General features: G+C 33.3%; 52 protein-coding genes and 1 tRNA gene (2 of these 53 only partly in view). 21 read left to right on the forward strand and 32 right to left on the reverse strand.

Going from position 1 to position 57,671, the window contains the following annotated elements:
- From DMA14_RS09650 to DMA14_RS09685, 8 genes are all read left to right on the forward strand, one after another.
- Positions 1 to 1,134: the 3' portion of a GDSL-type esterase/lipase family protein gene (locus DMA14_RS09650; RefSeq protein ID WP_111424482.1), read on the forward strand. 288 nt of this gene lie to the left of the window's left edge; the window shows 1,134 of its 1,422 coding nt (coding positions 289–1,422); the start codon falls outside the window, past its left edge; the stop codon is at positions 1,132 to 1,134.
- A gap of 1 nt (position 1,135) precedes the next feature.
- Positions 1,136 to 2,818, forward strand: a complete 1,683-nt coding sequence (locus DMA14_RS09655) for an MBOAT family O-acyltransferase (protein ID WP_111424483.1) — start codon at positions 1,136 to 1,138, stop codon at positions 2,816 to 2,818.
- 323 nt (positions 2,819 to 3,141) lie between these two features.
- Positions 3,142 to 4,506 carry a signal recognition particle protein gene (gene ffh, locus DMA14_RS09660; RefSeq protein ID WP_095929402.1) on the forward strand — a complete coding sequence of 455 codons (1,365 nt, stop codon included), beginning with the start codon at positions 3,142 to 3,144 and terminating at the stop codon, positions 4,504 to 4,506.
- 137 nt (positions 4,507 to 4,643) lie between these two features.
- On the forward strand, positions 4,644 to 5,531 hold the full coding sequence (locus DMA14_RS09665; protein ID WP_111424484.1) for a bifunctional 5,10-methylenetetrahydrofolate dehydrogenase/5,10-methenyltetrahydrofolate cyclohydrolase: 888 nt from the start codon (positions 4,644 to 4,646) through the stop codon (positions 5,529 to 5,531).
- Between the two features lie 400 nt (positions 5,532 to 5,931).
- A complete protein-coding gene (locus DMA14_RS09670) occupies positions 5,932 to 6,858 on the forward strand; it encodes a magnesium transporter CorA family protein (RefSeq protein WP_111424485.1) in 927 nt (308 codons plus the stop codon).
- A 296-nt stretch (positions 6,859 to 7,154) separates the two neighbouring features.
- On the forward strand, positions 7,155 to 7,769 hold the full coding sequence (locus tag DMA14_RS09675) for a hypothetical protein (RefSeq protein ID WP_111424486.1): 615 nt from the start codon (positions 7,155 to 7,157) through the stop codon (positions 7,767 to 7,769).
- Between the two features lie 4 nt (positions 7,770 to 7,773).
- A complete protein-coding gene (locus tag DMA14_RS09680) occupies positions 7,774 to 8,064 on the forward strand; it encodes a winged helix-turn-helix domain-containing protein (RefSeq protein ID WP_008464519.1) in 291 nt (96 codons plus the stop codon).
- A 59-nt stretch (positions 8,065 to 8,123) separates the two neighbouring features.
- Complete coding sequence (locus tag DMA14_RS09685) at positions 8,124 to 9,512, forward strand: DUF4153 domain-containing protein (RefSeq protein WP_111424487.1); 1,389 nt, start codon at positions 8,124 to 8,126, stop codon at positions 9,510 to 9,512.
- 33 nt (positions 9,513 to 9,545) lie between these two features.
- Here DMA14_RS09685 and rluF read toward each other — a convergent pair whose 3' ends face one another.
- From rluF to DMA14_RS09715, 6 genes are all read right to left on the reverse strand, one after another.
- Positions 9,546 to 10,379, reverse strand: coding sequence for a 23S rRNA pseudouridine(2604) synthase RluF (rluF, locus tag DMA14_RS09690; protein ID WP_111424488.1), 834 nt, complete (start codon positions 10,377 to 10,379; stop codon positions 9,546 to 9,548).
- Positions 10,380 to 10,605: 226 nt separating this feature from the next.
- Positions 10,606 to 10,950 carry an antibiotic biosynthesis monooxygenase family protein gene (locus DMA14_RS09695; protein WP_111424489.1) on the reverse strand — a complete coding sequence of 115 codons (345 nt, stop codon included), beginning with the start codon at positions 10,948 to 10,950 and terminating at the stop codon, positions 10,606 to 10,608.
- 83 nt (positions 10,951 to 11,033) lie between these two features.
- Positions 11,034 to 11,894, reverse strand: a complete 861-nt coding sequence (locus DMA14_RS09700; RefSeq protein WP_111424490.1) for an alpha/beta fold hydrolase — start codon at positions 11,892 to 11,894, stop codon at positions 11,034 to 11,036.
- Between the two features lie 170 nt (positions 11,895 to 12,064).
- Entirely contained in the window at positions 12,065 to 12,844 is a 780-nt protein-coding gene (locus DMA14_RS09705; protein ID WP_091496387.1) for a zinc ribbon domain-containing protein, read from the reverse strand.
- Between the two features lie 3 nt (positions 12,845 to 12,847).
- Positions 12,848 to 13,942 (reverse strand): Nif3-like dinuclear metal center hexameric protein, encoded by a 1,095-nt coding sequence (locus DMA14_RS09710; protein WP_111424491.1) that lies wholly within the window; start codon positions 13,940 to 13,942, stop codon positions 12,848 to 12,850.
- A 126-nt stretch (positions 13,943 to 14,068) separates the two neighbouring features.
- Positions 14,069 to 16,555, reverse strand: coding sequence for an erythromycin esterase family protein (locus DMA14_RS09715; RefSeq protein WP_111424492.1), 2,487 nt, complete (start codon positions 16,553 to 16,555; stop codon positions 14,069 to 14,071).
- Between the two features lie 220 nt (positions 16,556 to 16,775).
- On the opposite strand from DMA14_RS09715, the gene lpxK reads away from it, so the two are divergent.
- The gene (gene lpxK, locus DMA14_RS09720) at positions 16,776 to 17,792 is read left to right on the forward strand and encodes a tetraacyldisaccharide 4'-kinase (protein WP_111424493.1); all 1,017 of its coding nucleotides are present in this window, start codon (positions 16,776 to 16,778) and stop codon (positions 17,790 to 17,792) included.
- A gap of 50 nt (positions 17,793 to 17,842) precedes the next feature.
- Here the strand turns inward: lpxK and DMA14_RS09725 are convergent, their stop codons facing one another.
- From DMA14_RS09725 to lipA, 3 genes are all read right to left on the reverse strand, one after another.
- The gene (locus DMA14_RS09725) at positions 17,843 to 20,014 is read right to left on the reverse strand and encodes a tetratricopeptide repeat-containing hybrid sensor histidine kinase/response regulator (RefSeq protein WP_111424494.1); all 2,172 of its coding nucleotides are present in this window, start codon (positions 20,012 to 20,014) and stop codon (positions 17,843 to 17,845) included.
- 29 nt (positions 20,015 to 20,043) lie between these two features.
- On the reverse strand, positions 20,044 to 21,039 hold the full coding sequence (gene gap / locus DMA14_RS09730) for a type I glyceraldehyde-3-phosphate dehydrogenase (RefSeq protein ID WP_111424495.1): 996 nt from the start codon (positions 21,037 to 21,039) through the stop codon (positions 20,044 to 20,046).
- Positions 21,040 to 21,142: 103 nt separating this feature from the next.
- Entirely contained in the window at positions 21,143 to 22,009 is an 867-nt protein-coding gene (gene lipA, locus DMA14_RS09735) for a lipoyl synthase (protein WP_111424496.1), read from the reverse strand.
- A 299-nt stretch (positions 22,010 to 22,308) separates the two neighbouring features.
- On the opposite strand from lipA, the gene DMA14_RS09740 reads away from it, so the two are divergent.
- Positions 22,309 to 23,181, forward strand: a complete 873-nt coding sequence (locus tag DMA14_RS09740) for a M48 family metalloprotease (protein ID WP_111424497.1) — start codon at positions 22,309 to 22,311, stop codon at positions 23,179 to 23,181.
- A 199-nt stretch (positions 23,182 to 23,380) separates the two neighbouring features.
- A complete protein-coding gene (locus DMA14_RS09745) occupies positions 23,381 to 24,256 on the forward strand; it encodes a M48 family metalloprotease (RefSeq protein WP_111424498.1) in 876 nt (291 codons plus the stop codon).
- A gap of 55 nt (positions 24,257 to 24,311) precedes the next feature.
- On the opposite strand, the gene DMA14_RS09750 is transcribed toward DMA14_RS09745, so the two are convergent.
- The 10 genes from DMA14_RS09750 to recF all read right to left on the reverse strand — a co-directional run bounded on the left by DMA14_RS09750 (position 24,312) and on the right by recF (position 33,699).
- Complete coding sequence (locus DMA14_RS09750; RefSeq protein WP_095929421.1) at positions 24,312 to 24,692, reverse strand: PH domain-containing protein; 381 nt, start codon at positions 24,690 to 24,692, stop codon at positions 24,312 to 24,314.
- A gap of 127 nt (positions 24,693 to 24,819) precedes the next feature.
- Positions 24,820 to 25,647: an energy transducer TonB gene (locus DMA14_RS09755; RefSeq protein ID WP_111424499.1), complete on the reverse strand. Its 828-nt coding sequence runs from the start codon at positions 25,645 to 25,647 to the stop codon at positions 24,820 to 24,822.
- A 158-nt stretch (positions 25,648 to 25,805) separates the two neighbouring features.
- The gene (locus DMA14_RS09760; RefSeq protein ID WP_111424500.1) at positions 25,806 to 26,357 is read right to left on the reverse strand and encodes an RNA polymerase sigma factor; all 552 of its coding nucleotides are present in this window, start codon (positions 26,355 to 26,357) and stop codon (positions 25,806 to 25,808) included.
- The gene (locus DMA14_RS09765) at positions 26,348 to 27,454 is read right to left on the reverse strand and encodes a glycosyltransferase (RefSeq protein WP_111424501.1); all 1,107 of its coding nucleotides are present in this window, start codon (positions 27,452 to 27,454) and stop codon (positions 26,348 to 26,350) included. Before DMA14_RS09765 ends, DMA14_RS09760 begins: the two co-directional genes overlap by 10 nt.
- 84 nt (positions 27,455 to 27,538) lie before the next feature.
- On the reverse strand, positions 27,539 to 28,153 hold the full coding sequence (locus DMA14_RS09770; RefSeq protein ID WP_111424502.1) for an FMN-binding negative transcriptional regulator: 615 nt from the start codon (positions 28,151 to 28,153) through the stop codon (positions 27,539 to 27,541).
- Positions 28,154 to 28,217: 64 nt separating this feature from the next.
- Positions 28,218 to 29,231: a UDP-N-acetylmuramate dehydrogenase gene (murB, locus tag DMA14_RS09775; RefSeq protein ID WP_111424503.1), complete on the reverse strand. Its 1,014-nt coding sequence runs from the start codon at positions 29,229 to 29,231 to the stop codon at positions 28,218 to 28,220.
- Between the two features lie 108 nt (positions 29,232 to 29,339).
- Positions 29,340 to 30,443, reverse strand: coding sequence for a pyridoxal phosphate-dependent aminotransferase (locus DMA14_RS09780; protein WP_111424504.1), 1,104 nt, complete (start codon positions 30,441 to 30,443; stop codon positions 29,340 to 29,342).
- 157 nt (positions 30,444 to 30,600) lie between these two features.
- A complete protein-coding gene (locus DMA14_RS09785) occupies positions 30,601 to 31,647 on the reverse strand; it encodes a glycosyltransferase (RefSeq protein ID WP_111424505.1) in 1,047 nt (348 codons plus the stop codon).
- A 100-nt stretch (positions 31,648 to 31,747) separates the two neighbouring features.
- Positions 31,748 to 32,425, reverse strand: coding sequence for a DUF2461 domain-containing protein (locus DMA14_RS09790; protein WP_111424506.1), 678 nt, complete (start codon positions 32,423 to 32,425; stop codon positions 31,748 to 31,750).
- Between the two features lie 194 nt (positions 32,426 to 32,619).
- Positions 32,620 to 33,699, reverse strand: a complete 1,080-nt coding sequence (gene recF, locus DMA14_RS09795) for a DNA replication/repair protein RecF (RefSeq protein WP_111380014.1) — start codon at positions 33,697 to 33,699, stop codon at positions 32,620 to 32,622.
- Positions 33,700 to 33,942: 243 nt separating this feature from the next.
- On the opposite strand from recF, the gene DMA14_RS09800 reads away from it, so the two are divergent.
- The 6 genes from DMA14_RS09800 (at position 33,943) to DMA14_RS09825 (ending at position 40,261) form a co-directional block, all read left to right on the forward strand.
- A complete protein-coding gene (locus DMA14_RS09800; RefSeq protein ID WP_111380015.1) occupies positions 33,943 to 34,725 on the forward strand; it encodes a tetratricopeptide repeat protein in 783 nt (260 codons plus the stop codon).
- Positions 34,726 to 34,802: 77 nt separating this feature from the next.
- The gene (ribH, locus tag DMA14_RS09805; RefSeq protein ID WP_111363185.1) at positions 34,803 to 35,375 is read left to right on the forward strand and encodes a 6,7-dimethyl-8-ribityllumazine synthase; all 573 of its coding nucleotides are present in this window, start codon (positions 34,803 to 34,805) and stop codon (positions 35,373 to 35,375) included.
- 166 nt (positions 35,376 to 35,541) lie between these two features.
- Positions 35,542 to 37,482, forward strand: coding sequence for a DNA mismatch repair endonuclease MutL (gene mutL / locus DMA14_RS09810; RefSeq protein WP_111424507.1), 1,941 nt, complete (start codon positions 35,542 to 35,544; stop codon positions 37,480 to 37,482).
- Positions 37,479 to 38,291: a rhomboid family intramembrane serine protease gene (locus DMA14_RS09815; RefSeq protein ID WP_162536282.1), complete on the forward strand. Its 813-nt coding sequence runs from the start codon at positions 37,479 to 37,481 to the stop codon at positions 38,289 to 38,291. The genes mutL and DMA14_RS09815 overlap by 4 nt, the downstream gene beginning before the upstream one ends.
- A gap of 42 nt (positions 38,292 to 38,333) precedes the next feature.
- A complete protein-coding gene (locus DMA14_RS09820; protein WP_111424508.1) occupies positions 38,334 to 39,197 on the forward strand; it encodes a rhomboid family intramembrane serine protease in 864 nt (287 codons plus the stop codon).
- Positions 39,198 to 39,214: 17 nt separating this feature from the next.
- Positions 39,215 to 40,261, forward strand: coding sequence for an endonuclease/exonuclease/phosphatase family protein (locus DMA14_RS09825; protein ID WP_162536283.1), 1,047 nt, complete (start codon positions 39,215 to 39,217; stop codon positions 40,259 to 40,261).
- A 64-nt stretch (positions 40,262 to 40,325) separates the two neighbouring features.
- On the opposite strand, the gene DMA14_RS09830 is transcribed toward DMA14_RS09825, so the two are convergent.
- From DMA14_RS09830 to DMA14_RS09855, 6 genes are all read right to left on the reverse strand, one after another.
- Positions 40,326 to 40,940, reverse strand: a complete 615-nt coding sequence (locus DMA14_RS09830) for a WbqC family protein (protein ID WP_111424509.1) — start codon at positions 40,938 to 40,940, stop codon at positions 40,326 to 40,328.
- Between the two features lie 96 nt (positions 40,941 to 41,036).
- Positions 41,037 to 42,590 carry a signal peptidase I gene (gene lepB / locus DMA14_RS09835; RefSeq protein WP_111424510.1) on the reverse strand — a complete coding sequence of 518 codons (1,554 nt, stop codon included), beginning with the start codon at positions 42,588 to 42,590 and terminating at the stop codon, positions 41,037 to 41,039.
- Positions 42,591 to 42,647: 57 nt separating this feature from the next.
- Positions 42,648 to 43,349 carry a 4-hydroxy-tetrahydrodipicolinate reductase gene (dapB, locus tag DMA14_RS09840; RefSeq protein WP_111424511.1) on the reverse strand — a complete coding sequence of 234 codons (702 nt, stop codon included), beginning with the start codon at positions 43,347 to 43,349 and terminating at the stop codon, positions 42,648 to 42,650.
- Positions 43,350 to 43,389: 40 nt separating this feature from the next.
- The gene (locus DMA14_RS09845) at positions 43,390 to 43,950 is read right to left on the reverse strand and encodes a DUF5683 domain-containing protein (RefSeq protein ID WP_111424512.1); all 561 of its coding nucleotides are present in this window, start codon (positions 43,948 to 43,950) and stop codon (positions 43,390 to 43,392) included.
- Positions 43,950 to 44,852 carry a ParB/RepB/Spo0J family partition protein gene (locus tag DMA14_RS09850; RefSeq protein ID WP_111424513.1) on the reverse strand — a complete coding sequence of 301 codons (903 nt, stop codon included), beginning with the start codon at positions 44,850 to 44,852 and terminating at the stop codon, positions 43,950 to 43,952. Before DMA14_RS09850 ends, DMA14_RS09845 begins: the two co-directional genes overlap by 1 nt.
- 5 nt (positions 44,853 to 44,857) lie before the next feature.
- Complete coding sequence (locus DMA14_RS09855; protein WP_008464569.1) at positions 44,858 to 45,625, reverse strand: ParA family protein; 768 nt, start codon at positions 45,623 to 45,625, stop codon at positions 44,858 to 44,860.
- A gap of 574 nt (positions 45,626 to 46,199) precedes the next feature.
- Here DMA14_RS09855 and DMA14_RS09860 point away from each other — a divergent pair.
- The gene (locus DMA14_RS09860; RefSeq protein WP_111424659.1) at positions 46,200 to 48,368 is read left to right on the forward strand and encodes a pectate lyase family protein; all 2,169 of its coding nucleotides are present in this window, start codon (positions 46,200 to 46,202) and stop codon (positions 48,366 to 48,368) included.
- 284 nt (positions 48,369 to 48,652) lie between these two features.
- Here DMA14_RS09860 and DMA14_RS09865 read toward each other — a convergent pair whose 3' ends face one another.
- The gene (locus DMA14_RS09865; protein ID WP_111424514.1) at positions 48,653 to 48,904 is read right to left on the reverse strand and encodes a GIY-YIG nuclease family protein; all 252 of its coding nucleotides are present in this window, start codon (positions 48,902 to 48,904) and stop codon (positions 48,653 to 48,655) included.
- A 48-nt stretch (positions 48,905 to 48,952) separates the two neighbouring features.
- Positions 48,953 to 49,027: transfer RNA gene (locus tag DMA14_RS09870), tRNA-Pro, on the reverse strand.
- A 176-nt stretch (positions 49,028 to 49,203) separates the two neighbouring features.
- On the opposite strand from DMA14_RS09870, the gene trxB reads away from it, so the two are divergent.
- Positions 49,204 to 50,151 carry a thioredoxin-disulfide reductase gene (trxB, locus tag DMA14_RS09875; RefSeq protein ID WP_111424515.1) on the forward strand — a complete coding sequence of 316 codons (948 nt, stop codon included), beginning with the start codon at positions 49,204 to 49,206 and terminating at the stop codon, positions 50,149 to 50,151.
- A 131-nt stretch (positions 50,152 to 50,282) separates the two neighbouring features.
- On the opposite strand, the gene DMA14_RS09880 is transcribed toward trxB, so the two are convergent.
- The 5 genes from DMA14_RS09880 to DMA14_RS09900 form a co-directional block, all read right to left on the reverse strand.
- Entirely contained in the window at positions 50,283 to 51,143 is an 861-nt protein-coding gene (locus tag DMA14_RS09880) for a GIN domain-containing protein (RefSeq protein WP_238989940.1), read from the reverse strand.
- A gap of 83 nt (positions 51,144 to 51,226) precedes the next feature.
- On the reverse strand, positions 51,227 to 51,961 hold the full coding sequence (locus tag DMA14_RS09885) for a head GIN domain-containing protein (RefSeq protein WP_111424517.1): 735 nt from the start codon (positions 51,959 to 51,961) through the stop codon (positions 51,227 to 51,229).
- Positions 51,962 to 51,964: 3 nt separating this feature from the next.
- On the reverse strand, positions 51,965 to 53,704 hold the full coding sequence (locus DMA14_RS09890; RefSeq protein ID WP_111424518.1) for a PspC domain-containing protein: 1,740 nt from the start codon (positions 53,702 to 53,704) through the stop codon (positions 51,965 to 51,967).
- 3 nt (positions 53,705 to 53,707) lie between these two features.
- Complete coding sequence (locus DMA14_RS09895; protein WP_008464689.1) at positions 53,708 to 54,040, reverse strand: PadR family transcriptional regulator; 333 nt, start codon at positions 54,038 to 54,040, stop codon at positions 53,708 to 53,710.
- Between the two features lie 125 nt (positions 54,041 to 54,165).
- A complete protein-coding gene (locus DMA14_RS09900) occupies positions 54,166 to 54,645 on the reverse strand; it encodes a DUF4870 domain-containing protein (RefSeq protein ID WP_238989941.1) in 480 nt (159 codons plus the stop codon).
- Positions 54,646 to 54,875: 230 nt separating this feature from the next.
- On the opposite strand from DMA14_RS09900, the gene DMA14_RS09905 reads away from it, so the two are divergent.
- Both DMA14_RS09905 and DMA14_RS22975 read left to right on the forward strand, forming a co-directional pair.
- A complete protein-coding gene (locus DMA14_RS09905; protein ID WP_111424519.1) occupies positions 54,876 to 55,328 on the forward strand; it encodes a DUF4442 domain-containing protein in 453 nt (150 codons plus the stop codon).
- A 469-nt stretch (positions 55,329 to 55,797) separates the two neighbouring features.
- Positions 55,798 to 57,671: the beginning of a gliding motility-associated C-terminal domain-containing protein gene (locus DMA14_RS22975; protein WP_111424520.1), read on the forward strand. The gene runs 2,068 nt beyond the window's last position; only the first 1,874 of its 3,942 coding nucleotides appear in the window; the start codon lies at positions 55,798 to 55,800; its stop codon lies off the right edge, out of view.

Consider the following 57,671-nt stretch of genomic DNA (forward strand, 5'->3'; position numbering starts at 1 on the left):
CAACAGCAATTTGGTAATGCAGGACGCGGTCTCGTTTTTCCTTATCAATTAGCGAGAACAAACGGATCTTATAATGAGCGCTTCAAATCGAACAGAACTTGGGAAAGCTATAGAAATATATATCCCGTAAAGCAATGTCCAATCGGGATAAGCGGAATTGGGCTTTGGAGAGATTCTGGCGGATTTGTTTTGGAGATGAACGTAAAAGATCCAGCGTACAAATTCAATACAATAAAAATTATTACGCCTCAAAATCAGAATATGTTTGATTTGGCGACTTCTTCTAAGATCAATTCTATTCAGACAACAGAACGAAGAGTCATTACACATAAAATTAAAAAAGGTGAGGTACTTGGAAGCATTGCAGATAAATACAATGTTTCTGTTGTCGAGATTAAAAGAGACAATCGTTTAAAGTCAAATAATATCCGAGCAGGACGAACTCTTAAAATTTCTACTAACGAAACAAGGCCAAAGACCATTTCGATGTCTGAATTTGTTCCGTTGGCAATCGAATCAGATTCTTTCTCACATTATTATAATTCAGAAAATGCTTTAAGCCGAATCTTCTTGATTCCAAATAAAGAAGCAAAAGATTACGAATTGAACGGAATTGTTTTAGAAAAAGATGCTCCAGGTGTTATTTATAGCAGTATCGGAGTAAATGGAGCTAAATATTCAGATTACAATAAATATCCGTTGTTTTTTGAACAATTGAAATCATTGCATCCTGACCTGCTGGTTTTTTCGCTGGGAACAAATGAGAGCTATGAACATCTAGATCCAGAAAATTATATTAAAGAATTACGAGAGTTTATCAATAATATAAGAGCACAAAAAATAGATGCTCCTATAATTGTAATGACACCTCCGCCATCATTGTTAAGACGAAAGCCAAATACTTACATTGATAATTATGCAAGGCAGATTATAGATATAGCCCAAAAAGACGGTTTTGCCGTTTGGGATTTGTACGATGAGTTTGGAGGCATGAGCGGAATCAGACAATTAAAAGTACAAGGATTAATTGGGCTAGACTGGGTTCATTATTCAAAAAAGGGATACGAGAAACAAGGAAATCTGTTTGCTCAGGCGTTTTTAAGATCATACGATAATTTTAAATTAAAGAAGTAAGTTGACAACAATAGATAGCATTAATAATTGGTTCATTCAAAACTTTGGTGCAATTACAATAGAACAAGTTAAAAGTTGGTTTGTTTATAATGAAGACGAAAAACTTTTATTCAACACCGGTTTATTCTTAGGTTTATTTCTGGTTTTCTATTTTGTGTATGGTTTTTTACGCAAAACATTTTATTTGAGATTAACGTATGTTATTCTCTTCTCATTATTCTTTTACTATAAATCAAGCGGGATTTATTTTCTGCTTTTATTGCTTTCATCAGTCGTAGATTATGGTTTGAGCCAGATTATTTACCGAGAAAGCAGAGACGGAGTTAAGAAATTTTACTTGGTAATTAGTGTTATTTTGAATTTGGCACTTTTAGGCTATTTCAAATACATGAACTTCTTGATTGTAACTTACAATGATATGTTTCATGGTAATTTTGCACTTCATAATGTTTTCCTTCCTGTTGGAATTTCGTTCTACACTTTCCAATCTATGAGTTATATTATTGAGATCTATAGAGAAGAAATTAAACCGACAAAAAATTACATCGAATATTTATTCTTCGTATCATTCTTCCCTCAATTAGTTGCGGGACCAATTGTTCGTGCAAAAGACTTTTTGCCTCAGATTTATCAGAAATTAAATCTGACCAAACAAGATGTAAACAACGCTTTGTTTTTGATTATTGGTGGATTGATCAAGAAAACAGTAATCTCAAATTACATATCTGTAAATTTCGTTGATCGTGTTTTTGATACGCCGATGAGTTATACTTCTTTTGAAAACTTAATGGCTTCGTACGGATATGCCATTCAGATTTATTGTGATTTCTCTGGATATTCAGACATGGCAATTGGTATTGCATTATTGCTTGGATTTAAATTGCCAGTCAACTTTAGAACTCCATACAAATCAACTTCGATTACTGATTTCTGGAGAAGATGGCATATCTCACTTTCGACTTGGTTAAAAGACTTTTTATATATTTCTATTGGAGGAAACCGTAATGGATCTTTCGCAGGATATTTATTCCCAAGTTTATTTTTCTTCGGACTATTACTTTGGGGAATGTCTTGTTATAATGAAAGTATAATTCCGCTTATTATTGCAGGAATCAGTATTTTAATTTTCGCATTGTCATTCTTACTTTCAAGCAAAATCAAACAGACTTTAGTAACCAATTTTAACCTGTTTACCACAATGCTTTTAGGAGGTTTGTGGCATGGGGCAGGAGCACAGTTCATTGTTTGGGGAGCACTTCACGGATTAGCATTAGCGGTTCATAAAATATTCATGGAATTCTTTCCTTCTAAAAAAGACAAAAGGCCTAATTTCTTATGGAGATTTTTCTCAATCCTAATCACTTTTCATTTTGTGGTTTTCTGTTGGATATTTTTCCGCGCAAGAGATTTTGAAACGGCATTACAAGTAATTAATAATATCGGACAATTAACATTCGAACCAGAACTTTGGAAAACAATTGTTTTAGGTTATAAAAATGTTTTCGGATTAATGTTGTTCGGTTATGTTTGGCATTTCTTACCAGAATCATTCACAAACGGAATGAAATCTGTTTTCGATAAAACACCACTATTAATAAAAGCAATAATCTTAGGATTTGTTTATTGGATTGTTTACGCAACCGCAGTAGCCGGTTCACAGCCATTTATATACTTCCAGTTTTAATTCTGGAGGTTCAAAGGTTCATAGCAACAAAGACACAAAGGCGCAAAGGTTTTATTCTTTGCGCTTTTTTTTGTTTTGCCACAAAGGTGCTAAGACGCAAAGTTTTTTTCTTTCGCAGATTAAAACAGATTTTATATTCTTAGAATAAAAATAATCTGCAAAATCAGCTAAATCTGCGAGAGAAAAATAATTCGAGAAATTAGGGTAATTCGTGGCAAAAAACTTTGCGTCTTAGTGCCTTCGCGGCAAAAAAATGCGTACAAATAAAAATTGCCTGAAATATGTAATTAGATTATCTTTGCACTTCATATAAAGAAAATGATATGTTTGATAATTTAAGTGATAAGTTAGATAAAGCGTTCCATATATTAAAAGGACACGGTAAAATTACAGAAGTAAACGTTGCCGATACTTTAAAAGAAGTTCGTCGTGCTTTACTTGATGCCGATGTTAACTTTAAAATTGCTAAAGATTTTACAGCAAGAGTAAAAGACAAAGCAATTGGTCAGGACGTATTGACAACCTTACAGCCAGGACAATTATTAGTAAAACTGGTAAAAGATGAGTTGACAGAATTAATGGGTGGAGATGTTGCTGGTGTAAACTTATCAGGAAATCCAACTGTTATTTTGATGTCAGGACTTCAAGGTTCTGGTAAAACTACTTTCTCAGGAAAATTAGCAAACTTCTTAAAAACGAAGAAAAACAAGAAACCACTTCTTGTAGCGTGTGATATCTACCGTCCAGCGGCGATCAACCAGTTACATGTTGTGGGAGATCAAATAGGTGTTGAGGTTTACTCAGAACCAGAAAATAAAAATCCTGTAGAAATTGCTCAAAATGCAATTAAACATGCTAAAGCAAACGGATTCAATGTTGTTATTGTCGATACAGCGGGTCGTTTGGCAGTAGATCAGGAAATGATGGATGAAATTGCACGTGTACACAAAGCAATTCAGCCACAAGAAACATTGTTCGTTGTAGACTCTATGACAGGACAAGATGCTGTAAATACAGCAAAAGCTTTCAACGATATTTTGAACTTTGATGGAGTTATCTTAACGAAATTAGATGGAGATACTCGTGGTGGAGCTGCACTTTCAATCAAATCGATTGTAAACAAACCAATCAAATTTGTTGGTACTGGAGAAAAAATGGAAGCAATTGATGTTTTCTATCCAGAACGTATGGCTGAGCGTATATTAGGAATGGGAGACGTTGTGTCTCTTGTTGAAAGAGCTCAAGAACAATTTGACGAAGAAGAAGCAAGAAAACTTCAAAAGAAAATCGCTAAAAACGAATTTGGTTTTGACGACTTCTTAACGCAGATTCAGCAAGTAAAGAAAATGGGTAACATGAAAGACTTGGTTGGAATGATACCAGGTGCTTCAAAAGCGATGAAAGACGTTGAAATCGAAGACGACGCTTTCAAACATATCGAAGCGATCATTTATTCGATGACTCCAGGAGAAAGAAGCAAACCAGCGATTATCGACGTAAAAAGAAAAGCCAGAATCGCAAAAGGTTCGGGAACTAAAGTCGAGCAAGTAAATCAGCTGATGAAACAGTTTGACCAAATGAGCAAGATGATGAAGATGATGCAAGGCCCAGGCGGAAAAAATCTGATGAAAATGATGGGTGGTATGAAAGGGATGCCGGGTGGTATGCCGGGAGGAATGCCGAAATAATAAAAAGAGTTTCAAGTTTAAGGTTTCAAGTTAAGAGACCAAAACTTGAAACTTTTTCACTTAAATATATTAAGAGTTTCGTTTTAACGTGAACTCTTGAAGCCTGAAACAAAAATTAAAACCTGAAACAACACACAATGCAGCTACTAGACGGTAAAAAAACATCTAACGACATTAAAAACGAAATTGCAATCGAAGTTCAATCTATAAAAGCAGCTGGAGGAAAAGTACCTCATTTAGCAGCAGTTTTAGTGGGGAATAACGGAGCAAGTTTAACTTACGTAGGAAGTAAAGTAAAATCATGCCAAGAAATCGGATTTGATTCAACTTTAGTTGCTTTACCAGAAACCATTACAGAAGACGAATTATTGGCTAAAATTAAAGAGTTAAACGAAGACGACAATCTAGATGGATACATCGTTCAGTTACCTTTGCCAAAACATATCGACGAGCAAAAAATTTTATTAGCAATTGATCCTGATAAAGACGTTGACGGATTCCACCCAACTAACTTTGGTAGAATGGCTTTGGAAATGGAAAGTTTCATTCCAGCAACTCCATTCGGAATTATGGAATTGTTAGAGCGTTACAAAGTAGAAACTGTAGGAAAGCATACCGTTGTAATAGGAAGAAGCCATATCGTAGGACGCCCGATGAGTATTTTAATGAGCCGAAAAGGAAATCCTGGAGATTCGACAGTTACATTAACTCATAGTAGAACTAAAGATTTAGCAGAATTCACTAAAAATGCTGATATTATTATTACAGCTTTAGGAGTTCCGGAATTCTTAAAAGCAGATATGGTAAAAGAAGGAGTAACAGTTATCGACGTTGGAATTACACGCGTAGAAGATGCATCAAACCCAAAAGGATACGTTATCAAAGGTGACGTTGATTTTGACGGAGTAAGCAAAAAAGCATCTTTTATTACACCAGTTCCAGGTGGAGTAGGACCAATGACAATTGCAATGTTGCTTAAGAATACACTTTTAGCAAGAAAAATGAGAAGCGCAAGAAATAAATAAAATTGCGTCAAAATATATATAAAGCCTGTTCGATTGAGCAGGCTTTTTTTATTTTTAAACACATAGAAACATAGAATTTAGTTTTTTTTAAAGAATACAAAAGAGAAACAAATTTCTTCCACATAGTTTACTCATACTCCTACTATGTTTATTTGAAAAAGTGAAACGCCTTTTCTACATTTAGAGTGTCTATGTTCCTATGTGTTTAAAAATCTAGCATAAACAGCCATTTTAATATATAATTAATAGTTTAAAGTTTCGGTTCTTAAAAATAAAGGATACTTTTGCACCACTTTAAAAAATAACACTTCTCCAAATGGACGATTATTATTATTCGTTAGTATTAAATTAAGCAGCTTTTGAAATTTCAAAATGCTGCGCTAAAAACCTGTATTTTGAAATGAAAGCCTTTTACACAAACAACAACGGATTGGTAGAAATCCAAAAATGGACTTCAAATTGCTGGATTCATATCGAATCTCCAACAGAATCAGATAAAAATTATTTATTAGAAGAACTTCAACTTCCTGAAGCCTTTTACAATGATATCGAAGATATCGACGAAAGACCTCGTATCGAAATAGAAGACGGTTGGACGCTTATCATTATGCGTATCCCGATTAAAAGCGGAGATGTCAAAATTCCATTTCATACCGTTCCTCTCGGAATCATTTTTAAAGACGATATCTGTGTTACAATCAGTTTTTATAAAACAGAAATAATAAAAGATTTTGTTGCCTATTCACAGCGTAAAAACATTGACATAGAAGACAATTTCAATTTAGTTTTAAGATTGCTTTTATCATCAAGCGTTTGGTATTTGAAATACTTGAAACAAATCAATCATAAAATAAAACTAGCAGAAGATAATTTAGAGAAATCAATTAAAAACGAAGAATTACAGGCTTTGCTTCAAATCGAAAAATGTTTTGTATTCTTTATCACTTCTTTAAAAGCAAATGACGTTCTATTTCAAAGAATCAAAAATTTAAAAGCGCACAAAGCCAATTACGATCCAGAATTATTAGAAGATGTCGAAATCGAATTAAATCAAGCGCAAGACACAGCCAATATTTACAACAACATCTTAACCGGAATGATGGATGCTTACGCTTCTGTGATCTCCAATAATATGAATAATATTATGAAACAGATGACATCAATTTCGATCATTTTAATGATTCCAACTCTTATAGCCAGTTTGTACGGAATGAACGTGCCAAACGGCCTAGAAGAAAGCAAATATGGGATCTGGATCTTACTTTTGGTTTCAATAATTCTATCCACTTTTGGAGTGTTTTTATTCAAAAGAAGAAGATGGTTTTAAAACTTTAAAACAATGCAAAGCCTGTTCGTTAAGAATGGGCTTTTTCGTTTTTATATTTTGGGCGTGACCGTACCGATATAAGAAGGCAAATATACTTTGCGCATATACGCCTTCTTATATCGGTACGGTCGGGCTATCCGCGCTACTTTGGTAGCTAGCTCCTATCCCTCACGCAGTTTGTGCGAATAAACCTGACAGGGTTTTAAAACCTGTCAGGTCCTGTTGAAATAAAAAACCACTTTTTTATTTGCCAATTCAAAATAAATAATAACTTTGTAATGCAAAGTACTTTAATTATGAATCAAAAGCACCAAGAAGATTTAGCACATATTCGTTCCATGATGGAGCGCTCTTCAAGATTTATATCGTTAAGCGGACTTTCAGGAGTTTTCGCTGGTCTTTCAGCTTTAATTGGTGGAATCTATGTATACCAGTTGTTCAAGGCAAATGGAATGGATTATTTAACCGACGAGCATAGATTGTATACTGCCAATTTAGTTTCAGAATTATTCTGGATAGGTATTGGAATTTTAGTTTGTGCATTTGCATTCGGAATTTTTTTTACCATTAGAAAAAGCCGAAAATACAATTTGCCAATTTGGACATCTGCGACTAAGAAAATGCTTTTCAATTTGACTGTTCCGCTTTTTGCGGGAGGAGTTTTCTGTCTGGCTTTAATGTATCACGGATACTTCGGATTGGTTGCACCATCTACTTTGCTATTTTATGGTTTAGCACTTATTAATGCAGAAAAATATACTTTTTCTGATGTGAAATATTTAGGTTTCTGCGAACTTTGTTTAGGATTAATTGCTCTTTTCTATATCGGGTATGGATTGATTTTCTGGATTCTTGGATTTGGAATTCTACATATTTTATACGGATTAGTAATGTTCAAAAAATATAAATAATTGAATGGGAATTATTGATAAGCTAAATAAAGATTTCGAAAGCCGTGTCAGACTGGGTATCATGTCCGTTCTGATGGTTAACGACTGGGTAGATTTTACCGAGATGAAAACGCTTTTGAATATCACTGATGGTAATTTGGCAAGTCATTCTTCTGCATTGGAGAAATCTGAATATATCGAAATTAAGAAAGAATTTGTGGGCAAAAAGCCGAAAACATCTTATCAGGTAACACCGCTAGGCCGCGCGGCGTTCAAAGAACACCTTTCTTACCTCGAAAAATTAATGAAATCTTAGAATCTAAAATTTTTTATCTAAAAACTTTGAATTACAAAGTACTTTTAAAAACTGAAATCATGAAAAAACATCAAATTATCTTGGCATGTACAGCGGTTTTCATACTGCTTTTTTACAACGAATCTGTCGGAATCAATATTTCTATTTTCGGCGTTGTTCTTACACTATTGATTAGCTATTTTTTTCAAGAAAAGCTTGTAGACAGATCACATCTTATTTTAGTAATGACATCTATTTTGTCTTGTTTTGCTTTTGCCTGGTACGGAGATGCAGCATCATTCTTTGCTTTAGCTTTATCAATTCTATTTTTACAATTTAAAACTCAAGATGGGGAACTCAAAACGATACAAATCTTTCCATTAATAATTTTAAACGGATTTGCATCAATAGGACGTATTTTTCTTTTCAGCCAATGGCTTCCTGAGCGAAAAATCCACAACGATTTTGCTAAAAAATTAGTGGCGTTTGTAGTTATTCCAGTAATATTTTTAGGATTGTTCTTCATCGTTTATTCTTTCGGGAGCGATCATTTCTCTTCATTATTTACAGATTATGAATTAGATATCAATTTACCGCAATTAATTGCAATGTGCATTTTAGGATTTTATATTTCGTTCAGTTTTTGGAATTATTGGGTTCCGGATGCTTGTTACGAATTCAATCCGAAGCTAAACAATGATTTCAGTAATATTTCTGAAGTCAAAAATCAAAGCACATTTTCATTTCTTGATTTGGACTTCGAAAGAAAAAGTGGAGAAATTACATTATTTCTGCTAAACATCATGCTTTTAGTTTTTATTGGAACTTACAATTATGAGCAATTTTTTGAAGTTGTAGAAAAAACAAATTTAAGTGCAGATACTCACGAACGTGTAAATGCTGTTATTTTTTCAATCTTAATGGCTGTTGGCGTAATTTTATTTTACTTTAAAGGCGGATTTAATTTTGACGAGAAAGCTAAATCTTTAAAAAACTTGGCTAAAGTTTGGCTTGCCCTAAACGTAATTTTAATTGTAAGTGCTATGATTAAGAATACAGAATATGTTTCTTTTTATGGTTTAACCTATAAACGTCTTGGAGTTTATGCTTTTTTAATCTTGGCTATTATCGGTTTAGCAGTTTCATTTCAGAAAATCAGAAAACAAAAAACCAATGCTTATCTTTTCAACCAGATGGTTTGGTATTTTTATGGAACAATTCTTTTATGCAGTTATGTGAACTGGGGAAGTTTAGTGACTAATTATAATATTTCTGTGAACAAAGGAGTTGAGCCTGTTTTTTTAAGTGGTTTGAATTTTAATGATGATATCCGTCGTGAATATTTAAAGCAAAATAATTTAGATGGGAAATATGCAGAAGCAGTAAGAGAAGAATTGATTTTAAATTATCAAAAATCAAGTTTTTTATCCAAAGCCTTGTATTATGAGTTTTTGGATAAAAAGAAATAACAAAAAATCCCATTCAAACGAATGGGATTTTCTTTATTTATTATCACCTCTTTTTTTAAATCGAGGATCATGTTTTGAGATAAAGTTTTTTCTTCTAGTTGGAGTTGCACTTGAAGCTGAACTTTCTGCTTTAGGAAAACTTGCTTCTTCCGTTTTACTAGAAGGCTCAATTAATTGATTCAGCTCTTTTATTTCAGCATCTGTTAGATCTCTGTATCTTCCAACAGGAACATCCAAAGAAATATTGATTATTCTGATGCGTTTTAAGGCTGTTACTTCATAACCCAAGTATTCAGACATTCTTCTGATCTGACGGTTTAATCCTTGCGTTAAAATGATCTTGAAAGTGAATTTGCTAATTTGTTCTACTTTACATTTTTTAGTAACCGTATCGAGAATCGGAACACCATTTCCCATACGCTGAATAAAACGTTCTGTAATAGGTTTGTTTACTGTAACGGTATATTCTTTTTCGTGGTTATTTCTAGCACGAAGAATTTTGTTTACAATATCTCCGTCATTAGTCATAAAAATCAATCCTTCACTGGCTTTATCCAATCTTCCAATTGGAAAAATACGTTTTGGATAATTTATATAATCAACGATATTATTTTTTACTTCAAGATTGGTCGTACATTCAATTCCGACAGGTTTATTGAAAGCTAGATAAACCATTTTTTCGTTTTTCTCTACGATTAATTTGCCATTAATACGTATTTCATCATCTGGCGAAACTTTAGTTCCCATTTCCGCCACAGCGCCATTTATTGTTACGCGTCCTTCTTCAATTAATTTATCAGCTTCACGACGAGAACAATATCCCGTTTCACCAATAAATTTATTGAGACGTTTTAAATTTTCTTCCATACTGCAAAAGTAGACAAAAGTTTAGACATCTTGGAATTTTAGATTTCAGACTTTAGATTATTGGGTTGTTTTGAATTTCATGCTGTTTTGTCATCTGAGGAACGAAGGATCACACTCGTAACTCGACAAAGATTGGCGATTTTGATTGTGGAGTTTCTTGTATGATCCTTCGTTCCTCAGGATGACAAGTTTGTGTAAAACCTTTGTCTCTTTTTACCCGTGAATCTTAAGAATGAAATTCAGAACTATCACTCGGAGTTTCTTTTCTGTCAAACATTCCGTAGTCACGAACTACAGTTGCAATTCTTAAATGATAATCTTTAAAGACTTCATTTCGGCCTTTTGCTTGTGCGGCACGATGCATTTCAAGATTTCGCCATTGCTGAATACTTTCTTCATCTCTCCAAAAAGATAAAGACAAAATTTTTCCAGGATCAGCTAAACTCTGAAATCTTTCTATCGAAATAAAACCATCAATGTGACTTAATTCGGGTTTTAGGTTTGCAGCAATATCTAGATATTCTTCTTTTTTTCCTTCGTTAGGAATGACTTCAAAAATTACAGCGATCATCTTTTTGAGTTATGAATTATGAGTTATGAATTATAAGTGAAATAAAAAAAGCTTTGTTCCTTTGGATCTTTGTCACTTTGTGCCTAAGAGCTTTGCTCGCTAAACAAAAACTCAATCACTTTATCATACAATTCATCATCATGCATTCCGTGGCCTAAACCACTGGTTTCAATAAACTGGCTATTTTTCCAATTGCTTGCTATTTTTTGCCCTTCGGCGAAAGCCACAATTTTATCAGAAGTATCATGAGCAATAAATCCAGGAATAGTGAATTGAGATGCAAATTTTTGTCCTGAAAAATCTTCTAGTTTAAAGTTGAAACGATTTATGAATTTAGTTTCTAGAAGCGGAAGCATTTTTCTGTTCAAACTCAGCATTGAGATATAGTTATCGATCAAAGTTTTTAAATCAGAAGGAGCGCCAAGAATAACCATTTTGTTGATGCTGGTATTCGGAAACAAATATTGATGGTAGACACATGCGGCACCGCCGATAGAATGTCCAATAATAATTTCTGGCTGATATTTCTCAACTGCTTTATTGATAAATTCAGCGTAAAGCGGAACATTAAATTCTTTTCCGCTGCTTTGTCCATGAGCAGGAGCATCAATTGCAATAATGGTACTTCCTGATTTTTGAAGATGTGGTAAAGTTTTTTTCCAGCGCGAAGCATTGCTTTCCCAGCCGTGAACCAAAAGTATCTTGGTCTGATTTCCTTTCCAAATGTAAGTTTGAAAATGGTGTTCGTTATGATGAAACGTTTCTGTTTCTGTATGTCTCAAAACTTTTGGTAGCTCTTCTTTTTTTAATCGGCCAATTCTAGGCTGGCTAAAAAGAGCATAAGAAAGTTCCATAGCTTTTTGCGGACGAACATAACTCAAAAAATTAATGTAAGATCCAACTGATTTTAATGTGATGAACCGAATTCCTTTTTTAATTCCCAAAACTTAAATTTTTTCTAAAGGTAAAAAAAGGTCTGCCACGAATTACACAAATGACCACGAATTTTTATTCTCAGCATTATAGATTAAAAAAATAATTTGTGCAAATTCGTGGAATTAGTGGCAAAAATAAACGCAAAAAAAAAGTCCCGATTTAATCGGGACTTTGATATTTAGAATTTTGCGAACAATTGTTCCATTTTTTCTTTTTCTTCTTCAGCTAATTGTGTATCAACTAAGATTCTTCCAGAGTGCTCATCTGTGATGATTTTCTTTCTAGAAGCAATTTCAACCTGTGTTTGTGGTGGAATTGTAAAGAAAGATCCAGCAGAAGCTCCTCTTTCGATAGAAACTACAGCCAATCCGTTACGAACACTGCTTCTGATTCTGTTGTAAGCAGCTAATAATCTGTCTTCGATTTGTGCAGCATACTCAGCAGATTTCTCTGTTAAGAAAGTTTCTTCTTTCTGAGTTTCAGCCATAATAGCATCTAATTCAGATTTTTTATGTTTTAAATGAGAGCTTTTAGCATCAAGTTTTTCTTTTAAGTTAGAAATAACTTCTTTTTTGTGCTCAATAGAAGCTTTCATTTCTTTGATTTGCTTTTCAGCCAATTGAATTTCTAATTCCTGAAATTCAACTTCTTTTGTCAAAGAATTAAATTCTCTGTTGTTACGTACTGATTCTTGTTGTTTTGTGTACTTTTTAATCACCTCTTTATGCTCCTCAATAGCAATTTTCTTTGCTTTGATTTGCTCCTCAATTACTTCAAGTTCACCTTTCAGTTTCTCTGAACGAGTGCTCAAACCTGCAACTTCATCTTCTAAATCTTCAACCTCTAAAGGAAGTTCTCCTCTAACGTTTCTGATTTCGTCAATTCTAGAGTCAATAAGCTGTAAGTCGTATATTGCTCTTAACTTGTCCTCAACACTTAATTCTTTCGTATTCGTCATATTTTATAAGTACTTAACTGGATTTGTATTTTCTTCCGATAAAATGATTGCAAAATTAAGAATTTTTTTTCGAAGATAATCAACAATATAATTTTTTGTATAGCGTTCGCTCTCAAAATGACCAATATCTGCCAAAAGTAACTTGTTTTCAGCTTCATAAAACTGGTGATACTTCAAATCAGCAGTCAAAAATGCATCTGCTCCAGCACTTATTGCGTTTCTAATTGCAAAACTTCCAGAACCTCCTAACACAGCGACTTTTTTTATTTTTTTGCCTAAAAAAGCAGAATGACGAATTCCTTCAGCGATCATTTTGTCTTTTACAAAATGAAGAAAGTCCTTTTCGTCCATTTCAGTTTCAAATTCACCAATCATTCCTAAACCAATATTTTGGTGTAAATTTTCGAGATTGTAAATTTCGTAAGCTACTTCTTCGTAAATATGATTGGCAAAAAGTGCCTTTAAAATGCGAGATTGCAAGTGTTTTTCAAAAGTAACTTCAATTTTTATTTCCTGAGTTTCGGTTAGTTCATGACGTTCACCAATTACGGGATTACTTTCAGAGTTTCCTTTGTAAGTTCCAGTTCCCTCTGAGTTAAAACTGCAATTATCATAGTTGCCAATTGTTCCTGCGCCAGCTTCAAATAACGCCTTACGAACTTTATCTGCATTATCTGGAATGGTATAAGTAATTAGTTTTTGAATGAAATTCTGTTTTGGGACTAAAACTTTGGTATTCACTAAACCTAATGCATCACAGAAAATTTTATTTACACCTTGCGAATGATTGTCAAGCGCTGTGTGAACTGCAAAAATGGCAATGTCGTTTTTAATTGCTTTTAAAATTGCTCGTTCAACATAATTTTTACCGGTGATTTTTTTAATTCCAGAAAATAAAATTGGATGAAAACAAACTACCAGATTACAGTTTTTTGCAACAGCTTCATCAATTACATTTTCTAGTGCATCATGACAAACTAAAACGCCAGTGCTTTCGGTTTCCGAATTGCCAACTAAGAGCCCAACGTTGTCAAAATCTTCGGCGTAAGCCAAAGGTGACATTTCTTCAAGAACTGCTATTATTTCTTTAATTTTCATTGGTGTTTCAAAAGGTTAAAGTGAATAACAAAAGTAATCCAAATTCTAAACTATTACAATCAAAGAAAGAATGTCATTGTTGTTAATTGCAATTTCTTTTAAACTTTAGTTTTGAATTATTTTCGATTAATAACATAAATCAAAAATGATTTTTTCATCTGGTAGAATAAAAGTATTATTTTTCCAAAAATTTACATTTTCCTGAGCAGAATTGTTTAAACCAATTTTTAAAAGTGGTCGATTAAGTTTTTGGGGATTTATCGTTTTTATTTCTGTAGACATTAAGTTGCTGATGTTGTACGTGTCATATAAATAAGAATTATCAGCTGTCGAAGTAATAATCGATTTGTCTATTACATTTAGATAATTGATAAAATATTTTCCTTCTGATAGTTTATAAGTTATTGTGATTTTATGATTCATTTGCGCCGTTTTACCAGGCTGACTTTTTACTTCAAATGGTTCTCTTGCAACGCAATGTTCGTATTTTAAAACAGCAAATGTCTCAGTGTCTATATATAAAATTCCCGACGATTTTTTTGGTGCTGGATATCCATAACCTGTAGAATACGAGCCAGGTTCGTTATTTTGGAAGCTTATTTTGTAGACTTTCTGATCATTATAAGGGATAATTCCTTCTTTTTTTAACGTATAAGAAGCTGACTTATATAATACATTGGCTTTGCTAAGAATAAGATCGCGATCAAACAGAAATGCAAAAGTGTTTATGTTGCTGAATTTGTTTTGCGAAGTATTTTCTATAATTGCCCGGCTTTGCTGTATTTCTCCGAACATTTTTTCGTCAGGATTATTAACACCTTTCATTCCTATTGAATTATAGGTATTTATAATTGATTCGTCATGTGAAATAGCTTCATTGTTTTTAATCACTTGATTGCGGAAGAAAAATGTCTGATTGTATGGATTTTGATCGTAATTAAGTTCAACATTAATCAGGGCTTTTGCGACTATTTCTTCTGCTGATAATGGCTTTGAGGTTGAACTTACGACAACTTCGTTTAAATTAACAGTTTGAAAATGAAAAGGTCTTAATTTTACTTTTACAAAATGTTTATTAGCATCAATAAGTTTTTTAATTGAAATCGTATCTGAAATATATCCAAAAGCCGATACAATAATTTTGTTGTTGAAATTCGTTTTATCTATTAGTAGAGAAAATACACCTTCCTTATTTGCTAGAATATTTTTGTTCGTTTGTAGTATTGAGATGTCAGCATTAGCAATTATTTTATAATTTTTTAAATCGTTTATTCTCCCATTTATTACAAATGTATCGCTTTGAGCTTGTACATAATTTTCTTTTTCAAATAATCTAGCTTCAGGCTGGTATGATTTTTTAATGAAAAAAAGGCCGTCAAAAATAGCATTCCATCTTGCTTTTATTGGCATATTTCCTAATGCAGAACAATAATAAAGGTTTGTGTTTTTCTTGTCAAATTCAAAAAAGGCTTTGCTGTAATCTTTATTTATGCTTTGAAGCTCGATGCTATTTTCAGGAGGAGTAAGAATAGGGAAAGATCTGCTATCGACACGTCCATATAAACCTTCATAAGAAGAGAATGCGATGCTGTAAATTTCATCTTTAAAATATTTTTTTAGAAGACCGCCCATTGGTAATGCGCCTTCAAGTAGTTTCGCTCCTTCACCAGGAATGTAGTCTGTAAAACCAGTGGTTTTAAGCTCAATATCCGATTGCTTTTGCAGGTAACTTTCAGTTACTTCAGTAAATTCTGTTTGGTCAATGTTTTTTGAAAAATGATAAGAAGCTCCCCAACAAATTATTTTTTCATTTGCATATATTTCAGATAAGAAAATTAAATTTTTTGACATTTGCTCGTCTCTCGGATTTTGAACCGCAATTTTTTGATTTTGCAATTGCATGACTTCAAAATTGACATCGGAAATTTTGCTAATGATTACTTGCTTTATCATTTTTTCATGAAAAGTTGGAGCTTTTATTTCTTTAAGAGCGTTTACCAAAATATTAAAATCCTGATATAAATTGGTAGAATCTTTTTTGTTGTTGGCAATGCTTTCCAAATCTCTAAAGATAAAAGCCTTTTCTATTCTTGTTAGACTGTTTTGTGTAATATTGATTTTTCTGTTTTTAATCAATTCACTTAGATCATTCATAAAATGATTCGAAAAAAGCATGCCTTCTTGGCTGTCAAAACCTAAGATTTTTATGGTGTCTTTTTGTTTAGCACGTTCTTCAATATAAAGAAGTAAATTTTGAAATGCTTTTGTATCAGACCATATATCTAAAATACTTTTGTCAAAAATTGCTGTTGTAGCCTTCTTTTTAGAATATTCTTGAAACGCTTTATATTGATCATACATTCCACTTTCAAAAGCGATAGCATTGTATTTCTGTTTTTCGTGAAGATATTTTATGATATTCACTTTTTCATCAAAAGTAGCTCCGTCACCATGGGATTGTTCTCCAAGTAAAACGATTTTTTTATTTTTAAGTATGGTATCTAAAAACGAATAGTGATTATTATCGACTTTGGAATATTTGCCTGATATTGTATTTTGTGAAAAGGTTAAATTTAAAAGTAAAACGCAGAATAACGTAAAATAAAATTTCATGATTTATTGGTTTTCTTATCAAGACCCTCTTGAATAGATTTTAATTTGTTAAAGAAAATTCGTTCTAAAAATAGTATAATAATTTATTGTTTTTAGATTTTTTTCGGACATTTCTTTTTTAGTGTTTGCAGGAAGCGAAAAGCTTCTTTGCTTAGAATTTTGTCAATTTTTATATTTTTATAACTTCCAATAATAGTATAAAAAATTATACTTTCGTAAAATGAACTTACTTCGAAAAATACTTTTCCCATTCGCTATTTTATACGGATTCATAACTTCGATCCGAAATTTCCTTTTTGATAAAGGGATTTTAAAATCGACTTCATTTGATCTTCCTGTAATTGCAGTTGGAAATTTAAGTGTGGGTGGAACTGGGAAAACGCCACAAATAGAATATCTGATTCGATTATTATCCGATAAATATAAAGTGGCTACCTTAAGTCGTGGTTACAAGAGAAAGTCTGAAGGTTTTGTTTTGGCTAATGAAAATTCGAACGCTGAGATCTTAGGAGATGAACCTTTTCAGTTTTATCAGAAATTCCCAAATGTTATGGTTGCAGTTGATGCCAATCGCACAAATGGAATTCAGCAATTGCTTTCTCAAAATGAAAAACCAGAAATTATTTTATTGGATGATGCCTATCAGCACCGAAAAGTAAAAGCTGGATTTTATATTTTGCTGACTTCGTATGGAGATTTATACTCAGATGATTTTATGCTGCCAACAGGAAATTTGAGAGAGAGTAGAAGCGGAGCAGAAAGAGCCAGTATAGTAGTTGTTACAAAATGCCCGAAAATTTTAACGGAAGAAGAACAAACTGCGATCAGATTGAAATTGAAGTTAAAAACGACACAGCAAGTCTTTTTTACTTTTATAGATTATGATATGGTTATTTACGGCAAAAATGAAAAAATTGCAGTTAGTGATATCAAATCAGAATCAAAACTACTTATGGCAGGAATTGCAAAACCAAAGCCGTTTTTTGATTATTTAAAAAATGAAAGTGATGAATGTCTTACTTTCCCAGATCACCATCATTTTTCTGATGCAGATTTAGATTCGATAAAAATCAAAGCAAACGGAAGAAAAATCATTACAACCGAAAAAGATTATGTGAGATTGAAAGACTCAGAATTGGTTGATCAATTATATTATCTACCAATAAAAAGTTCTTTTATCAATCATCAGCAAGATTTTGATGCTACGATTTTAGAATACATAGAAATTTGTGTGTAAAAGAAAAACTTAGTCCCAATAGCTATCGGGATAGCATCTCAGAAACTTAGCTAATTAAAAAACTTAGCAATAGTGCTGTAGAATACGTCTGGGACAAAAGGTTTTGTAATAACATCATCCATTCCGAAAGAAAGAAGCATATCTCGATTTTCATCAAGTGAAATTGCTGTTAAAGCGATAATTGGAGTTGCTTTATCAAATTCGCGAATTAGTTTCGTAGCCGTCGTTCCGTTAATTCCAGGAAGATGCACGTCCATTAAAATCATATCAAAACGTTTGACTTTTAAAAGCTCTACAGCATCTTCTCCATTGTCAACAATCTCGCAAGTAATGTTTTTGTTTTCCAGCATTTTACGAGTGATCATCTGATTGATTTTGTTGTCCTCAATCAATAAAATAGATTTGTTTTTCAATTGTTTATCGTTATAAGGTTTTACTTCTTCGATTACTTCCAATGGTTCGTTGTTAATTTTGAAATTTAATTTGAAGGTAAATGTCGAACCTTTGCCAACTTCACTTTTTAGTTTTATTTCACCTCCTAAAAGTTCTATCAATTTTTTTACAATAGTAAGACCAAGACCAGTTCCGCCGTATTTTCTGTTTACTTCTATAGAACCTTGAGAAAAGCTTTCAAACACAGATTGAAGTTTGTCTTCAGGAATTCCAATTCCAGTATCGACGATTTCGAAATAAACCGTTGCGTCTTCTCCTTCTTGCGAATACAGTTTTGCAATAACATTTACATGTCCGTTCTGAGTAAATTTTAAAGCATTGTTGATTAAGTTTAGTATGATTTGAGATAATTTGGTAGGATCTCCAATTAAATTGTCAGGAATCGCTTTGTCTATCTCTAAATTAAAGTAGTTTTTGTTGGCCGTTGCCAGCTCTTTTAAAGAACTTTGAATATTAAAAAGCAATTCTTTTAAGTTAAAGCTAATATTTTCAACTTCAACTTTAGTCGAATCAATTTTATTAATTTCTAAAATTTCATTGATAAAAGTAGTTAAATAGTTTCCAGAGAATTTTAAAGACTCTAAGTACTTGAGCTGTTTTTTCTTTGGTTTATCTTCTAGTAAGATATGAGTTATCCCGTTAATAGCATTCAACGGCGTCCGGAGTTCGTGGCTCACAGTCGACAAAAATTCAGATCGAGCTTTTGATGCTTTTTCTGCTTTGTTTTTGGCTAAAATTAATTCTTTGTTTTTTTCGCGAAGCAGTAAATTGTTCTGATTTCTTATGATATTGTTTTTGTACAAAGCCAAACTCAAAAGCGATAAAATCGAAATTAATGCAATTGCCAAAATGCTAACTAGCTTGGAATAACGATAGGTCTTAAGCTGAAATTTTTCTTCGTTTTCTCTTTTAAGAGTATTGTTTAATGATTGATTTTTTTTGAATTTTTCATATTCGTCCAAATCAATTTTGGCATTTTTTAATCTTAATAGATAATTTTCAATCTGATAATGTTCGTCTAAGTAAGAATAAGCTAAATCATAATTTTTATTTTGTTTATAGTATTGGCTTATCGCTAATACAATTTTTGATTTTTTTGGAAGATCATTTATTTTATTATTATAATCTAACGCTTTATCAAAATATATAATAGCAGAATCATTTCTTTTGAGTTGCCCTTCAATTAAACCAAGCTGATAATACGCATCAATTTTTGTTTTTATAATTGCGTTATTATCTGGCTTTTGGGTAATTGTTTTAAAAGTTTTTACAGCTGATTTAAGGTCGTTGTTGGTTTTAAAAGCCAAAGCTTTTTGGTAATTTAAAACTTCTGCATTGTCTTTAATGTCTAGCTGTTTTAATAAATCTTGAGCTTTTGAATAATAGACTGTAGCTGTTTTATAATCTCCTTTGGCGGTATTGGTTACCCCGATATAATGTAGAGCTAAAACTTTTGTGCAGCTAGGTTTTAAGGTGTCAAATAGAGAAACTGTTTTGTGGAAGTTTTTTAAGGCATCTTCAAATTTTCTCTGATTGTAATAGATTTTACCAAGTTTGAAAGTCTGATTGGCTAGGTTCTCTTTTTTGCCATTTTCTTCACAAAAATTAATTGACTTTTCTGTGTAAAAAATGGCCTGATTATACTTTTTACTGTTCAGATTAGTATTGGCAAGCTTGTTATAATAGGTCACGCTATCCGTATTCTTTTTGGCTTGAGAATACAAAAACGAGTTAAAAAAACAAACAACAATAAAAAGACAGTATTTCATGTATGGCAATGCTTTTACAATGAATCTTATTATTTTCTTATCAGTAAAATTAAATCAATCAATCTTGATGAATAGCCAATCTCATTATCATACCAGCCTACAACTTTTACCATTTTGTCAATAACCGAAGTTAGCTGAGCATCAAATAAACAAGAATGCGTGTTGCCAATTACATCAACCGAAACAATTGGATCTTCGGTATAATCTAATATTCCTTTTAAATTTGTTTTTGAGGCTTGTTTAAATGCTTTATTTATTTCTTCAATGCTTACAGCACGTTTTACATTGAAGGTTATGTCTGTTAATGAACCGTCTGGAACTGGGACTCTGATGCCACAGCCACCCATTTTATTGTGCAATTTAGGAAAAATTTTTGTTAATGCCTTAGCTGCACCTGTAGTTGTTGGAACAATCGACTGACTGGCGCCTCTTGCGCGACGCAAATCCTTATGTGGCTGGTCGTGAAGACTTTGGTCTGTCGTGAATGAATGTATAGTCGTAATGTAAGCTTGTTCAATTCCGCACAATTCTTCAATGATTTTAATCATCGGAGCAGCATTGTTTGTTGTACAGCTTGCATTTGAAACTATATCTTCATTTCCATCCAAAATATGTTCGTTTACACCAAGAACTACTGTTTTTATAGTGTCAACTTCTGATGGAGCAGAAAGGATTACTTTTTTTGCTCCAGCTTCAAGATGCGCATTTAATTCTTCGTGCGTTTTATATTTACCTGTCGATTCAATTACAATATCAATCGAATGCGATTTCCAGTCTATATTTGAAATGCTTTTTTCGTGAAAAAAGAAAAAATGCCTTCCGTCTACAATGATGCTATTTTCGTCATGACTTACTTCAGCTTTTAAAACGCCGTGAATACTGTCATATTTAATTAAATGCGACATGGTTTTGTTGTCTGCAATGTCATTTATAGCAACGACTTCGATTTCAGGGTGATTTAAAAGCAATCGGAATAAATTTCTTCCAATTCTTCCAAATCCATTAATGGCAATTCTTGTTTTCAATTATTTGGTTTATTCGTTTAATCGTTAAAATCGTTTAATTGTTTTAAACCGTTAAACGTCTCTGCGATTAAACGATTAACCAGTTAAACGATTAACCTGAAATTTATAAAATATGTTTTTGTGCTTTGTATGAAGAACGAACAAGAGGTCCGCTTTCAACATGTCTAAAACCTAAATCAAGACCAAATTTTTCATATCTGGCAAATTGTTCAGGCGTGATAAATTCTTTTACAGGAAGATGTTTTTTACTTGGCTGTAAATACTGCCCAATCGTTACAACATCAACATTTGCATTTCTTAAATCAGTCATAGTCTGAAAAACTTCTTCTTCAGTTTCTCCAAGACCAAGCATAATTCCAGATTTTGTTCTGTTGATTCCTTTTTCTTTTAAATAACGAAGTACTTCTAAGCTTCTGTCATATTTTGCCTGAATACGAACTTCGCGAGTTAAACGTCGCACAGTTTCCATGTTATGAGAAACTACTTCAGGATTTGCTTCTACAATACGGTCTATATTTCTTTCAATTCCTTGAAAATCTGGAATTAAAGTTTCAAGAGTAGTTTGAGGATTCATTCTGCGGATTGCTCTTACGGTTTCCATCCAAATAATAGAACCTCCATCTTTCAAATCATCTCTGTCAACACTAGTAATTACAGCATGTTTGATATTCATAATCTTAATAGAACGAGCTACTTTTTCTGGTTCGTCCCAATCTACCGTTTCAGGTCTTCCAGTTTTTACACCGCAGAATCCACAAGAACGAGTACAAACATTTCCTAAAATCATAAAAGTTGCAGTTCCTTCGCCCCAGCATTCTCCCATATTTGGGCAGCTTCCAGAAGTGCAAATGGTATTTAAACTATATTTATCTACTAAACCTCTAAGTTCAGTATATTTTTGTCCGATAGGTAATTTTACTTTTAACCACTTTGGTTTTGTGGTAGATATTTTTTCAGTGGCTGTTTCCATATATCAATGTTCAAAGTACAAAGATACGGAATGTAGTTTATTTTGAGATGTTTATTTGCTTTTCCTTTACATATCTTGTTAATAGAGATTGTTTAAGATAATCCAATGCAAATGTTAATAGTTTGTTTTTTAGTGTTTTTTTGCTATCTGTTTTTTGGCTTTTATCTAATATTTTGACGCTATGTTTGGTTTTTAGAGAATATAAAAGTTCAGCCTTAATCTGTTACAAATTTGGCTTCTTGGGAACTCGCAAAATTTATGCTGTGCTAATTTTGCTGTTAATTTAATACTTAAGAAACATGAAAAAAAGAATAATTGTATTAGGAGCTTTATTTGCAATTTTAAGCTTTACCAAAACAAACGCACAAATACTTTCTGATAAAACTATGGGAGCCTTAGGTAAAGGTGTGTCAGGATTTACATTTAGTGATGCTGATGCTGCAGCCTTAGCCAAACAATCTATTTCAGAATTGGATGCAAACAATCCGGTTGCTGGTCCAAAAGATGGATATTCGATCCGTTTAGATCGTTTGTTTGGAAAACATACCACAAGCGAAGGAGTTACTTTAAATTATAAAGTATATTTAGTAAAAGATATTAATGCTTTTGCATGCGCAGATGGAAGTGTTCGTGTGTTTGCAGGTTTAATGGATATTATGGATGATAATCAGTTGTTGGCTGTTATTGGTCATGAAATTGGACATGTTGTAAATCATGATACACGAGATGCTATAAAAGCGGCTTATAAGAAAGAAGCTTTATTAGATGCGGCGTCATCGCAATCAGGAAAAGTAGAAACACTTACCAAGTCTCAATTAGGGCAATTAGGAAGTGCAATGATTGATAGCAAACACAGTAGAAAACAGGAATCTGAGGCAGATAATTTCTCTTATGATTTTATGAAAAGAAATGGTTATGATGTGAATGCTGTAGAATCGGCGTTTAGAATTCTTCAAAATTTAAGTGAAGGAACAGAAGCGTCTTTTATAACCAAGATGATGAGTTCGCATCCTGATTCTGGAAAAAGAGCAGATGGAGCAAAAAAACAAGCAACAAAAGATGGATTGTATCATGCTTATGAGCAGCAGAAAATTGTTAATACGGCTCCTGTGACAGCGACAAAAAAGACTGCCACAACAACAAAGAAAACAAGTACGGCAAAAAAGAAATAAGCTATACAGGATTCAAAAACCGGTAAACCTAAAAAGTTTGCCGGTTTTTCTTTTTTATCATAGAATCAAAAACGGTTGTAGATTGATTATCAGCTCATAAAAATGTTATATCTTTATTTGTTGAAAAACAAGTTTTGTGTGAATTTAAAATAGCATTTTGTTATGCTACATTTGTTGTTAAATTGTAATTATAAAAAATATGAAAAAGAAATTTATAATAGCGGGACTTTTATTTACAGCATTTGGTTTAACTAAAATGACTGCACAGATTAATTTTGGTGATAAGGCAATTGGCGCAGTTCAGAAAGGAGTTACTGGTTTTACTTTTAGTAATGCCGATGCAGCAAAATTATCTAAAGAAGCAGTTGATAAATTAGATGCAGAGCATGAAATAGCAGGGCCAACAGATGGCTATGCTATACGATTAAATCGTGTTTTTGGAAAACATGCAGCTGGTGACGGATTTACTTTAAACTATAAAGTTTATAAACTAAAAGAAGTAAATGCTTTTGCAACTGCAGACGGAAGCGTGCGTGTGTATTCAGGGTTAATGGATATCATGGATGATAATGAATTAATTGCCGTAATTGGACACGAGATCGGGCACGTAGCAAACAACGATTCTAGAGACGCTATTCGTGCAGCGTACCAAAAAGAGGCATTAATGGATGGCGCTGCTTCTCAGTCGGCAACTGTGGCAACAGTTACAGATAGCCAGCTTGGAAAAATCGGAAGTGCAATTATTGATAGCAAATACAGCCGTAAACAAGAATCGGAAGCAGATTTATTTGCTTACAATTTTATGAAGAAAAACGGTTACAATGTAAATGCTGAAGAATCTGCTTTTAGAATTTTGGCAAAAATGAGCGAAGGTTCTCAAGCTTCGTTTATTGATCAAATGATGAGTTCGCATCCTGATTCTCAGAAAAGAGCCGATGATGCTAAGAAAAGAGCAGAAAAAGATGGTTTGTATAAACCGTATGTGCAGCAGAAAATTGTAAACACAGCTCCAGCAACAACGACGAAAAAAACAACTACAACCACAAAGAAAACAACGACGACAAAAAAGAAATAAGAGTTGTCGCTTTAATTATAAAACCCAGCAAATTTTATTTGCTGGGTTTGTTTTTTTATCCTAATACGTGAAAAGCAAGAATTTTTTGCACTTCATAAACATTAACCGATTTGTTGAATTGTTTTACAATGCTTGGGTGCTGTTCGCTAGAAATCCAGATTTTTAATTCGGCATCAAGATCAAAAGTTCCTGCGGTTTCTACGCTAAATCTTGTAATGCTTTTGTAGCCAATAGACTTATATTCTGTTTTACTTCCCGTGATTCCTTGTACATCGACTAAGATTAATCTTTTATTGGTAAAAATGAAAGTGTCGCGGATAAGTTTGAAACCCATTTCGATTTCTTCATTTGCTGTTAAAAGCTGTCCGTATTTCTTAATTAAATCTTCTTGGCTTACTGAACCTGCATTACCAAGAATAGCTGAAAATATTCCCATTACTCTGTTTTAATTTAGTTAAAATGATTTCCGTTTTGAAGGAGTAAATGTAGTGGATTTTAGTATTAATGGAAACAAAAAAAGCAGAACCTAAGTTCTGCTTTTCTCACTTTTCAAAATATTTATATTATTCTACTTCTGTTTTTATTGTAATAGGAAGGTTGTATGCAGTTCTAACTGGTTTTCCGTCTAGAATTCCTGGAGCCCATTTTGTTTTTAATGATTTAAGAACTCTAATGGCTTCTTTCCCCATTCCGTAACCTGGATCATTTCTAACAATAATGTCTGTAAGTGACCCATCTTTCTCAACTACAAAAGAAACATACACTCTTAGTGTTTTCTCTACATCAAGTTCTGGTCTTTGGAAATTGTTTCCAACATACTTGTAAAACTGAGCGATACCTCCTGGAAATTCAGGTTGTTTGTCTAAAATTGCAGAAGAAACAGGTCCTTCGATTTTAGGAGCTACTGAAGCAACAACTCCATTGCCTTCTCCGCCTCCTGTTGTAGGCATTGGATTGACCGCAGTTCCATTTCCATTTGCATTGTCTACAATTGGTGCATTTTCCGTGTTTGAAGCAATTTTATCAACTGCTTCTTCTGGTCTTGTCACCACTGGATTTGTTAATTGAGTTGCGTCTGTTGATTTTACAGCGCTTTGCTCAACTACTGGTGCAGGTGGAGCTGGCGGCGGTGGCACAACAATTGGGTCAACGTTTACAATCGTTGGTTCGTAAATCTGAGGTTCCGGATCAGCTTCAACAGGTGAAGTCATAATTTTACTAATAAGTACCGGTGCACTTCCTAAAGCTGTTATTAACAATAAACCCATAAAGAGAGCTGTAACAGAATTTTTGGAATTCTCCTGGCGTAATTGATATGCGCCGTATTCTTTGTTTTTGTTCTCGAAAACAAGATCGGTCCACTTGTTTTCATAAATGCTTAATTTAGACATAATTTTTGGGTTTTAAGGTTAAGTAACTTTAAATCATACGCAGAAAAGGTTTTAGGTTTGAGCTAACAACGTAAATGTTGTAGTTTTAATGTTGTAGAAATGTTTTTATTTTAAGAATAAATATGAGAATAGTTTATTCTTTGATTAAAGATAGTAAATTATCTGTTACGTTCGATAATTTCGGCTAATAATTTTTTAGCACGTAAAAGCTTTACTTTGACACTACTTAATGGTTCGTCAATCTTAGCGGCAATTTCCTGATAGGACATTTCCTGAAAATAACGAAGCTGAATTACTTCTTGATAATGTGGTTTGAGTTCTTTGATGCATAGAAGCAGACGCGAAAGATTCTGTTCTTTAATTAATGCATCTTCTGCAGATGGAGTAGGGTCGGCAATGTTGTATGCCTGCTGGTCTTCGTTGTCTGTGATTTCTATAAAAAGATTGGTTTTCTTTTTTCGCAGCAAATCAATATAGACGTTTTTTGCAATTGCGATAAGCCAGGTATTAAATTGGAATTCTGAATTGTAGGAAGCAATTTTATCAAAAGCTTTGGAGAAGGTTTCTATCGTAATATCTTCTGCGGTGGTTTCGTTTTCGGTGCGTTTGAGCATAAACGAATACACCTCATTCCAATAATGATCTAATAAAAAAGTAAAGGCGATCTGATCGCCTTTTTTTGCTTTTTCTATTTTAGAATTTATTTCCAATATACTGGTTTTGAAAAGATATTAGTTATAAAGATATTAATTTGCGTTAATATAAGCGCTATCTCAACAACTGGAAACCAAATTTTAATATCTTTTTCTTTTAGTTTTCCTGCTGAACATCCAACGACTGTCCATACAATAGTATAACGTGTAGCTAATATTGCTAATACGGCAATCCATTGAAATTGAAACGCTAGTAATACAATAACTAATATAAAGAAAAATAATTGTGATATGAAGAACAATCCTAACTGCATTTTATCAAAAAACTTATAATGTTCTGCAGTAGAAATATGTCTTCTTTTTTGAGTAAACCATTCTTTATAAGTTTTCTTAGGTTCTGAATAGGTAAAACTTTCAGGTGTGTAAGAAATAGTAGTATTAGCTTTATTTGCTGCTTGGTTAATGAACAAATCGTCATCTCCAGAACGAATCTGAATATGATCGATAAAGCCATTTACATTAAAAAACTCTTCTTTTTTGTAGGCAAGATTTCTTCCAACTCCCATATAAGGAAGTCCCATTTTTGCCCATGAAAAATATTGCATTGCAGTAAGAATAGTTTCAAAGCGAATGATTTTATTTAAAAATGAGCGCTCTACTTTCTCATAACCTCCGTAACCCAAAACGATTGTTTTATTCATGGTAAACTGCGAAGTCATAGAGGTAATCCAATCTTTAGAATTTGGAAAACAATCTGCGTCTGTAAAAAGTAAATAATCTTTCTTTGCTGCTTTTATTCCAAGTGTTAAAGCGTATTTTTTATTTCCCCAAAAAGCTTCGTTATTTTCAACTTTTACCAAACGAATATTAGAAAATTCTTTTTCAAATTCTTCAAAAACTTCAAGAGTTTCGTCGCTTGATGCATCGTCAATTAAAACAATCTCAAAATCAGGATAATCTTGCTGTGCCAAAAGCGGAATATATTTTTTAACATTCTCCTCTTCGTTTTTAGCACACACAATTACAGAAACAGGAAGATTTTTAGGTTTCACATGTTGTGGTTTGGCAAAAGCAAATTTTCCAAAAACTCCAAGATAATAAAAAAGTTGAACTGCAACAATAGCAATAAAAAAGTAAAATATGTATATAAGCATCTGATTTATTTGGTTCTATTAATTTCACGTTCTGCGACTGCAAATGTACTTATCAATTCGCTAAATTCAATAGCTAAAGCCGATTTACTTTCGGCATTTTGACATTTCTTTTGCAACAGCAATAGACTGAGGGTTTTCGGTTTTTTCCAATTCCGAAATTATGTTTTTATAATTGTGATCGTCACGATTTTGGGAGAGTTTTTTTGTGGCTTGAATTTCCTCAATTTCGATTTCAAAACCAAAGATTCCTCGGGCTTCACGCATTGTTTTTTCAGATAAATTTTCAACGCGGACAGGATTCTTAGAATTTACTTCGTATTTATCTACAAGCTTTTTTAGTTGTTCTACCGAAGTTTCATAATCAACAATCTTAATTTTTCCATAAACGTGTACGGCTATATAATTCCAAGTCGGAACATTTTCATGATCGTACCAAGAAGATGAAATATAACTATGCGGACCAGTAAATACAGCCAAAACTTGGTCATTTTCTTTAAAACCTTCTGCTTGCGGATTCAGTTTTGAAATATGTCCTTGTAAAATTTCTTTTCCATCAGCATTCAATTCCAATTCTATCGGAATATGTGTTGCGCATAACTTTCCGTTAGTCTGATTAATCAAGATTCCGAAACTGTTTTCTTTTAAAAAAGCTCTTATTTCTTCCTGATTTTCGTTTTTGTATAAATCTGGTGTATACATTTTTCTTTTTTTAGGTTCAAAGGCTCAAAGTGGCAAAGTTTCAGAGGTTTGAAAATTTTAATTCCTAAATCACATTCACTTCTGCTTCAATCTGAATGCCGAATTTTTCGAAAACGGTTTTCTGAACTTCTTTAGAAACAGCTAAAATTTCTTGCCCTGTTGCGTTTCCGTAATTCACTAAAACCAAAGCTTGATTTTTATGAACTCCCGCGTCTCCAAAACGTTTTCCTTTAAAACCAGCTTGTTCAATTAGCCATCCCGCTGGAACTTTTACTTCGGTTTCTGAAACTTCATAGAATTTCATTTCTGGGAATTTCTGGTGAATTTTTTCAAAATCAGATTTCAATAAAATCGGATTTTTGAAGAAGCTTCCGCTATTTCCTAATTCTTTCGGATCTGGTAGTTTGCTTTGTCTTATGGCAATTACAGCATTACTCACATCTTTTAAAGTAGGTTCAGTAATATTGTTTTTGGCCAGTTCTGCCAAAATATCCCCATAAGAAGTATTGATTTTATGATTGCGTTTCGTCAATTTAAAAATAACCGAAGTAATAATAAATTGATCTTTTACTTCATTTTTGAAAATGCTTTCGCGGTAGCCAAAATTACATTCAGCATTGTCGAAAGTTTTTATTTCCTGAGTTGCAATATTCATGGCTTCGCACGAAACAAAAGTGTCTTTGATCTCAGTTCCATAAGCGCCGATATTCTGAACTGGAGTTGTGCCGACATTTCCAGGAATTAGAGACATGTTTTCTAATCCGCCAAAATTATTGTCGATCGTCCAAAGAACAAAATCATGCCACGTTTCACCCGCCTGACTTTCTACCCAGACAAAATCTTCGTCTTCTTTAATTGTTTTTTTTCCTTTTAAATCGATATGAATCACCAAAGCGTCAATATCTTTGGTTAAAAGCATATTGCTTCCGCCACCAAGAATAAATTTTTTCGCGGTTTTATTTTCTTCCAAAATGGTTTTCAGTTCAGCAATCGAATGAACTGCAACAAATTGTTTAGCACTGGCTTCAATGCCAAAAGTATTATAGTTTTTTAAAGAAAAATTGGATTGGATTTCCATAAATAAAAAGGCTTTTTAAGTTCCGAAACTTCGGAAAAATTCTGAGATCAAAAGTAACGATAATAATTTATTTGAGTAGATTTCTATAAAAAGACTTTTTTCAAAATTTTACTTTATGGCTTCAATAAATCGCTGCATTTCTTTCATTGTGCCAATTGTAATTCTAGTCCATTTTCCGTTTTCCTCGTAGATTTTTGTTCCTTGTATATTGTGATTTTCTAATTGTTTGAAATAATCTTTTTTATAATTATCTAAAGAAAAATAGATGAAGTTAGTGTGTGAAGGAATGCAAGTTAAATTAAGTTTAGTAAGCTGCTCAATAGTATATTTTTTTACTTCTTCATTTGTGGTGTGTACTTGTTGAATAAATTTATCATCATTTAATGACGCGATTGCTGCAGTTGCTGATACCACACTGACAGATAAATTTGGCGTTGATTTTAAAGCGCTAAGTTCTTCAATTGTTGATGAAGATGCAACGGCATAGCCTATACGCGCACCGGCCAGACCATACATTTTTGAAAAAGTTTTGGTAATGATTACATTTTTATTTTCGATTACAAGATGACTTAATGATTTTTCTTTTGTGAAATCTAGATACGCTTCATCCACAAAAACAATTGCTTTTTTTGAGGCTTCTTTTACAAAAGAAAGCAGTTGCTCATAATCACAAATTGTTCCTGTCGGATTATTAGGATTACAGATATACACCATTTTCGTATCTGAATCAATTGCTTTTAACATTGCAGTTAAATCATGTTTTTTATCAGCGGTTAATGGAACTGTGATTTTTTTTAACCCTAATTTCTCAGAAGGAAAAGCCCAATAATTAAAAGTTGTTTCGGCCAATATAAAATTACCTTTTTGTAATGCAGTGTATTGTAGAACCAAGTCTAGAATTTCTGTTGAACCAGCGCCAAGTAAAATATTCTGGTTTGAAACATTATTTTTTGTAGCAATAAGTGCAATTAATTCGTCTGAAAGATTCCAGCCATATCGATTACTGTTATTTATGCTTTTTTGCATGGCAACACGGGCAAGTGGAGAAGGCCCATACGGATTTTCATTTGATCGCAATAATATGGGCGATTTATCTAAATCTGGAAGAGTGTATGTTTCTGGTGTAGTATTTGCGAATGTTTCAAAAGATGTGAGGCTTAATCCAATTGCGCCTAGGCCTACTTGTTTTAACCAGTTTCTTCTATTGTTCATATTATTTAAGAATTAAATTAAACAATTCGTTTTAATAATATGTCGTTGAGTTTCAATAAAAGTTACGATGTAGTTTTACTGCAAAGACACAAAGTTTGCGCAAGTTGCGCTAAGCTTTGTGTTCTTTGCGTAGATCTTAGCGAACTTTGCGGTTAAATTATTTTCTAGAATGAATCAATTTGTGATATTGATCAGCGATAACCTTCATATTAATATCATAATTAGCATTTTCTTCCACAAATTTTCTATTTCGAATAATAACCTGATTTCTAAATTCAGGATTTTCAAATGACCAGATCAATTCATTGGCTAGCATTTCGATATTATCAACTTCAATTAATTGACCATTTTCTCGATGCGTAATCCAGCTTTGGTTTCCAGGAATATCTGAAACAATAGGGAAACAATTAGAAGCCATTGCTTCAAACAAAGATGCGGAAACACCTTCTGTAGTCGGCATGCTGATGTAAATATTTGATTGTTGCAATAATTTTGGAAGTTCTGTATTTGGAATTCTTCCTGTAAAAATCACTTTTTTGTCTATTTGGAGTTCTTTTGCCAAATCTTTTAAAAATTGCAATCTGTTTCCGTCACCAACAATTGTCAAAGAAAAATCAATTCCTTTTTTGTTTAAAATTCCGAAAGCTTTTAAAATTGAATCATGACGATATTCTGGCTGAAGCGAGCGCGTAACAATCGCTTCAATTTTGTCAGAATGATTTGTTGAAGGCGTAAAAAGAGATAAATCAATTCCTTTAGGAAGGACTAAAACTTTATCCATGTCAACACCGGTTGCTTTCATATGAACAGCCATTACTGGTCCCCAAGCATGAATTAAATGCGCTTTCTGAAAAGCATATTTTTGAATGAATTTTTTAAAAGGATACAATTTAGACTCTTCTGGCCATAAATCGGTACGTCCTTGCTGTGCAATTGCTATCGTTTTAGAACCTGATATTGCTGCAAGAAAACCATAACTGGTAGTTCTTTCAGCAATTACCATATCTGGTTTTTCTTTTTTAATTATTTTTCGAATGGAAATAGGAGCGAAGAAATACTCTAAAATACGTTTAGATCTACGGTTGTTTGATGTTTGAAGCTCCCAAGTGATAATTTCAAAATCACCAAATTCTTTAAGGCCTTTCATCCAAGTGATGGCGTCAGCGCGATAAGATTCTCCAAGAAAAAGTATTTTCTTATTCATTCAATTATTTGTTTTTTGCCACAGATTAAAAAGATTAAAAGGATTTTGCAATTGCGAAAAATTAATCTGTGAGAATCTGTGAAATCTGTGGCAAATAAAACTAAAATTCTTCAGTATCTAAAGCGCGATTTATAAATTCGTTTAGCGGTTTTAGAGCAATAAGTTTTTGGCTTATCTTTTTTACGAAATCTTTTTGAGTAACTTCGGACATATCATATTTTTGAGTTGCAGTGAAACTTTTCAATTTTAAGAACTCAATTGCAGGATGATCTTTTTCGTAACCGCGAGGCATGCTTTTAAGCGAATTGTTTTCGTTAAAATCTAAACTTCCAAATTCCTTTTTAAAATTTTTGTCATTTAAGATTTCCTGTAAATCATCATAGAAAAAAGCAATTTCTTTACGAACCTTTTTCAAATCTTCCGATTCAGGAGAATAAAATCCACCTGCTATAAAACTAGCGCCCTTTTCTATATGAACATAATATCCGGCACGGTTTAAACCTTTTGTTCCGCCAGACATCCAGATTCCTAAATGTGCTTTGTAAGGCGATTTGTCTTTAGAAAAACGAATGTCACGATTGATTCTAAAAGTGCAATTTTTAACTTCCAATAATTCTAAGGAAGGGTCAAGAGGTTTCATTGCGTCAAGAAAATCACTTACCAACTGATGATAGTCTTTCTTGAAAACTTCGTATCGTTTCTTATTGTCCTGAAACCATTCTCTATTATTGTTCTTTTTTAAATCGTCTAAAAATTGCAATGATTCTTTCGCTAACATAATTTGTTTTTTGATTGCAGTTACTTTTTTTTAATTCGTTTTTTTAGTTTGCCACTAATTGCACGAATTTACACTAATTTATTTTCTTATTTTGCCACAGATTAAAAGATTTACACAGATTGAATCATTTTAATCCTTGCAATCTGTGGCAAAAATAATTCGCGTAAATTCGTGTAATTCGTGGCAAAAAAACTTTATAAATTGAAGATCTTATAAGTCTGATGTGTTGATTTTACAATTGCTTCAGTTCTTTCTGGATGTGTATCAGAAATAAAAAGCTGTCCAAAGGTTTCGCTGTTTACCATTTCGACAATTTTAGCAACACGCGTTTCGTCTAGTTTATCAAAAATATCATCAAACAAAAGAATTGGTTTTACGCCACTTTGTTTTTTCAAGAATTCAAATTGAGCCAGCTTTAAAGCAATCAGAAAAGATTTCTGCTGTCCCTGAGATCCGAATTTTTTTATCGGATGCGAATCAATTTCAAAAGACAAATCATCTTTATGGATCCCGACAGTTGTGTAATGCAGCGCTCGATCTTTGTTAATGTTTTCCTGTAAAAGTGTTAGTAAATCTTTTTCAAACAAATGACTTTCGTAAACCAGTTGTACAGATTCTTCAGATCCTGTTATCGCTTGATGATGTATATTAAATATAGGTATAAACTGCTCTAAGAAATCTTTTCGCTTTTCAAAAATTGATTTCCCATATTCGTTTAATTGCTCATTATATATAGATAAAGTATCATTGTCAAAAGTATGATTGAGTGCAAAATATTTCAAAAGTGCATTTCGCTGCACAATCACTTTTTGATATTGAATAAGCTGATGCAGATACGTTGAGTCAAGTTGCGAAATAACACTGTCCATAAATTTACGTCGTGTTTCACTTCCTTCAATAATTAAATCACGATCTGCTGGCGAAATGATGACTAAAGGAATAAAGCCAATATGATCGGAGAATTTGTCATAAGGTTTTCCATTTCGCTTTAAAACCTTTTTCTGTCCTTTTTTTAAACTGCAGACAATCTGTTCAGTTCTTTCATTCTTTTCCAATTCGGCATCAATAACAAAAAATTCTTCGCCGTGCTTGATATTTTGTACAGCAAGAGGATTAAAATAGCTTTTTCCGTAAGCTAAATGATAAATAGCATCGAGCACATTGGTTTTTCCAATGCCATTTTTTCCTACAAAACAGTTGATTTTGATGTCAAAATCAAAACTTGCTTCTGAAAAGTTTTTATAATTGAATAATGAGATTTTGTTTAAATGCATTTTTTCGGGACTTCCACGTATAAAATTTACTCTTTTTGAACAGTAAAAATTTGAGGCTGCAAATTACCGAAAATTATCGATATAATTGGCTTTAGAGCTTTTGTGGACATATTTATTTTACCGCTTCCGCGAAAGGATGAGCGAAGAAGGAAAATATTTTTTTTAAAATAGTGATAAAATTGAAATTTTTTACCTCAGTTTCAAGAAAAATTTTATTTTTGCCGTTCACTAAATAAATTTTAAATGGCAACTTACAATAAAAGAGGATATAAGACACCAAAAGAAAAGGAAGTAAAAGAGGTGGTTACTGAAGAGCAACAAGTAATTATTGACGAAAAAGACAGTACTACAGCTGGAGTTTTCTCAAAATTAGATGAAACTGCTTCAAGAACTGAGGATTGGGTGGCTAAAAATCAAAAAATCATTATTGGTTTAGTTGCTGGTATTGCAGTTGCAACAATCGGATATTTGGCTTACCAAAAATTTATTGCAACTCCTAAACAAGAAGAGGCTGCAAGTGAAATGTTTGTTGCTCAACAAAACTTTGAAAAAGCTGTAAATGGTGTTTCTAGCGATTCATTATTCAAATTATCATTAAATGGTTCTGAAGGTAAATTTGGATTCATTAAAATTGCTGACGAATATTCTGGAACAGATGCTGGAAACTTAGCAAACTACTATGCAGGTATCGCTTACTTGAATACTGGTAAATTTGATGAGGCAATTAAATATTTAGGTGAATTTAAATCTGAAGATGTAGTTTTAAGTGCTTTGGCTAAAGGAGCTACAGGAGATGCTTACTCTCAAAAAAATCAGCAAAAAGAAGCTTTAGATTTTTATGTAAAAGCTGCTGAGTCTAACAAAAACGATTTTACAACTCCTCGTTTCTTATTAAAAGCTGGAAAAACAGCTTTAGCTTTAGGGCAAAAAGAAGATGCATTGAAATATTTCAACGACATTAAAGATAATTACGACAGTACTCCAGAAGCAGCATCTGTTGACGCTTTGATCGGATTAGCGCAATAATTCTGCTATTTGAGTTCAGTTTTTAGATTTTAGATTCGTATTTTAGCAGTCTGAAATTTAAAAACAAAATAGTACAGATGGCTACTGAAAATAAAAATCTATCAGAATACGATAAAAACACAATCCCAAACGCGAAAGACTTTCGGTTTGGGATTGTTGTTTCTGAATGGAATGATACTATAACAGAAGGACTTTATAATGGTGCTTTTGACGCTCTAGTTGATTGCGATGTTCCGGCTCAGCAAATTATCCGTTGGAATGTTCCAGGAAGTTTTGAGTTGATTTACGGAGCTAAAAAAATGCTTCAAACTCAAAATGTTGATGCAGTTATCGTAATTGGATGCGTAATTCAAGGAGAAACGAAACATTTTGATTTTGTTTGTGAAGGTGTTACGCAAGGAATAAAAGATTTGAACGTTCAAACCGATATTCCAGTTATTTTCTGTGTATTGACAGATAATAATATGCAACAGTCAATTGATAGAAGCGGAGGAGCTCACGGAAACAAAGGAACTGAAGCAGCAATTGCAGCAATTAAAATGGCTTATATTCGTCAGCAGGCTTCAATGTCTCATGCTTTCAATCAGCCGTTATTGACTTCTGGGGCGCTTCAAATTGAGGATTCTCCAAAAAAAATAGAAAACGAATAAAGCACGTTTGTTTTAAAAATATTAAAACCTATACTGTGTAATAATGGTATAGGTTTTTTTGTTTTTTTTATGATTATTCTTATTCTAAAAGCCAACCAAAATTCATTAAATTTGTACTTCTTGGTTTGCAAAAACCTAATCTAACTTTAAAACCTATTTTTGCTTAATGTCGAGTATTATTCAATTGCTTCCTGATCACGTTGCTAACCAAATTGCTGCTGGAGAAGTGGTTCAAAGACCAGCTTCAGTCGTAAAAGAATTGTTAGAAAATGCTGTTGATGCCAAAGCAACTGATATCAAATTGATTATAAAAGATGCTGGTAAATCGCTAGTGCAAGTTATTGATAATGGAGTCGGAATGACCGTTACTGATGCACGCTTGTGTTTTGCCCGCCATGCAACATCCAAAATCCGTCAGGCCGAAGATTTGTTTTCACTTGGAACAAAAGGTTTCCGTGGAGAAGCTTTGGCTTCTATCGCGGCGATTGCGCACATGGAAATGAAAACCAAACAGGATCAGGACGAACTTGGAACGCATATTGTAATTGAGGGAAGTAAATTTGTTTCGCAAGAGGTGGCAGTTTTACCAAAAGGAACTTCATTTGCGGTTAAAAACTTATTTTTTAATATCCCTGCTCGCCGTAATTTCTTAAAGTCAGATACAGTTGAGTTTCGTCACGTAATGGATGAGTTCCAGCGTGTGGCATTGGCTCATCCAAATATTCATTTTAGTTTTTACCATAACGGCAGCGAAATGTATAATCTTCCTGCAGCAGGATACCGTCAGAGAATTGTGGGTATCATGTCTGGAAAAACAAATGAAAAATTAGTTCCGGTAAACGAAGATACTGAGATTATCAATGTTCAAGGTTTTGTTTGCAAGCCAGAGTTTGCAAAGAAAAATAGAGGAGAGCAATTCTTTTTTGTAAATGACCGATTTATAAAAAGCAGTTTCCTTCACCATGCCGTTATGTCTGCATACGACGGATTGCTGAAAGATGGTTCTCAGCCAAGTTATTTCTTGTACCTGCAGGTTCCGCCAAATACAATTGATATCAATATACATCCAACTAAAACAGAAATTAAGTTTGACGATGAGCAAGCTCTTTATGCTATTTTACGAGCGTCTATCAAACATAGTTTAGGACAGTTTAACGTTGCTCCAGTTTTAGATTTTGACCGTGATGCCAATTTAGATACACCATATCATTATAAAGATGTAGAAGTTGGAATTCCGACCATTCAGGTTGATGGAACTTTTAATCCTTTTACAGATGACAAAACCAATCAGCATTACAGTAAAGCTGCTTCTGGATCATCAGGATATAGCTCGGGTTCTTCTTTTTCGTCTTCATCAGGATCGTCATCTTCTGGATCGTCATATTCAGGATATTCTAAAAGAGTTGAGCCAACGGCAAGCTGGGAAAGTTTGTATGTTGGTTTAGATACAGAAAATCCTGAAAGCATAGAAAGTTCGCCTTTTACATTCGAAAACGAGGAAGTAACTTCTTCTTTGTTTGATGATGAAGAAGTAGAACAAGCAACGCAAAAAACGTATCAAATACATAAAAAATACATTGTATCGCCAATAAAATCAGGAATGATTATTGTGGATCAGCAGCGTGCGCATCAGCGAATTTTGTACGAACAATTTTTACTGAATATGACCGTAAATCAAGCTTCGAGCCAGCAATTGCTTTTTCCGTTAGATTTGTTTTATTCGGCTTCAGAAATGAAACTGATAGAAGAATTGAAACCTTCTTTGGAAACTACTGGATTTGTTTTTGACGAAAGCAAAACAGATCATGTCGTAATTTCAGGAATTCCTGTAAATATCACAGAAAGTGAAGTCTCACAGGTGATTGAGCAATTATTGAGCGATTTGCAAGATGGAATTCCTGCAAACAGCTACAGTCAGAATGATACAATTGCCAAATCAATGGCTAAAAGTTTAGCGGTTAAAACGGGATCTTATTTAACCGAAAAAGAACAAGATAATTTGGTAAACGGTTTGTTTGCCTGCAAAGATCCAAATATTTCACCTTTTCAAAAACCTACCTTCATTACGATGCGTGTTGAAGATATAGATAAAAAGTTTGCCGTATGATGAATATGACTCCAGTAGTTAAACAACTGCTAATTATTAATATTATTTTTTTTATTGGCTCTCAGTTAGTGCCAGTTTCCTATCAGTATTTAATGCTGTATTATCCTGAAAGCGACAATTTTGGGATTTGGCAGATCATTACGCATATGTTTATGCATGCACAATTGCCAAATTTCATGCATATTTTATTTAATATGTTTGCATTGGTTTCTTTTGGATCTGCTTTAGAGCATTTTTGGGGCGGAAAGAAATTCTTGTTTTTCTATATTTCATGTGGACTTGGAGCTGCTTTATTGCATACGGGAGTAAATTATTTGCAAATACATTCTCTTTTAGATTCTGTATCTAATTTGAATTTGTCTAAATCGGATCTTCACGTAATATTAAATGCTGATTATCAATCTCTTTTTGATTCAAATGGTAAAATGGTTCAGGGTGAAGTTTTGAATGTTTTAAGCGAAGCACATTGTAATCAAGAGCAGTTTAATATATTGAGAGAAACAAGTTTCATTGTGCAATCGCCTGTTTTGGGAGCTTCTGGAGCAATTTATGGTTTGCTAACTGCTTTTGCATTTATGTTTCCAAATGCTCAGCTGGCGCTCTTGTTTATTCCTGTTCCAATCAAAGCAAAATATTTTGTTCCTGGAATTTTAGCAATTGATTTATTCTTAGGTTTTAAAGGAAGTTCTCTATTTGGAAGCGGCGGAACTGGAATTGCACATTTTGCACACGTTGGTGGTGCAATTGCTGGCTTTTTAATGATGTTGTATTGGAAAAAAAATCAATTCAATAACAACCGTTGGAATTAATTTTTAACTTTAAAGTACGAATTCTAAAATAGAAGAATTTTTATGAATATTCTAGACGATTTAAAATTACAGTATAGATTGGGTGGTATCGCTATGCGAGTTATGTATTGGAACATAGGATGTTTTATTGTATCACTTATCTTTTTCTATCAATTTTCAGTAGGTCAGTTTGCTTTTCCAAATTGGCTGGCTTTGTCGTCAGATCCTCAGGTTTTTATGTTTAAACCTTGGACTTTTTTAACGTATGCTTTTTTTCATGACGGATTTTTTCATCTGTTATTCAATATGATGGTGCTTAATTTTGCGAGCACGTTGTTTCTGACTTATTTTACTCAAAAGCAATATTTAGGATTGTATCTTTTAAGTGCTCTTTTTGCAGGAGTAGCTTTTGCATTGAGTTTTTATTTTTCTAATATCAGCGGTTCTATTGTTGGTGCCTCGGCGGCCATTATGGCTATTTTAGTAGCGGCAACCACTTATTCTCCTTTAATGAATGTGCGTTTGTTTCTATTCGGAAATGTGAAACTTTGGCATATAACAGCTGTTATTCTAATTTTAGATTTAATGCAGTTTCGTCTTGGAAATATGGGCGGACACATCTCACATCTTGCGGGTGCTTTCTTCGGATTTGCTTATATTAAATTGCTTCAAAACGGTACCGATTTAAGTATCATTGTTTCTAAAACATTAGATTTCTTTGTAAATCTTTTTAGAAAATCTCCTACGACCCCATTTACAAAAGTTCATAAAAATTACAAAAAACCTACAGAAAAAACTACATCAAGAATTGTTACAAAAGATAAAACGCAACAGCAGATTGATGAAATTTTAGACAAGATAAGCCAGTCAGGATACGATTGTCTGACAAAGGAAGAAAAAGAGTTTTTATTTAAAGCTGGAAAATAAACTTGTAGGAGATAAATATGAAAAACCTTTCTTGGTTTAATAAAATAATGTTCTTTTTGAACATAGTGCTGACTGTGCTTACATTTAGTATCTATGTTTTACCTTTTTTAGCACCTAAAAGTTTTCCGCTTTTATCGGTGCTTACTTTGTTTATGCCTGCTTTTTTTGTGGCCAATATATTGTTTTTTATCTATTGGGGAATTCAGTTTAAAAAACGACTTATTTTGTCTGGTTTGGTTTTGCTGACCGGAATTACATTCATCAGTAAATTTTATAAGTTTTCTGGAAAAGAATATGTGAAAGACGAAAAAGATTTCTCTGTAATGAGTTATAATGTGCGTCTTTTTAATGTTTTTAAATGGCTGGATCGTGATGATATTCCGTCAAATATAAAGGCTTTTATAGACGAAAAAGATCCTGATATTTTATGCATTCAAGAATACTCAAATTCGGCACATTTGGATTTAAAAGTATATCCGCACCGTTATATATTTATTGATGGTAAAAAAATTAAAACTGGGCAGGCTATTTTTTCTAAGTTTCCTATTATTGATCAAGGAAATATCATTTTTCCTAAGTCGGACAACAATGTAGTTTATGCTGATATTAAACGCGGAAAAGATATTATTCGTGTCTATAATATGCACTTGCAATCAATTAAAATATCTCCAGATGTAAGCGAGATTTCCGATGATATTGATAATGTAAATCAGAAAAAATCGCAGCGTATTTACGCTAGAATTAGTAAAGGATTTACGCAACAGCAAGAACAAGCTGAAATTTTTAAAGAGCATATCAAGAAATGCAATTACCCAATTATTATCTGTGGAGACATGAATAACAGTCCGTTTTCTTATGTGTATCGAAATATAAAGGGGAAACTAAAAGATGCTTTTGAAGAAGCTGGAAAAGGTTTTGGAGCTACTTATAAATTCAAATACTATCCTGCTAGAATTGATTATATTTTTACCGACAGTAAAATGAAAGTAAAGCAATTTGAAAGTTTTCCTGATTTTGAAAATTCAGATCATTATCCAATTATGACAAAACTTTCGATTGAATGATTCTTTTAGTCAAAAGTCGAAAGTCAAAAGTGTAATTTATAATTCACAATTTACAATTCACAACTTATATGATTTTCTGCGTTTTTAAATAATCCATTGCAAATTTACCTTCGTTAAAAAGTAAATCCAAAACACTTAAATTGTTGATAAAACCGTGCTTGTCATCAAATACCTGAGTGTATTTTTCAAAAGAATTAGCGTCTTTTTTTCCGTTTGCCAAATATCTGAAATCGGTAAAATTGGCTACCTCATGGAAATACTCTGTAGTTTTTCCGAATTCCAGTTTCATTCGAAGGCATTTAGTGACAACATCTAAAACTTCGAAGTTTAAATCCATCAAAAATTGGTGCTTTTTCTCGAAAATAGGAGTAATATCATCTTCGAAATACTCAAAGAAAGGTGAGCTTCTATATGCGGCTTCAAGCGATTTAAAATGCTGTTTCTGCCAATCAAATTCGTTTTCGATCAAAATGTCTTTTGTCTTTTGATGCGTTGCTTTAGAATGCTTAACAGGAATATTTAATAATTGAATTCCATTTGGACTATAGATGTATGTTCTGTTTCTATTGGTCTGTTTTTGAAAATTATCTTCCATTTCAAAAGTAATGCTGTCTGATTGGGCTATAACAGCAAAATGACTGATAGATGGGAAATAAGTTGGAAGTATTAAGGAATTCATAGTTTTAATTCTTGTTTAAACGTTTCAGGTTTCAAGTTTCAAGTTTTTGTGTGAACTTGAAACTTGAAACCTGAAACAAAAATAACTTATTTTTTATTATGCTTTATTCTCTCTTCTTTTTTTCCAGATAAAATCTCCTGCGAAATAAATAGCAAGAAGTATTAGGAAGTATTTAAAGTAAGAGTGAGGCTGACCTTCGCCATCTACAGTTGTAAATACTCTGCTCCAGCGAATTTTATTGATGCCTTTACCGTTAGTGTCCCAGCTCATCCAAATGAATACTGGTTTTCCTACGATATGATCTTCAGGAACATATCCCCAGTAACGGCTATCTTCTGAGTTATGACGGTTGTCTCCCATCATCCAGTAGTAGTTCTGTTTGAATGTGTACGTTGTTGCTGGTTTACCATTGATTAAGAATTTTGAGCCTTGCAATTCCAATGTGTTTCCTTCATAATTAGTAATAATTTCTTTATAGAAAGGAAGAGATTCATTTGTTAGTGCAACTGTTTTTCCAGCTTCAGGAATATAAATTGGTCCCATATTATCTTGGTTCCATTTGTTGATGTGAGGAAAAATAGCATTGTCATCTCCATGATCAACTTTTCTAATTACAGCAGTAACACCAGGAGTGTTTTTAAATCTTTCTGCTCCAGCTTCTGTTAGTGCACCTAAATAAAGTGTATCTCTTTTTTCGGTTCTAAAACCTGCAGGATCTGTAATATCTAATTCTTTGAAAATTGTTTCAAAATCAATCGGTGTTTTGCCGTCTAATGCTACAGCGTATGAATACTGCGGTTTTGCTCTTTCTGGTAAAACTAATTTTTTTCCGTTAATAAAAACGTAACCATCTTTTATTGATAAACTGTCTCCAGGAATACCAACACATCTTTTTACGTAATTTGATTTTTTGTCAATTGGTTTAATAACACCAGGCCTTCCTTTTGGCTCAAAGAAATAATGAACCGTATCTACAGGCCAGTTAAAGACGACAATATCGCATCGGTTTATTTTCTGAAAAGCTGGTAGTCTTAAGTATGGTAATTGTGGCCAGCTTAAATACGATTTGCTCTTTGTCATAGGAATAGAGTCGTGAACCATTGGTAATGCAACAGTTGTCATTGGGACTCTAGGTCCGTAGTTTAATTTGCTTACAAATAAGAAATCACCAATCAATAAAGATTTTTCTAAAGATGATGTCGGAATAGTGTAAGGCTGTACAACATAAGTGTGTACTAATGTTGCAACTATAATAGCAAATAATAAAGAGCTAACAGTATCTGCTGCTTTGTTTTCTGGAGTTAATTTGCGGTCTTTGTTGTATTCTAATTTTTGAGTATAATTAACAACATAGATATAAAAGCCTAAGGTAAAAAGACCTAAAACAGTATCTAAAGTTGACTTTTTGCCAAATGTTCTTAATGTTTCAACCCATACAACTGGAAACATAATTAAGTTGATGATTGGGATAAAAAGTAGTATTGTCCACCATGTTGGGCGTCCTATAATCTTCATTAAAACGATTGAATTGTATACCGGAATTGCAGCTTCCCAGCTTTTTCTTCCTGCTGCCTGATATAATTTCCATGTTCCAAGAAAGTGAATAATTTGAACGGCTAGGAAAAATACGAACCAAGAGTAAAATGTCATAATATTGTATTTTAAGTTTTAAACTCAAGCTTTTGAAGATTTTGAGTTTTGGTCAATTTATTGTAAGTTTAGTACATCTTTCATAGAGAAAATTCCCTGCTTTCCTGCCAGCCATTCTGCAGCAATGACAGCGCCAAGGGCAAAACCTTCACGGTTGTGAGCGGTATGTTTGATTTCGATGCTATCAATAGCTGAGTCGTAATTTACAGTGTGAGTGCCAGGTACTTCTCCGATTCTTTTTGCTTCGATATGAATTTCGTTTGCTTTTGCCTCATCCAAAGTCCAATTTGCATAGTTGCTATTTTGGATAACACCTTGAGCCAAAGAAATAGCAGTTCCGCTTGGAGCGTCAAGTTTGTGAATGTGGTGAATTTCTTCCATCGAAACTTTATAAGAATCGAATTGCTTCATGATTTTAGCTAAATACTCATTTAACCCGAAGAAAATGTTTACTCCTAAACTGAAATTTGAGCTAGAGATGAATCCTCCTTTTTTCTCATTGCAAAGCGCAATCATTTCATCATAATGTTCTAGCCATCCTGTTGTTCCTGATACTACAGGTACATTAGCGTTAAAAGATGCTGAGATGTTACTAACTGCTGCTGATGGTACACTGAAATCAATGGCAACATCGGCTGTTGAAAGTCCGTCATAGGTGTTGAATTCGTCTTTCCTTAAAACTATTTCATGACCTCTTTCTAAAGCAATTCTTTCGATTACTTTACCCATTTTTCCGTATCCTAAAAGCGCAATTTTCATTATGATTTGTTTTTTGATTTTTTAAATAGAATGTGATCTATTAAAACTTATAATTAAAGGTTAGTCCGACATTTGGTCTAAATGTTACATCGTCGGGATAAATTTCTGGACGCATCGAAAGCCTTTCGTTTACATTAAACTGTATCAGAGCGGCATCAACGTTGGCATCGATGATATTTAGAACATAGAATCCAACAACAAATAAAGCAGATAAATCTCTATTTCGTTGATAAAACTTTTGTCCGTCAATAAGACGACTGTCGTCTAAGAATTGATATTTGTCATCGTTGTAGCCTTCTAATCTTCGTTTGTAAGCGTCACGATAATCATGGTATTTCTTGTTATTGTCTATGTAGAAATATAAACTTGTTCCAATTGCTCCGTAAACCAATGGAATTTTCCAGTATTTTTTGTTGTATGCTTGACCTAAACCTGGTAGTACAGCAGAATAGAAAGCAGCTTTTGCTGGTGTAAGCGGGTCTATTTCTTCTAATGCAGTAGTGTCTTTTACGACCAAAACCGTGTCTTTTTTTGCTTGGGCAAAAAGAGAGACGGTTCCTGTTAGAAAGAACAATAAACCAATGGGGACAATCTTATTCACTATCCGTTTATTAATTTTATAATTCTGTTAAAGTCAGCTTCAGAATTAAATGGAATTGTAATTTTTCCTTTTCCGTTACCAGCGACTTTTATATCAACTTTTGAGCCAAAATAGTCGTTGAAACTGTTCTTTTGTGTTTCTCTAACAATAAATGCAGCATCGGCTTTGGGTTTTCCATCAGCTTTTGGCTGTAAACCTTCGTGATAGTTTTTAACTAAAGCTTCTGTTTCGCGAACAGATAAATTTTGGCTAACGATTTTTTGATAAATATCAGTTTGAACGTCTAAATCTTCAATATTGATAATTGCTCTACCATGTCCCATGCTGATAAAACCATCACGAATACCTGTCTGGATAATCGGATCTAATTTTAAAAGACGTAAATAGTTGGCAATTGTAGAACGTTTTTTACCCACTCTTTCACTCATTTGTTCTTGAGTTAATTGAATTTCGTCAATCAAACGCTGGTATGATAAAGCAATCTCAATTGGATCTAAGTCATGACGCTGGATGTTTTCAACCAATGCCATAACCAATGATTCGTTGTCATTTGCAATACGGATATAGGCAGGAACATGAGTAAGTCCTACTAATTTGGATGCACGAAGACGACGCTCTCCAGAGATTAACTGGTATTTATTAAAATCTAATTTACGAACAGTAATAGGTTGAATTACGCCAAGTTCTTTAATAGAAGTAGCTAATTCACGTAATGATTCTTCATTAAAATTGCTTCTAGGCTGAAACGGATTTATTTCAATTGCACTTATTTCAAGTTCAATGATATTTCCAACAACTTTATCAGCATTTTTGTCTTCTACTGATTTAATGTCGTTTTCCGGATCTTTTAATAAGGCAGATAATCCTCTTCCTAAGGCTTGTTTTTTAATTACTTTTGTCATAAAAACTATTTACTGTTTTTCTTTATAATTTCTTGTGCTAAATGAATATAGTTAACGGCACCTTTACTTGTAGCATCATAGTTGATGATGCTTTCCCCAAAACTTGGAGCCTCACTTAATTTTACATTTCGCTGAATTACAGTGTCAAAAACCATATCGTTAAAGTGTTTTTGAACCTCTTCTACAACCTGATTCGATAAACGTAATCTTGAATCGTACATTGTTAATAACAAGCCTTCAATGTCAAGATCTGGGTTGTGTATTTTTTGAATACTCTTAATAGTGTTCAATAATTTTCCTAATCCTTCAAGTGCAAAATATTCACATTGAATAGGAATAACTACAGAATCGGCAGCTGTTAAAGCATTCAAGGTTAACAAACCTAAAGAAGGAGCACAGTCGATAATGATGTAATCATATTCTTCTTTTGCTTCTTCCAATGCTTTTTTAAGCATGTATTCGCGGTTTTCTTTGTCAACCAATTCAATTTCGATAGCAACAAGGTCAATGTGAGCAGGGATCACGTCAACGTTTGGAGCTGTACATTTTAAAACGGCTTCTTTTGGTGTTACAGTATGCTCAAGTATTTGGTATGTTCCAGTTTCAACTGTCTCTACGTCAATTCCAAGACCAGATGTAGCATTGGCCTGTGGATCAGCGTCGATCAACAATACTTTTTTCTCTAAAACACCTAATGAGGCAGCAAGATTTACTGATGTAGTAGTCTTTCCAACGCCTCCTTTTTGATTAGCAATAGCAATGATTTTGCCCATTTATTTTCTGAATTTTGAACCGTAAAAATACAATTATTTATGGTTTCTGAAAATCTATTTTGTTAACATTTGTGAAAGTTCGCTTAATCGGGGTTTCATGGGAGTTTGGCAGAAAATAATTTTAGTTATGAATAAAATTATTAATAAGTTTTTTAGATGATTTAGAGATATTCTCGCTTCAAAAATGCAAGAATCTAATTTTGAAGCGAAAAGTTTTTGTTTTAAAATTTCGATAGCGACTTAAATCAAACCGCTTTTTTTTTTGGATGCAATATTCATAAATACTCTTTTGCTGTGCGAATGTAATATTGGAAAAAACTAATGCAGTAAATAGTATGGTCTTTTTCATTTTATTTTCACGTTGTATTTGAAGACAAAAAAGCTATTGAAGAAAAAAGATATGTTCAATAAGGTTTGTTTATGTTAAAAAAAGATAAGATTTGGTGATTTTGTAGTGTTTTTGATAAGAAAATTGAGTCCCAAAACGGACTCGATGGTTGGAGATTATTGCTATTTTGGGCTTTTTTAAAAATACAATTATTACAATCTATCAAACCACAAAATGAACATTATTATGAATAAAAAAGTAATTTCATTATTTACCTCATTTGCATTTCTGTTGCTTTTATGCAGTTTTGCTTCGCCATCTTCGAATAATGAAAAAATAGAAGGGAATAAAAAAATTGAACGCAAAATTGTTTATAACAAAAAGAAACATAGTTTCACATTATCATGGTCTGCTTTTGGCTCTTCGGGGAATTATATAATTACTAGAGGAGGCAGTCGTTTGGCATCTGATTTTGTATCGATTGGATCTACTTCTAAATTGACATATATTGATAATAAACCAAATGCGGATAAATACGAGAACTATTATAAAATAACCCGAAATGATATTACCGTTATAATCTCACTCGAAAATGAGATTTTTGGAGATAATATGTATTTCTATGATAGAAAACATGAAAAAGCTGAAACGGCTAGAAATGATATCAATTCGCAATTTGGTAGTATTGGTTTAGGAGGGGCAAATGGCGAGTGGACAACAAAACGCCAAGCTTATTATTTTAAACCAAACGTAAATGGACAAACTTACGATATTGGAGGATCGGGTTCTGCCTCATCTGCAGAGGCAAATGCAATAGAGTTAGGTTTTTATTCTCATATTGGAGGTTTGGGTAAAGTACCGTCGGATGTTAAGCTGGGGGCAATATTTACAAGACCTCATCTTTCCGGTGGAGCAAATGCCACTTGTACATTTTGGCGATCTGTAGAAAATGTAGAAGTAATGCGTGATTTCTCTTGGACTGTTTCTCAATCAACCAGTGCCCGAAGATTACTGATTGAAAGTACTTCTAAATATATTTCGGATATTGGAGATACTAATTTTTGGGGTAGTGGAGGTTTTATTGCCGATGCTCATTATACATCATCAAGACCAAATTGGGGCGGACAGCAGCAGTGGTACACAAGAAATACTGTTTTTCCTCTGGGTTCTGGAGCTATGGGAGGTTCTTATAATATGGTTTGGCAAGGATGTGTAAATCCTCCTCAGGCAAATGATTCTAATTCACCAATTCCGACAACACCTATTATTAGAGAAAAACCTTTTCTTTTTATTGGAGATGATGGAGAATATAAAGTTTTTGTTCCTGCATGGCAAAAGGATAGAGTAGGAGTTTCTTGGTCCGCAACTGATATGGGGAAAGGTGAAACTCAGGATTTGGATACAAAATGGTATGTTGCTAAAGAAGGAGATACGGATGTAGAGATTAATGCGGCATTAAAAGCTGGTAAAAATATATTTTTTACTCCTGGACATTATGCATTGAATGCTCCAATTCAGGTGAATAGAAAAGATGCAATACTTTTGGGAGCTGGTATTGCTTCTGTAACACTTGAGCCAACAGAGAAAAATACTTGGGGATGTATTTATGCTGATGATAAAGACGGAATTATCATTGCTGGACTTTTAATGGATTCATTAAATAGTACTACATATCAAGTTAGAATTGGTAATGAAGGGGCAAATGCAGATCATAGTGCAGATCCTATTTTGCTTAGCGATATTACTTGCCGAGTGGGCGGAGTTCAGTCAAAAAATATCCAGATTCAGGCTTCTATGCAGATAAATAGCAACAATGTTGTAGGCGATCATTTCTGGTTGTGGCGCGCTGATCATGGTTCGCAGAAAGGTGGCGACGCACGTTGGAAAAGAGATAGATGTAAAAACGGACTTATTGTTGCGGGTAATGATGTTATTCTTTATGCATTATTTGTTGAGCATTATCAGGAATATGAAGTGTTGTGGCTTGGTGAGCGTGGAAGAACATTTTTCTTTCAAAACGAACCGCCATACGATGCTCCGAATCAAGCGAGTTGGAGCAGTCAGGGTGGAAGAGTTGATGGTTATGCGGCTTTTAAAGTAGGAAATACTGTAAAAGAACATCGTGCTATAGGAATGGGATCTTATGCCGTTTTTACTGGAACGGATGGAAATGTGAACAAGAAAAATGGTTTCGAAGCGCCTAATAGTCCAAATGTAAAACTAGAAAAAATGTGTATAACACGTTTTGCGGGACCAGGAAATATTCAAAACGTTATTAATGGTACTGGCGGAAGCACGGCAACTGGTGTAAAACTAGTGACAGCATATAATAATGGAGAAGGCGTACAGCCTTTTGATGAAGAATTTATTTTACCGAATAAGGAATCTTATCCTTCCTATATAAGTATGGAGTGATAAACTTAGATATTGATATTTTTTGAAGATAAGCCTCTAAAGATCGATTGATTTTTAGAGGTTTGTTTTTTATATAGCCCGCGGTTTCAACCGCGGGGAACGTATTATGATCACGGATGCGTATCCCGTGGTTAAAACCACGGGCTATGTTTTAAAATGCGATAATTTCTGGAAATTGTATAAAAACAAAAAAGCCGAACATTTCTGTTCGGCTTTTGTCGGGGTGGCAGGATTCGAACCTGCGGCCTTCCCGCTTTAAGGCGGGACGTGATAACCGTTCTACTCTACAGTTGATACTCAAAATTTATGTCTTGAAGATATCTTTTTGCGCCACGTTTTTTTATTTTGTTTTCCAAAGTCACTGCTTCAGACCTTGAGTCTAATTGAATTGTGTAAATGATTTTCCATGGAGCACCATTTTTTGTAGATAATGATTGTCCGTTATTGTGTCTTCTAAGCCTGTCTTCGATATCATTTGTTTGACCGATATAGAACTTTTCCTTGGTAGTGCTGTAAAGAATATAAACGAAAAACATAAATATAGATTTTAAACAAAAAAGCCGAACATTTCTGTTCGGCTTTTGTCGGGGTGGCAGGATTCGAACCTGCGGCCTCCTGCTCCCAAAGCAGGCGCGATAACCGGGCTACGCTACACCCCGAAGATGTAATTTTGTTGTAGTGCCCGAAAGCGGATGCAAAGATATAAATAAATTTGATTTGTAAAAGGAAAAAATGAAAATAAATAAAACTTATTTTGATATAGCTATTTCAGATTTATTTTCGGCGTTATTTTTTATAATAAAGTTTACATTTGCAACTCAAAAAAACTATTACTATGTCAAATACAATCGAAAAAATTAAATGCCTTATTATAGGTTCTGGCCCTGCAGGTTATACTGCTGCTATTTATGCGGCTAGAGCTAACATGAATCCAGTATTATATCAAGGAATGCAGCCTGGTGGTCAATTAACTACTACTAATGAGGTTGAAAACTTTCCTGGTTATGTTGATGGAGTGACAGGACCTGAAATGATGATTCAGTTACAGGAACAAGCAAAACGTTTTGGGGCAGATATTCGTGATGGATGGGCAACAAAAGTTGATTTTTCTGCAGATATTCATAAAGTTTGGATTAATGATACAATCGAATTGCACTGTGAAACTGTAATTATTTCTACAGGTGCTTCGGCTAAATATTTAGGATTGCCATCAGAACAGCACTATTTAAATATGGGTGGTGGAGTTTCTGCATGTGCAGTTTGCGACGGATTCTTCTATAGAAACCAAGATGTTGTTATTGTTGGAGCAGGAGATTCTGCTTGTGAAGAAGCACATTACTTGTCTAAGCTTTGTAAAAAAGTAACCATGTTAGTAAGAAGTGATAAATTCAGAGCTTCTAAAATTATGGAAGAACGTGTTCGTAAAACTGAAAACATCGAAATTTTGATGAATCATGATACAGTTGAAGTTTTAGGAGACAACAATGTAGTTCATGCTATTAAAGCTTTAAACAAAACAACTGGTGAAACAATCGAAATTCCTGCAACTGGTTTCTTCGTGGCAATTGGTCACAAACCAAACACAGATATTTTTAAAGATTATATTACTCTTGACGAAACAGGATATATTATAAATACTCCTGGTACATCAAAAACAAATATTGAAGGTGTATTCGTAGCAGGAGATGCTGCAGATCATGTATACCGTCAAGCAATTACGGCTGCTGGAACTGGATGTATGGCTGCATTAGATGCTGAAAGATATTTGGCTTCAAAGGAATAAATTAAAAAGTTTGAGGTTTGAGGTTTCAAGTTGTTGGAAAGCTGAAATCTTTTCTAATAAAAATCCCAGTCTAAAATTTTAGACTGGGATTTTTCTTTTTCGTTATATTGATTTTTTAAACTTTAAAAAGCTTACAATGTTGCTGCTTTTGGTTTTGCTGCACCTGGTTTTTTTATCAGTTTTGCTTCTTCGCTAAAGCGTGTAAGTTCTATTTTTGGATCACCGTATAATGAAATTTCAGACTTGTCTCCAGCTGCTATTGCAATAGTGGTATCTGCTAATATTGTAGCAACGGCAGAACCTTCAGCAGTTACATTTGCGTCTTTCAAAGTAAATTTTGTTCCTGTAAAAACAGAATTATTGTCTAATCTGATAGTTGCTTTTTCTGCAATTCCTTCAATGGCTGCAGTTGCTTTTTGATACAAATCGCATTTGAATTTTATAGCAGAAACCAATGTTTTAACGCCAGCATATTTACTCAATTGCAAACTTCCGTCCTCTGCTTTTAAGTTTAATTCTGTTCTAGACTTATCATCGGCAATTAAAGTGAATTTCTTTGAGTTCACATTCAAATACAATTTAGAAAAGTCCATGCAATTCATTGTAATGTCGTCTAATTGTAGCTCTTGAATAGCATAAACTATAGCTTCGTTTTTAGTGATTACTTTATTCAAAGATTTAGTATAAGTAACCTTAACAGATAGTTTCTTGAAAATTGTAGATTCTTTATTAGTATATAATCGAAGTGTTTTTTCTCTTAAATCCATTCCTACAATATCGTGTAGGTTGTCATCGGCTTCAATTTTAATTTCGTTTTTCTCTCCTTGTTCTAGATAAACTTCTAGGTTATCATCAACCTCAAGAGCATCAAAACTTCCAACTTCTTTTATTGAGGTAGTTACAATTTTAGAACCTTTAATTTTTTCTCTTTTTTGAGCGAAAGTCAGAGTCGTAACAAATAATAATAGGAGTAGGGCGGTACTTTTTTTCATTAATTCTAGATTTGATTTTGACAAATATAAAAAAATCATCCACTTTTGATGAATGATTTCGTTTATATTTAACAGTTGCTTTTTTAGCTTTTGTTTACGCTTCCTCCAGAACTTGAAGATTTTTCAACCGTTTTTGGATTCCCGCTGTAATTAATATTTCCTCCGCTAGAAGCATCTGCTTTTAAGCTTAAAATCGGTTGTACAGAAACTGTTCCTCCGCTAGAGGCATCTGCATGAATGTCATTTGCTATTAATTTTTCAGCATCAATACTTCCTCCGCTTGAAACTGAAGTTGTTAGGCTTAAAGCTTTACCTTCAATATCTATAGAACTTCCGCTTCCAGCATCTATTGCAATTCTGTCAGATTCGATTTTAACATCCATCGATGCTGCGCTCGAAGCTTCTAAAGTAACATCTTCACCTTGAACAAATCCGTCAGTTTCAACAGTTGAAGCACTAGAAGCTTCAATTTTATGGACAACCGGCATTTTTACTGTTACTTTTTTTGATGTAATGTTACGGAAAGAGCTGTATTTGCATTCAATAATAAGCGTTCCGTTTTCTACTTTAGTAACAATTTCTTTTTGAAGATTGTCATCGGCTTCAACTGTAATTTCTGTAGCATCAGACTGTACAACAACCACATCTATGGCGTTGCTTACAGAGATGTTTTTAAACTCTCCTAGAACAGTTCTTTTTTCTGTTGTAACATTCCCGCTTCCTTCAATTGCATTCATGTTAAAATTACATGAGGCAAATAATAAGGCTGTAACAGTCGCAATTATAAATTTCGTAATATGAATGATTATTTTTATCATGGTTTAGTTAGTTTTGATTACAACTCCGTTTTTATCAATAGTTAATTTTCCTTTTTTTCCGTTTAAAACTTCTTTTCCATTAATTTTAACCGAAACTTCTTTTATAGTGTCATTTGAGCTACCAGTATTATTTTCGTAGTCATTCTCGTAGTCATTTTCATAATCGTTGTCATTATCCTCATCAGCAGGACAGTTTAAACATTTTACTTTAGATCCGATAACTTTGTAATTGTAATCTCCTTTGTAATTCAGTTCAAAGAAATTGTCGTCTGAGTTATAGTAATCTCTTACAGAAGAATCTGGTTTAACTAATTGCCCTTCTGGTAAGTAAAGATAAATATCAACTTCCTGTCCTCTGAATTTGTTTTTTACATCTGTCAGAAAATAATTATCCAAAATTAAATGATTTCCGCTAATTTGAAACTTATAATTAATTTTTTCTGCTCTTTTTTTAGCGTTTGTAAAAGAGTTGCCTCTTGCACTTTTTTCAATCTGAATGAACGGAGCTGATTCGTCTGTATGTAATACGTGTAAACGTACATCATTAGAATAAATCAATTCGTTGTTTGCAGAATCTTGTACAAATTCGAATTCTCTATAGTGGTTCAAGCTTTTTGTATAATAATCATTGTACTTAAACTTTATGAATAAAGTATCAGCAGGTTTGATTGCCAGAACTTTTTTCTCTACTATTTTATTGTCGTATGAAATTTCAGTTGCCTGTTTGATTCCAATACTTGTAAGAATTGCAATAGAAATAATCCAAAGTGCTAAAAGCGTATATTTTGTAATGTTTCCAATTGATTTTAAGTTTGGAGACAACAATTTAAATCCTAATAATGTTAAGAAGAAAAACGGAATTCCAACAGCAAAGAACATTAACAATCCGAATGACCAAAGAGGATATTCTGTAAAGTTTCCAGCTTCTACAAAATTCTGCCAAGGGAAATCGATAAAAATATTAGTTCCTAAAGTAAATACGCCAATCAATAACATGATTAAGGTAGAAATCCCTGAGATAATTAGAATTACTCCTAAAAACTTAGCAAAGATTTTAAAAACCGTCATGATAAAGTCTCCAAATGAACTACTTATTCTCCCAGCTCCCGACTTTACTTGGTTTCCCATTTTGTCATAATCTGCATTTTTGAATTTTTCAGAAAGTGAATCAATTTCTTCGCGAACTTTTTTTTCGATGTTTGAAATGGTTACTGGTTCTCCTGTCATTTCCAATTTTTCAGAAGTTGTAACTGCTTCAGGAGTTACAATCCAAAGAACGAAGTAAGCTAAAATTCCTGTTCCAAAACCTGCAAAAACGAAGATTAAGAATACGATTTTAATCCAAACTGCGTCAATTCCGAAGTAATGCCCTAAACCTGTAGCCACACCTCCGATCATACCGTTTTCTTTGTCACGATATAATTTTTTGTGTTTTCTTGCAGTATAGTTATTGAAAGATTGGTTAGCGTTTTCTTCGTCTTCAATTCTATAATCTTCTGGTTGTCCCATTACCGCAATCACCTCGTCAACATCTTTCAGTCCAACAACATGTTTTTCGCTTTTTTGTTTTTCTGTCAGTAATTCAGAAACACGCATTTCGATATCTTTAATGATTTCATCCTGACCAGATGAGTTGTTAAGTGATCGTTTTATAGCGTCAAAATAGCGTGTCAATTTTAAGTATGCATCTTCATCGATGTGAAAAAACATCCCGCCTAAGTTAATATTTACTGTTTTGTTCATGACTTATTGATTTTGATTGGTGATTAGATTTACGGCGTCGGATAATTCTGTCCAAGTACCGCTAAGTTCGTTTAAAAATGTTTGTCCTATCTCGGTTAATCCATAATATTTTCGTGGTGGCCCAGAGGTCGATTCTTCCCAGCGATAATTAAGTAAACCATCGTTTTTTAATCTAGTTAACAACGGGTAAACGGTTCCTTCTACAACTAGTAATTTTGCGTTTTTTAAAGTGTCTAATATTTCAGATGTATATGCGTCTTTTTCTTTTAATACAGATAAGATGCAAAACTCAAGAACACCTTTGCGCATCTGTGCTTTTGTGTTTTCAATGTTCATAATTTCATTTTGTTTTTTTTTGATTGAACAATTCGTTTTTTGATTGATGATGATTTGATTGATGATTGATTCGAAACTTATATGATTTGATTGATGTTTCGACTATAACTTTTAATTTTTTAGCGTCACTTTATAAAAGGGATCGTAATTGGATATTTGTATAATTCTCCATTTGAAGCTTTTATAGAAGCGTAGATTACTAAAAAGAACTCAACAAATTTTAATAATCCGAAAAGTATAACAGCCGTTATAGCTACACTTAAGGTTCCAATGTGTCCTTCGAAGTTGAAATTTCTAATGACAAGATTCTCGTTGTACATAAATGCTTCAATTGGAATATTTTGTAAAACTACTGTTATAAAAATTGGTATCGCAATAAGTGCTAAAATCAAAGAATAAAGCAAAATGCTTAATTGAAAGTTCAAAGCCTGTTTTCCGTGATGATCTGCAAATTCAGATTTGTCTTTATAGTTAGTCCAAATGATTAGCGGAAAAATATAGTTCCCAAACGGAATTATATATTGGCTTAAAGTACTCAAATGAGTAAATGTTGCCGTATTCTTTTCTGATGTTTTTTCCATGATGAGTGGTGTTGTTGTTTCCATGATTAAAAGTATATAGTAATTTCTTATGCAAATATATGTCTAAAAAACAGTATCTTGTTTTGCATAGTACTAATTATTAACAAAAATTTAACAAATTTAAAACTGCTAAATAGGGAGTAAAACATTGAAAATCATTTAAAAGTACCGTGATTGCTGATTTCTTTTGATATGTAAAGAATTTATTGTGCGTGCATAGTTTTTTTGTATTTTTACATAAAAAAATAAATTATATGGCACTTTCGGTATCAAAACTTAATAAGTTTGTCTTCTTCAAACTTCCTTCAGCATATTTTTGTGGAGTTCGAGTAAAGGACATAAATGAGGATAGCTGTACTGTAACAGTAAAACACAGATGGATAAATCAGAATCCGTTTAACTCAATGTATTTTGCGGTTCAGGCTATGGCGGCCGAACTGACAACAGGAGCTTTAGTTATTTCGCAGATTCAGCAAAGTGGCAGAAAGATCTCGATGTTAGTAGCAAATAACAAAGGAAACTTCACAAAAAAAGCAACAGGCCGAATTACTTTTGTATGCAATGATGGGCATTTGATTGCCGATGCTATTAAAAAAACTATAGAAACCGGAGAAGGACAAACGTTCTGGATGAAGTCTATCGGGACAAATGAGGAAGGCGTTCAGGTTTCTGAAATGGATTTTGAATGGAGTGTTCGCTTAAAATAAAATATTAAACTCGGAAATAATATTATTATATATAAGATATCAAAAGCAGTAGTTTTACTGCTTTTTTTGTTTCTATGTAAAACAAATAGTGTCTCTATCTATTGTTGTTTTTCTCTACAATTGCTATTGCCAATTCTTCTTTTTGGTGTTGCTTTTTCAAAATTGCAACTTCATTTTTTCTATATCTTCCGAGTTAGAAAGTTTTTTGATGTATAAAATGAGGGCAAAATAGAATATGAATCTACAGTTGCACTTTTGTGTTTTACTTAAATCTCAATAATTGTCTTAATCTGTTAGTTTTAAATCTTTTAAGGGATGAAATTCATTGAAATTAGAATGACTTTTGCACCCTCATTTGAGGGATTAATCATTTAAAATTCAGAAAATTAAAACAAATAAATGCGATTACAAGAGTATTGAATGGCTCCTGGAATTTTTTGAAGTATTTGTTTTACGAAAAAGACAATTTATGAAAACAAAAATCATTTTATTTTTAACATTCGTCGTGTGTTTTCTTGGTACCAATTTAACTGCACAAACAGTATCTGGTGTACCAAGTAATACAGGATGTCAAAACAATGGTATTGTTACAGCCAGCAGTACTGATCCAACGGTAACTATAAACGACATTAAAATAGCAAGTATTGCATATCCTGGAAGAGCTGGACTTTCGTGCACACAGGCAATCCGGTTATATATTGAAAAAGGGTTTGTTTATACGGCAAGCGGAAGCCTTGTTTCAGCTGCCGATGCCGCTCTTTTTAGATGGAAGATAAAATATAAAGGACAATTATATGGAAAAGATATTAATGGCGATGGTTATGCCGACGTAGGTGGTGATGGTTTTTTATTAACTGATGCCACTCCGATAATGCCACTTAATGCCGATAGAGCCAGTGTGGTTGGCGATTTGGCTAACATGAGAGTTGTATTAATGGATATGTGTGGCGGAAGCAAAGAATTTGTGGTTACAAATTATAATACTGTATATTCTAATATAACACTTAGAAATTGTGGCGGTACTGCCATAATAAAATCAAGTATTGGAGCTGGATTGGATTGTTTGCCAGTAAATGTAACTTTTACAAATGAAACCAATCCTTCCGATGTTCACAATTTTACCGTAACAAGCAACAGTCAAACTTTTACTGATGTGCTAACACCAGGTGCCAATTATCTTGTTACCTATAAAGATGCAGAAGGTTATACATCTGATTTGTTTAATGCAGCATCAAACAAATTGCTGTTTACAGCTTCGCCTACTTTTACGGCAGTACAAAGTGTGACAGCTTATACGGTGAGCCTAAATGATTTGGATTATGGATATTTATATCTTTCATTAAATCCATCTCAGCCTACTGATATTTTAACTTATAAAGTTACATCTTCGAGTAATCCATTAGTTCCTGTAGGTTATACTTATAGTGCAGCATTAGGTACTTTCACTAACGGAAATACTGGTGTTCCTCTTTTACCTAGTCCTAATGTGAATGCCCCACAACCTTTTTGGCCTAAAGGAAACTATACTTTACAGGTAAATTCTGACTGTGGTAGTGCAACTACCAATGTGGTGGTTCAGGGACGAACAGCTAGTTTATCAGGCCACACGATAACTTCTATTTGTGGCGGATTCAATTACGTAATGAATGGTAAATTTGATGATGTATCGGCTTATCAAGTTATTATTGTTTCTGGACCTTCAAGTGTTGGTCAGGTACGAGATTTAGCGAGTACAACAGCTTCAAATCCGTTTGACGGATTAAGTTATGGTACATATGTTTTCGGATTACGCATAAAAGGGGGAACAACCAATGTACTAACTGAAACGGTTACGTATGATGCCAATAATGCAATCATCGTTGATAAAACAAATACTGGAGGTTATGTGTGTGTGAGTGGTGCTAAAACTGGAGTTTTGACCATTGAGGCAATTTCTAATTCTCCTGCACCTGGAAATGTGCTTGAATATGCATTGAGCACAGATGGTGGATCTACATATGGTGATTACCAAAGCAGTAATAAATTTGGAGGATTAACAGATGCAACTTATTTTTTTAGAATAAAAGATGATTGTGGTAATATTATCACTCAATCGTCGCAAATTGGCGTTGCTGCAGCTCCTAATGCTACAGTAAATGGCTTACTAAGTCCAGCAACAGTTTGTTATGCAAATGAAGGAACTTTAGAATTGGATGTTGATGCATTTGGCGCTATCTCTTATTTGTGGAAAGGACCTGGTATTGATGCATCCAATCAGAATATGAAGAGTCCAGTAATAAGTTATTCGGACTTAGCTGTAGGAGCTAATAATTATAGCTGTAGTGTAAATATGGGAGCACCATG

Source organism: Flavobacterium sharifuzzamanii (genome assembly GCF_003254585.1).
Classification (GTDB): domain Bacteria; phylum Bacteroidota; class Bacteroidia; order Flavobacteriales; family Flavobacteriaceae; genus Flavobacterium; species Flavobacterium sharifuzzamanii.

Excerpts from the sequence above, each read along its gene's own strand:
- ffh (WP_095929402.1), top strand. The coding sequence starts at position 3,142 with ATGTTTGATAATTTAAGTGATAAGTTAGATAAAGCGTTCCATATATTA.
- DMA14_RS09665 (WP_111424484.1), top strand. The coding sequence starts at position 4,644 with ATGCAGCTACTAGACGGTAAAAAAACATCTAACGACATTAAAAACGAA.
- DMA14_RS09670 (WP_111424485.1), top strand. The coding sequence starts at position 5,932 with ATGAAAGCCTTTTACACAAACAACAACGGATTGGTAGAAATCCAAAAA.
- DMA14_RS09675 (WP_111424486.1), top strand. The coding sequence starts at position 7,155 with ATGAATCAAAAGCACCAAGAAGATTTAGCACATATTCGTTCCATGATG.
- DMA14_RS09680 (WP_008464519.1), top strand. The coding sequence starts at position 7,774 with ATGGGAATTATTGATAAGCTAAATAAAGATTTCGAAAGCCGTGTCAGA.
- DMA14_RS09685 (WP_111424487.1), top strand. The coding sequence starts at position 8,124 with ATGAAAAAACATCAAATTATCTTGGCATGTACAGCGGTTTTCATACTG.
- rluF (WP_111424488.1), bottom strand. The coding sequence starts at position 10,379 with ATGGAAGAAAATTTAAAACGTCTCAATAAATTTATTGGTGAAACGGGA.
- DMA14_RS09695 (WP_111424489.1), bottom strand. The coding sequence starts at position 10,950 with ATGATCGCTGTAATTTTTGAAGTCATTCCTAACGAAGGAAAAAAAGAA.
- DMA14_RS09705 (WP_091496387.1), bottom strand. The coding sequence starts at position 12,844 with ATGACGAATACGAAAGAATTAAGTGTTGAGGACAAGTTAAGAGCAATA.
- DMA14_RS09710 (WP_111424491.1), bottom strand. The coding sequence starts at position 13,942 with ATGAAAATTAAAGAAATAATAGCAGTTCTTGAAGAAATGTCACCTTTG.
- DMA14_RS09715 (WP_111424492.1), bottom strand. The coding sequence starts at position 16,555 with ATGAAATTTTATTTTACGTTATTCTGCGTTTTACTTTTAAATTTAACC.
- lpxK (WP_111424493.1), top strand. The coding sequence starts at position 16,776 with ATGAACTTACTTCGAAAAATACTTTTCCCATTCGCTATTTTATACGGA.
- DMA14_RS09725 (WP_111424494.1), bottom strand. The coding sequence starts at position 20,014 with ATGAAATACTGTCTTTTTATTGTTGTTTGTTTTTTTAACTCGTTTTTG.
- lipA (WP_111424496.1), bottom strand. The coding sequence starts at position 22,009 with ATGGAAACAGCCACTGAAAAAATATCTACCACAAAACCAAAGTGGTTA.
- DMA14_RS09740 (WP_111424497.1), top strand. The coding sequence starts at position 22,309 with ATGAAAAAAAGAATAATTGTATTAGGAGCTTTATTTGCAATTTTAAGC.
- DMA14_RS09745 (WP_111424498.1), top strand. The coding sequence starts at position 23,381 with ATGAAAAAGAAATTTATAATAGCGGGACTTTTATTTACAGCATTTGGT.
- DMA14_RS09750 (WP_095929421.1), bottom strand. The coding sequence starts at position 24,692 with ATGGGAATATTTTCAGCTATTCTTGGTAATGCAGGTTCAGTAAGCCAA.
- DMA14_RS09755 (WP_111424499.1), bottom strand. The coding sequence starts at position 25,647 with ATGTCTAAATTAAGCATTTATGAAAACAAGTGGACCGATCTTGTTTTC.
- DMA14_RS09765 (WP_111424501.1), bottom strand. The coding sequence starts at position 27,454 with ATGCTTATATACATATTTTACTTTTTTATTGCTATTGTTGCAGTTCAA.
- DMA14_RS09770 (WP_111424502.1), bottom strand. The coding sequence starts at position 28,153 with ATGTATACACCAGATTTATACAAAAACGAAAATCAGGAAGAAATAAGA.
- murB (WP_111424503.1), bottom strand. The coding sequence starts at position 29,231 with ATGGAAATCCAATCCAATTTTTCTTTAAAAAACTATAATACTTTTGGC.
- DMA14_RS09780 (WP_111424504.1), bottom strand. The coding sequence starts at position 30,443 with ATGAACAATAGAAGAAACTGGTTAAAACAAGTAGGCCTAGGCGCAATT.
- DMA14_RS09785 (WP_111424505.1), bottom strand. The coding sequence starts at position 31,647 with ATGAATAAGAAAATACTTTTTCTTGGAGAATCTTATCGCGCTGACGCC.
- DMA14_RS09790 (WP_111424506.1), bottom strand. The coding sequence starts at position 32,425 with ATGTTAGCGAAAGAATCATTGCAATTTTTAGACGATTTAAAAAAGAAC.
- recF (WP_111380014.1), bottom strand. The coding sequence starts at position 33,699 with ATGCATTTAAACAAAATCTCATTATTCAATTATAAAAACTTTTCAGAA.
- DMA14_RS09800 (WP_111380015.1), top strand. The coding sequence starts at position 33,943 with ATGGCAACTTACAATAAAAGAGGATATAAGACACCAAAAGAAAAGGAA.
- ribH (WP_111363185.1), top strand. The coding sequence starts at position 34,803 with ATGGCTACTGAAAATAAAAATCTATCAGAATACGATAAAAACACAATC.
- mutL (WP_111424507.1), top strand. The coding sequence starts at position 35,542 with ATGTCGAGTATTATTCAATTGCTTCCTGATCACGTTGCTAACCAAATT.
- DMA14_RS09815 (WP_162536282.1), top strand. The coding sequence starts at position 37,479 with ATGATGAATATGACTCCAGTAGTTAAACAACTGCTAATTATTAATATT.
- DMA14_RS09820 (WP_111424508.1), top strand. The coding sequence starts at position 38,334 with ATGAATATTCTAGACGATTTAAAATTACAGTATAGATTGGGTGGTATC.
- DMA14_RS09825 (WP_162536283.1), top strand. The coding sequence starts at position 39,215 with ATGAAAAACCTTTCTTGGTTTAATAAAATAATGTTCTTTTTGAACATA.
- DMA14_RS09830 (WP_111424509.1), bottom strand. The coding sequence starts at position 40,940 with ATGAATTCCTTAATACTTCCAACTTATTTCCCATCTATCAGTCATTTT.
- lepB (WP_111424510.1), bottom strand. The coding sequence starts at position 42,590 with ATGACATTTTACTCTTGGTTCGTATTTTTCCTAGCCGTTCAAATTATT.
- dapB (WP_111424511.1), bottom strand. The coding sequence starts at position 43,349 with ATGAAAATTGCGCTTTTAGGATACGGAAAAATGGGTAAAGTAATCGAA.
- DMA14_RS09850 (WP_111424513.1), bottom strand. The coding sequence starts at position 44,852 with ATGACAAAAGTAATTAAAAAACAAGCCTTAGGAAGAGGATTATCTGCC.
- DMA14_RS09855 (WP_008464569.1), bottom strand. The coding sequence starts at position 45,625 with ATGGGCAAAATCATTGCTATTGCTAATCAAAAAGGAGGCGTTGGAAAG.
- DMA14_RS09860 (WP_111424659.1), top strand. The coding sequence starts at position 46,200 with ATGAATAAAAAAGTAATTTCATTATTTACCTCATTTGCATTTCTGTTG.
- DMA14_RS09865 (WP_111424514.1), bottom strand. The coding sequence starts at position 48,904 with ATGTTTTTCGTTTATATTCTTTACAGCACTACCAAGGAAAAGTTCTAT.
- trxB (WP_111424515.1), top strand. The coding sequence starts at position 49,204 with ATGTCAAATACAATCGAAAAAATTAAATGCCTTATTATAGGTTCTGGC.
- DMA14_RS09880 (WP_238989940.1), bottom strand. The coding sequence starts at position 51,143 with ATGAAAAAAAGTACCGCCCTACTCCTATTATTATTTGTTACGACTCTG.
- DMA14_RS09885 (WP_111424517.1), bottom strand. The coding sequence starts at position 51,961 with ATGATAAAAATAATCATTCATATTACGAAATTTATAATTGCGACTGTT.
- DMA14_RS09890 (WP_111424518.1), bottom strand. The coding sequence starts at position 53,704 with ATGAACAAAACAGTAAATATTAACTTAGGCGGGATGTTTTTTCACATC.
- DMA14_RS09895 (WP_008464689.1), bottom strand. The coding sequence starts at position 54,040 with ATGAACATTGAAAACACAAAAGCACAGATGCGCAAAGGTGTTCTTGAG.
- DMA14_RS09900 (WP_238989941.1), bottom strand. The coding sequence starts at position 54,645 with ATGGAAACAACAACACCACTCATCATGGAAAAAACATCAGAAAAGAAT.
- DMA14_RS09905 (WP_111424519.1), top strand. The coding sequence starts at position 54,876 with ATGGCACTTTCGGTATCAAAACTTAATAAGTTTGTCTTCTTCAAACTT.